We start from the raw sequence: 55,608 nt of genomic DNA, 5'->3' as shown, positions 1-55,608 counted from the left end.
CCGCGCGACCTGTCCGAGGGGCTGGTCCAGCCGGCCGCGGAGGACCCGGAGGTCGTGGTCGAAGTGGGTCCCGGCGGGCGCTGGGTCGCCGAGTACTACCCGCACGACAGCGCCGAGGAGCTGGCCGGGGGCGGCCTGCGGATCACGCTGCGCAGCCCGGATCCGGCCTCGCTGCGCCGGCTCGCGCTGCGGCTGGGCCGGGAGGGGCGGATCGTGTCGCCCCCGGAGCTGGCGGAGAGCGCGCGCAGCGCCGCACGAGCGGCACTCGCGGGATACGGGGAACAGGGCTAGGGGGAGCGATGCCGGCAACATCGGGGGGCGGCCCGGGACCGGCCGCCGGTCCCGGGCAGAAGCGGCCCGGGACGGGCGCGGTCCGCGGCGGTCCGGTCACCTTCAAGGCCGGGTGCCCGGAGTGCCGCGGGCGGTTCGAGCTCGCGGCGGGCGCGCTGCGCCTGGCGATCGGCGGCAGCCGCCGCAGCACGTTCTACTCGTTCACCTGCCCGCAGTGCGGGGCGCAGGTGCGCAAGCCCGCCGGGGACCGGATCGTCGAGCTGCTGACGGGCGGTGGTGTGAGCACCCTGCGCAGCATGTGAGGCGGTGGCGGCGCTAGGCTCCTCCCATGCTGTGGCCGATGCTCGCAATTGCCCTGGGTTTCCTCGGTCTCGCCGTGCTGGCGGTGCCGGCCGTGCGGGTGTTCCTGGCGGTGCGCCGCCTGTCGGCGCAGGTGGCCGAGGCCAGCCGCCGGGTCACCGAGGCCGCGGGCGACCTGGAGCGGGCCGCCGCGGATCTGGCCGCGGCCGGCCGGGCGGCGAGCCGGTTGGCGTAGTCTCGTAGAAACCTCGCGTACGGGGTCGTACGATCCCCTGACCGGTCCGGGTCGGCCCGCGCCGCAGGGGGCGGGGAGACGCCGGGTGATTGCCGGGCGTTAACCCCTGGGGGTTACGATCCATGCAGGAGCGGTGACGGGACTGCGTCCCGGCCCGCCCGCCACCCTTAACCAGCCGTTTCGGTGAGAAGGAAGTCAGCCCATGATCGGCAATCTGAAGCCTCTTGAGATCCTCCTGATCATCGCCGTGATCTTCCTGCTGTTCGGTGCCAAGAAGCTCCCCGACATGGCGCGCTCCCTCGGCAAGTCGGCCCGCATCCTCAAGAGCGAGGCCAAGGCGATGAAGCAGGACGGCCAGGCCGAGGAAGCCGCCGCCCCCGTCGCCGACCAGGCCCCGCAGCAGCCGGCCGCGCCGCGCACGATCCAGGCCTCGCCCGGTGATGTGACCAGCGCCCGTCCGGTCGGCGAGCCGAACCGCACCACCCAGGGCTGACAGCCTGCGGCCTCACCGGTCACGCCAGCATCTGCAACGAGACAAGGGACGTGGGTTGCTCAAGTCTGCCCGCAAGCAGGGTCAAGCGAACAAGGACGCCGAAGGGCGGATGCCCCTTGTCGAGCACCTGCGTGAGCTGAGAAACCGCCTGATGAAGTCGGTCCTGGCGATCCTCGTGATCACCGTGGTGGCGGCCTTCTTCTACAAGGACCTCATCGACTTCATGCTGAAGCCGATGCTGGACTCCGTGGGCTGCACCAACGGGGTGGTCTCGCAGCGCAACGGCCGCCCCTGCGCCGACATGACCGTCAACGGCCTCATCGCGCCGTTCTCGATCGCCCTCAAGGTCTCGCTCACCGCCGGTGTGGTGCTCTCCGCGCCGGTGTGGCTCTACCAGCTGTGGGCGTTCGTCGCCCCCGGCCTGCACAGCCACGAGAAGAAGTACGCCGTCGGTTTCGTCGCGGCCGGAGCGCCGCTGTTCGCCGCCGGCGCCGTACTCGCGTACAAGATCCTCCCGCAGACCGCGATGATCCTGCTGGAGTTCACGCCGGACAACGCGCGCAACCTGCTGCCGGTCGACGACTACCTCGACCTGGTCACGCGCATGGTCGTCGTGTTCGGCCTCGCCTTCGAGCTGCCGCTGCTGCTGATCCTGCTCAACTTCACCGGCGTGCTCACCGCCCGGCGGCTGGCGAGCTGGTGGCGGATCATGGTGCTCGGCATCACGATCTTCGCGGCGTTCGCGACGCCCACCGGCGACCCGCTCACCATGATGTCGCTGGCCGCCCCGATCATCGCCCTGTACTTCATCGCGCTGGGCCTGTGCCTGATCAACGACCGCAGGCGCAAGCGCCGCAACCCCGACGCCGGCCTGGACGACGACGAGGCCTCCGTGCTGGACCTGACGCCCGCGCCCATCGGTGCGGTGGAGGCGGCCCCGGCCGCCTCGGCCCTGCCCGCGCAGGACGACGGCGGGCGCGAGCGGATCAACGGGTACGACGACGCCACCTGACGGTCCCGGCCCCCGGGCCGGTCATCGGGGCTCCCGGTAAAGATCCGACTGTTGTCACAGGCGGCGGGTAGGCTCGAAGACAAGATGACCGAAGAACTCTCACCCGCGCAGCGGTACGCCGCTGCCCGGATCCGCGCCGCCGAAGAGGCCACCGCCCTGGCTCCCTTCCGCGAGATGTACGAATTCGGCCTGGATCCGTACCAGGTAGAGGCCTGCCGGGCCCTGGAGGCGGGCAAGGGCGTCCTCGTCGCCGCCCCCACCGGCTCCGGCAAGACGATCGTCGGCGAGTTCGCCGTGCACCTCGCGCTGCGGCAGGGCCGCAAGTGCTTCTACACCACGCCGATCAAGGCGCTGTCGAACCAGAAGTACGCCGACCTCGTCAAGCGTTACGGCGCCGAGAAGGTCGGCCTGCTGACCGGTGACAACAGCGTCAACTCAGAGGCGCCGGTGGTCGTGATGACCACCGAGGTGCTCCGCAACATGCTCTACGCGGGCTCCCAGTCGCTCCTGGGCCTCGGCTACGTGGTGATGGACGAGGTGCACTACCTCTCCGACCGGTTCCGCGGCGCCGTCTGGGAGGAAGTGATCATCCACCTCCCCGAGTCGGTGACCCTGGTCTCGCTCTCCGCCACCGTCTCCAACGCCGAGGAGTTCGGCGACTGGCTCGACACCGTGCGCGGGGACACCGAGGTGATCGTCTCCGAGGAGCGGCCCGTACCGCTGTGGCAGCACGTCATGGCCGGCCGCAAGGTCTACGACCTGTTCGAGGAGGAGTCCGACCACGGCGGCCGCGGCTCCGCCCGCCGCGAGGTCAACCCCGACCTGCTGCGCATGGCGCGGGAAGAGAACAGCCGCACGTACAACCCGAAGGACCGGCGGCGCGGCAAGATGGTCCGCGAGGCCGACCGCGAGCGCGAGCGGCGCTCCCGCGGCCGGATCTGGACCCCGAGCCGGCCCGAGGTCATCGCCCGCCTCGACAACGAGGACCTGCTCCCCGCGATCAACTTCATCTTCAGCCGGGCCGGCTGCGAGGCCGCCGTCCAGCAGTGCCTGCACGCGGGGCTGCGGCTCAACGACGAGATCGCGCGGCTGCGGGTCCGGGAGATCGTCGAGGCGCGCACCTCGTCCATCCCCACCGAGGACCTGCACGTCCTCGGGTACTACGAATGGCTCGAAGGGCTGGAGCGGGGCATTGCCGCGCACCACGCCGGAATGCTGCCGACCTTCAAGGAGGTCGTGGAGGAGCTGTTCGTCCGCGGCCTGGTCAAGGCCGTCTTCGCCACCGAGACCCTCGCGCTCGGCATCAACATGCCCGCGCGCACGGTGATCCTCGAGAAACTGGTCAAGTGGAACGGCGAACAGCACGCCGACATCACCCCCGGCGAGTACACGCAGCTCACCGGCCGGGCCGGGCGGCGCGGCATCGACGTCGAGGGCCACGCGGTGGTGCTGTGGCAGCGCGGCATGGACCCGGTGGCGCTCGCCGGGCTCGCGGGCACCCGTACGTACCCGCTGCGCTCCAGCTTCAAGCCCTCGTACAACATGGCCGTGAACCTGGTGCAGCAGTTCGGGCGGCACCGCTCGCGCGAACTGCTGGAGACCTCGTTCGCGCAGTTCCAGGCCGACCGCTCGGTCGTCGGCATCTCCCGGCAGGTGCAGCGCAACGAGGAGGGCCTGGACGGCTACCGGGAGGGCATGACCTGCCACCTGGGGAACTTCGAGGAGTACGCGCGGCTGCGCCGCGACCTCAAGGACCGCGAGACGGAGCTGGCCAAGCAGGGCGCGGCGCAGCGCCGGGTCCAGGCGGCCGGTTCGCTGGAGAAGCTCAAGCCGGGCGATGTCATCCACGTGCCGACCGGCAAGTTCGCCGGGCTCGCGCTGGTGCTGGACCCGGGCATGCCGGCCGGGCGGTCCAACGGGCACCGGGGGTACGAGTACACCGAGGGGCCGCGGCCGCTGGTGCTCACCGTGGAGCGGCAGGTCAAGCGGCTCGCGGCGATCGACTTCCCGGTCCCGGTGGAGGCGATCGACCGGATGCGGATCCCGAAGACGTTCAACCCGCGCTCCCCGCAGTCCCGTCGGGACCTGGCGTCCGCGCTGCGGGCCAAGGCCGGGCACATAGTCCCCGAGCGGCGGGGGCGCGGGCGGGCCGCCGCGGCCGACGACCGCGAGATCGCCCGGCTGCGCGCCGAGCTGCGGGCGCACCCCTGCCACGGCTGTGACGAGCGCGAGGACCACGCCCGCTGGGCGGAGCGCTTCCACCGGCTCAAGCGGGACACCGTGCAGTTGGAGCGGCGCATCGAGGGGCGGACGAACACCATCGCCCGCACCTTCGACCGGATCCACGCCCTGCTGACCGACCTGGACTACCTGCGCGAGGACGAGGTCACCGTGCACGGCAAGCGGCTCGCCCGGCTGTACGGGGAGCTGGACCTGCTGGCGTCCGAGTGCTTGCGCGAGGGCGTGTGGGAGGGGCTGAGCCCTGCCGAACTGGCTGCCTGTGTCTCGGCGTTGGTGTTCGAGGCGCGCCAGTCCGACGACGCGGTGGCGCCCAAGGTGCCGGGCGGCGCGGCGAAGGCGGCGCTGGGCGAGATGGTCCGGATCTGGGGCCGGCTCGACGCGCTGGAGGAGGAGCACCGGATCAACCAGGCGGAGGGCGTGGGCCAGCGCGAGCCGGACCTCGGCTTCGCGTGGGCCGCCTACCAGTGGGCGTCCGACAAGAGCCTGGACGAGGTGCTGCGCGAAGCGGAGATGCCGGCCGGTGACTTCGTGCGCTGGTGCAAGCAGGTCATCGACGTGCTCGGGCAGATCGCGGCGGCGGCGCCGTCGTCCTCCGCCCCGCCGTCCTCCCAGGGCGGCAGCACGGTGGCGCGAAACGCCCGCAAGGCCGTGGACGCGCTGCTTCGCGGTGTGGTGGCCTACAGCTCCGTCGGCTAAGCGGATTTGGGTCTTCCTCCGAGAGGTGGGACGGCCGGATCTCATCTCTTGCCATGATCGATCGGACGTGTCCTGTGCGACGATCGGCGCATGAGTGGGGGAACGGACGAAGGGCCGAGACGGGTCGGTCGGCCACGCGCTGATCAGCTGAGACGGCACGGCGACCGGCCGCCGCGCGAGGAACTCCTCTGCGCGGCGGCCGAGTTGTTCACCGTGCACGGGTACGCGGCGACGACCACGCGGACCGTCGCGGAACGGGCCGGAATGCGCCAGGCGACGATGTACCACTACTTCGGCGGCAAGGAGGAACTCCTCGCCGAGCTGCTGGAATCCACGGTCGCGCCCTCACTGGCGCTGGCCCGCCGGCTGCTGGCCGATACCGCCCTCCCCGCCGCGCGGCGGCTGTGGGAGCTGTGCCGCTCCGACGTGCTGCTGCTGTGCGGCGGCCCGTACAACCTGGGCGCCCTCTACCTGCTGCCCGAAGTGGGCGGGGCCCGGTTCGCGCAGTTCCACCGGATGCGCGCGGAACTGCGCGGGGCCTACCGGGAGTTGCTGCGCGCCACCTCGGTCGGGGCCGAACTGGCCGGGGACCGGGCCGGGCTGGCCCTGCGCAACGACCTCGTCTTCGGCCTCATCGAGGGGGTCATGCTCGTCCACCGCTCCGACCCGGCGCGGCCGGTCGCCGCCTTCGCCGAGGCCGCCGCGGACGCGGCGCTGCGGGTCGCGGGGGTCAGGGAGCAGGCCTGAGCCCTTTGAGGCGCTTCCGCTTCAGGGACCGGCCTCCCAGCCGGGGAGGTCGTCCCAGGCCCGCAGGGTCAGCCCGCTCTCCAGACGGTGGGCGGTGCCGGTCAGCGGATCGGTGAACGCGAGCTTGCGGGCCAGGAGTTGGAGGGGACGCCGGTAGTCGGCCGGGTCCGCGGCCGCGGCGACCACCGGGTAGACGGGGTCGCCGAGGATCGGCAGGCCCAGACCGTTCATGTGCACCCGCAGCTGATGGGTGCGCCCGGTGTGCGGCGTCAGCCGGTAGCGGCCCAGTTCCCCGCGGGTGGCGATGAGCTCGACGAGGCTCTCGGCGTTCGGTTCGGCGCCCGCCACCTCCACCGCGGCCATCTCGCCGCGCACCTTCTCGATGTGGCTGCGCACCGTACGCGGAAGCCGGACCCGCGGATCGTGCGCGGCGACGGCCTCGTACTCCTTGAAGACCTTCCGCTGCTCGAACAGCGACTGGTAGGCCCCGCGGTCCTCGGGGCGGATGCTGAACATCACCAGTCCGGCGGTCATCCGGTCGAGGCGGTGCGCCGGGCTGAGGGCGGGCAGGTCCAGCTCCACGCGCAGCCGCGCCAGGGCGGTCTGGAAGACGTGGGTGCCGCGCGGGGTCGTGGCCAGGAAGTGCGGCTTGTCCACGACCAGGAGGTGCGCGTCACGGTGGACGACGCGGATCGGGAACGGCACGACCGGCTCGGGCGGCATGTCCCGGTGGAACCACAGGAACGCGCCCGGCTCGTACGGGTCGCGCGGGCGCAGGACGCGCCCGCCGGGGCCGAGGACGCGGCCCGAGTCCAGCAGCCGCGCCATGGACTCGGCGCCGCGGGTGCCGGCGTAGCGGGCGGCGAGGTAGGCGCCGAGGTCCGCCCACAGCCCGTCCGGGTCGGGGGGCAGCCGCAGCCGGACCGGGTCGATGCCGGCCAGCTGGGGCAGGGGGGCGGGCGGGATGTGGGATCTGCGTCTCATCGGGGTCCAGCGTAGGCCCTGCCGGGGCGGCTACCGGCGGGTGAAGGTGCCCAGGTGGGTGGCGTCCAGGTACTCGATGCGCAGGGTGGTGTCGGTGAAGGTGGCGCCGGTACGGCCGACGGCGTTCTCGCCGCGGGTCTCGAAGCTGAACGTGCCGCCGTCGTAGTGGGTGAGCGGGTAGCGCTGCGGCTCCGGACCGAGGGCGAGGGTGAGGCCGCTGCCGTCGGGGTTCGCGGTGACGGTGGCCTTGCCGTAGTAGGGGTTGTCGTACGTGCCGGTGTACGCGGAGTCCGCCCGGGCCGGTTTCGCGGTGGCGGGCGGGTGGGCGTAGTCGGTGTGCGAGTGGCCCGCGTCGTCCATTTTGGCGTAGAGCTGCGCGAGGAGTCCGAGCCAGTCGGCGGTGGCCTTGCCGTGCTCGGCGACGTCGAAGAAGTCGAGCGCGACGGCGTCGGCGAGACCGACCGGGGCGCCGTTGGTCAGGACGACGATGCCGAGCCGCTCCAGGGGGAGCATCGTGACGTTGGTGTTGGCGCCGAGGTCGAAGGCCCCGGAGTGGCTCAGGCGCACCCGGCCGGCGGCGTCGTAGCCGACGTTCCAGCCGAGCCCGTAGAACGAGGTCGTGCCGGTGGCGTTGACGGGCTGGGAGACGATCTCGGGGAGGTGGGTGCGGGCGAGGGTGTCGGCGGGGACGATCCGCTTGCCGTCGAGGGTGCCGCCGGAGAGCTGGAGGCGCATCCAGCGGGCCATGTCGCGGGCGGTGGAGCTGACGCCGCCGGCGGGGGCCTGGGCGTCGGGGTCGCGGACGAAGCGCGGGCTCCAGCTGCCGTCGGGGTTCTTGACGTGGGTGGCGGCGCGGTCGGGGGCGTGGGCGTACGCGGCGAACTCGGTGCTGGTACGGGTCATGCCGGCGGGCTTGAAGAGGGTGTCGTCGGAGAGCTTCTGCCAGCTGACGCCGCGGGCCCTGGCGATGGCCTCGGCGGCGGCGGTGAGGCCGAAGTTGGTGTAGGCGTAGCTCGCGCGGAAGGGGGTGAGGGGCTCCAGGCGCAGGTGGTCGAGGATGTAGGCCCGGTCGTAGCCGAGGTCTTCGAGGAGGTCCCCGGCGTGGTCGGGGAGGCCGCTGCGGTGGGAGAAGAGGTCGGCCGTCGTGACGTGGCCGGTGACCCAGGGGTCCCGCAGCGCGAAGCCGGGGAGGGAGACGTGGTCGTCCCACTGGGCGGGGTCCTTGAGGACGCCGGCGACGACGGTGGAGGAGACGGGCTTGGAGAGGGAGGCGATCTGGAAGACGGTGTCCGGGTCGACGGCCGCGCTCTCGCCGGTCTTGCGGATGCCGAAGCCCTTGAGGTGGATGACCTTGTCGTCGTGGACGACGGCGACGGAGACGCCGGGGACGCCGGTGCGGGACATCATGGCGGTGACGGTGGCGTCGAGGCGGGCCACGGCCCGGGCGACGGCGGCGTCGCTGATGAGGGGGTGCGGGGCCGGGGGCGGGGCGGGCGCCGTGGTGACTGCCGTGGTGGTCGTCGCGGCGAGGAGGGCGGCGCCGGCGGTGGCGAGTGCGTGCAGGGTACGCATGGGGTCAGTGTCCCGCTGAACGGGTGACCCCGCCTGGGGGCTGCGCCGCGCTGCGGGGGTTCGTCTGCGGAGCCGCCTCGCTGCGCGGCCCCGGCCGCGCCGGGCTTCCGGGGCTCCGCCCCGTACCCCGCGCCTCGATCGCCGGCGGGGCTGGATCGGCCCGCGCCTCGATCGGCGGCGGGGCTGGGTTTGCGCCCCGGGCTGGAGCGGCCGGGTGTCAGGCCGCGGCGGCGGGTTCTTGTTCGGCCTCGATCCTGGCGTTCCAGTCGCGCTTGATCGCTCGCCAGCCCTCGTCCGTCTGGCCCAGGCGCCAGTAGCCCGAGATGGACAGGCGTTCGCGCGGGATGCCGCGGTCCACGCGGAGGTGGTGGCGGAGGGACTTCACGAAGCCCGCCTCGCCGTGGACGAAGGCGTGGACGTCGCGCGAGGGGAACTCCAGCGCCGAGACCGCCTTCACCAGGGCCTCGCCGATCGGGCGGTCGCCGCGGTGCAGCCAGACCGGGACGACGCCGTCCGGGGTGGCGATCTTCTGTTCGTCGGCGGGGCCGTCGATCTCCACGAACGCGTGCACCACCGCGCCGGCCGGCATCCGCTCCATCGCCGCGCCGATCGCCGGCAGGGCGCTCTCGTCGCCCGCCAGCAGGTGCCAGCCCGCGGTCGGGGAGGGGGCGTAGGCCCCGCCCGGGCCGAGGAACCGGACCTCCTCGCCGGGCTGGACGGAGGCCGCCCAGGGCCCGGCCAGGCCCTCGTCGCCGTGCACCACGAAGTCGAGGGCCAGCTCCCGGTGCACCGGATCCCAGCTGCGGACGGTGTACGCCCGCTGGCGCGGCCACTCCTCGCGGGGGTGCTCGGCACGGATCCGGTCCAGGTCCCAGGGGGCGTCGTAGCGGACGCCGACCGGGGCGAAGAGGAGCTTCACGTAATGGTCGGTGAAGTCGCCCGCGCCGAATCCGGTCAGCCCGTCGCCGCCCAGCACCACCCGCACCATGTGCGGCGTCAGCCGCTCGGTGCGTACGACGACGGCGGTGCCGACTGTGCGGGCGCGTCCTTCTGCCACGGCGTCTCCCCTGACTCCACAGAAACTTAGGTTCCCCTAAGTTAGCATCTCAGCGGTGGAGTGCGCTGCCCAGCCGGGCCACGGCTCCGCCCAGGCCCCACCGGCGGGCGAGCGCCTGGACCAGCTCGGGCTGGGCGGGCGCCGCCGGAAGGGCGGGGTCGAAGGGGGGCAGCGGGACGTCCGAGGCGACCTTGACGACCTTCGGGGCGACCGCCAGGTACGGCCGGGACTCGTCCAGCCGCTTGCGCTGTGCGGGGGTCAGCTTCGACCCCGGGTCGTCGATCGCCGCGATGATCCCGGACAGGCTGCCGAACGCGTCCAGCAGCTTCGCCGCCGTCTTCTCCCCGATCCCGGGGACCCCCGGCAGGCCGTCGCTCGGGTCCCCGCGCAGCAGCGCCAGGTCCGCGTAGCCGGGGCCGTCCACCCCGTACTTCTCCCGCAGCCAGGCCTCGTCCGTCACCTGGAGCGAGCCGACGCCCTTGAGCGGGTACAGCACGCGCCGCCGCTTCCCGTCGTCGATCAGCTGGTACAGGTCCCGGTCGCCCGTGACGATGTCCACCGGGCCGGTGGCACGGGCGGTGAGCGTCCCGATGACGTCGTCCGCCTCGTACCCGGCGACGCCCACCCGGGCGATGCCGAACGCGTCCAGCGCCGCCTCGATGATCGGCACCTGCGGGGTGAGGGTGTCCGGCGTCTCCTCGACGTCGGGGCCGCCCTCCCGCTCCTGCGCGACCCGGTGCGCCTTGTAGGACGGGATGAGCTCCACTCGCCACTGGGGCCGCCAGTCGGCGTCCATGCAGGCCACCAGGTCGTCCGGGTGGTGGTCCTGGACCAGCCGGCCGATGAAGTCGAGCAGGCCGCGCACGGCGTTGACCGGCGTGCCGTCCGGGGCCTTCACGGAGTCCGGCACGCCGAAGTACGCGCGGAAGTAGAGGGAGGCGGTGTCCAGGAGCATCAGGCGTCGTGTCGTCACGCTGACGATGATGCCGCAGCCGCCCCGCCGCCCGCGGCCGGCGGCCGGTCCTGCCGTGAACGCGAATCCGGGGGCGGTTGCTGCGTAAGGTGCTTACAGCACACCGATGTGCGACGAGTGGGGGAGGGCAGCCCCGACATGAACGACAAGGACGGCAAGATCGGCACGGACGGCAGGGACGAGAAGGAGAAGGACGCCAAGGAGCAGCCGCTCCGGGTGGGCGTGGCCGTACGCAAACGGCGCCGCGCGCTCCACCTGACCCTTGCCGTCGTGTCGGCGCGCAGCGGTCTGTCCGTTCCCTTCCTGAGCCAGATAGAGAACGAGCGGGCCCGGCCCAGCATGCGTTCCCTGGAGCGGGTCGCGGACGCGCTGGAGACCACGGCCGTCGAACTGCTGGCCGCCTCCGACACGGCGCGCACGGTCGACCTCGTCCGGGCCGGGGACGACTCCGGCCTGGCGCCGGCCCCGGGCGTGCGCCCCCTGGTACGCGGGCACCACCAGCTGCACGCGCTCGAATTCAGCGGGGACCAGGACGCGGGGCGCGAGTACCAGCACCGCAACGACGAGCTGATGTACGTGGTCGCGGGTGCCTGCCAGGTGGAGGCCGAGGGGCGGGCGTACCGGCTGGAGAACGGCGACGCGCTGTTCCTGTCCGGTGGCGTGCGGCACCGCTGGCGGGCCGTGAGCGAGGACACCCGGATCCTGGTGGTGGCGGTGGGGGAGCACATCCACGCGACGTCCGAGCCGCCGTCCCCGGAGCACTGAGCGGCGTGCGGCGGATCGTCTCGCTGGTGCCCTCGCTGACCGAGGCGGTGGCGGTCAGCGCGCCCGGCCTGCTCGTCGGGGTCACCGACTGGTGTACGCACCCGGCGGACCTCGGGGGAGCGGCACGGATCGGTGGCACGAAGAACCCCGACGTGCGCGCGATCATCGCGCTGCGCCCGGACCTGGTGATCGCCAACGAGGAGGAGAACCGGGCCCCGGACCTGGCAGCGGCCCTGCGGGCGGCGGGAGTGCCGGTGCTGGTCACCGAGGTCCGGACGCTGGCGCAGGCCTTCGGCGAAATGGACCGGGTGCTGGTCGGGGCGCTGGGGCTGGCGCGGCCGGCCTGGCTGGGCGAGGCCGAGGCGGCGTGGGCGGCAGTGCAGCCGCTGGGTCCGCTGCGCGCCGTCGTACCGGTGTGGCGGCGGCCGTGGATGGTCCTGGGCCGGGACACCTTCGCCGGGGACCTGCTGGACCGGCTCGGCGTGCGCAACGTCCACGCCGGGCACGTCGAGCGCTACCCGCGGATCGCGCCGACCGATCTGGACGACGCGGGCTGTGAGCTGGTGGTCCTGCCCGACGAGCCGTACCGGTTCACGGCCGGGGACGGCCCCGAGGCGTTCCCGGACCTGCCGGCCGCCCTCGTCAGCGGCCGGCACCTGACGTGGTACGGGCCCTCGCTGGTGCAGGCTCCGGCGGTGCTGGCGCGGGCGCTGCGGGCCGCCGGCTAGCGGGGCAGCAGCCGGCCGGTGAGCAGGCCGCGCAGGGTGTGGGCGGCGGCCAGCAGCCAGGTGGCCAGCAGGGTGAGGAACAGGGCGGTGGCCAGCCAGGCGAAGGCGGTCAGGCCGGTGTGGTGGGCCAGCCCGGCGGCGCCGGTCACGCAGGTGCCGACGGGGAAGGTCAGCGCCCACCAGGTCATCGCGAACCCCATGCCGCCCCGGGCCGCCCGGACCAGCATCGCGGCGGCGAGGGCCAGCCACAGCAGGGCGAAGCCCATCACGGGTACCCCGTAGACCACGGCGAAGGCGCGGAGCGCGTCCGCGTAAGGGGCGCCGATCGACAGGGGGGCCATGTCGGCGAGCTGGTTCACGGCGGTGGTCGACTGGCCGAGGGGGCCCAGGACCAGGAACAGGGTGGGGGTCAGCGCCGGTGGCAGCGGCCCGCTCACGATCAGCCGGCCGAAGACGAGGGGGAGCATCAGCAGGGTGGCGAGCAGGCTGACGCCGAACAGGGCGTAGCAGGCCAGCAGCATCGCCTCGCGGGCCTGGCCGGCGGGCAGGTGGGGGATGAGCAGGGGGCCGAGGGCGGCGGAGACCATGGGCGAGACCAGGGGCAGCAGCCATACGGGGGTGGCCTGCGCGGGCTCGATCTGGTGCCGCACCACCATCAGGTAGGGGATGAGTACGGCCATCAGCAGACCGATCGCGGTCCCGGCGGCGTAGAGCACGGCGTCGGCGGCGACGGCCGCCGGGGTGCCGATCAGGTCCTTGCCGACGGTCATGGTGCCGCCGCCGACCGCCAGCAGGGCCATGGCCAGACACCCGTAGAAGGGGGCCACGGCGGGGTCCAGCAGGTGGGCGCGGGCCTGGTCGCGGTGGTGGAGCCAGTGCCCTGTGCGGGCGGTGAGCAGGACGGCGAGGGCCGCGGCGGACAGCGCCCAGACGAGCTGGCAGGCCACGCGCTGGCCGGGGAGCTGGTACGGGAGGGTGGCGCCCGCGTTGGCGACGATCGCCGTGCCCATCACGGAGGCGTACCAGTTGGGGCCGAGGTTGCGGAGCGCGGGGGCCTTGTGGGCCCGGGGCGCGGGTGCGGGGGTGGTGCGGGGTCGCACGAGGGTGGTGGCCATGGCTCCAGCCTCGCCGCCCGGCGCGGCCGGGAGCAGGGGGCGGTTCCGTATGAGGGCATAAACTGGGTTTATGGGTAATGAGGAACGGGTGCCGCTCGCGCACCGGGTGCCGGATCTGGGCGCGCTGGAGCTGCTGCTCGCCGTCGCGCGGGTCGGCAGCCTGAGCGGGGCGGCCCGCCGGCTGGGGATCACCCAGCCGGCGGCTAGCAGCCGGATCCGGGCGATGGAGACCCGGCTGGGGGTGGCGCTGGTGGACCGCTCGCCGCGCGGCTCGACGCTGACGGCGCAGGGCGCGCTGGTCACGGACTGGGCGCGGCGGGTGGTGGAGGCGGCCGAGGCCTTCGACGTGGGCGCGCAGGCGCTGCGCGGGCAGCGGGACTCGCGGCTGCGGGTCGCGGCCAGCATGACGATCGCGGAGTACCTGCTGCCCGGCTGGCTGATCGCGCTGCGCGGGCAGCGGCCGGGGACCGCGGTGTCGCTGCACGCGGGGAACTCGGCGGTCGTCGCCGAGCTGGTCCTCGCGCACGAAGCGGACGTGGGCTTCGTGGAGGGGCTCTCCGTGCCCGAGGGACTGGACTCGGCGGTCATCGCGCAGGACCGGCTCGTGGTGGCGGTGGCGCCGGGGCACCCGTGGGCGCGGCGCTCGCGCGGGGTGGCGGCCGAGGAGCTGGCCGCGGCCCCGCTGATCCTGCGCGAGCGGGGGTCCGGGACCCGGCAGGTGCTGGACGCGGCGCTGGCCGCGTGCGGGGGGCTGGCGCGGCCGCTGCTGGAACTGGCCTCCACCACCGCGGTGAAGTCGGCGGCGCTGAGCGGGGCGGGGCCCTGCGTGCTGTCGGAGCTGGCGGTGGGGGACGAGCTGGCGTCCCGGCGGCTGGTGGAGGTGCCGGTGGCCGGGGCGGCCCTGGCGCGGGCGCTGCGGGCGGTCTGGCCGACGGGCGCCCGCCCGGCCGGCCCGGCCCGCGACCTGCTCTCCCTGACCCGCCGCCCGGCGTGACCGAACCCATCGCGGCCGACCGGGGGCCAGTGCTCGCCACCGGGACGGTACGGGCGGACAATGGAGGCAGTCGGATCCGAGGAGGCGCGTGATGCGCAAGATGATCGACTGCCGCAAATTCCCCAGTGAATCGAACTGCAGCCTCTTCATGTCGGGCGAGGAGGCGGAACTGGTCCGCGCCGCGGAAGAGCACGCCGTGTCCGTGCACGGCCACACGGCGAGCCCGGAGCTGCGCGAGCAGCTCAAGGCGGCCATGAAGGACGAGGTCCCGCAGCACGCCTGAGCCGTCGGACGAGGGCCGGGCAGGCGCCCGAGCTGGATTACGGGTTGCCGCCCGGGCCGCGTCTAAAGGGCCGCCGGGGCCAGGGCCGCGGTGGGCGCCGTGAGGTTGAACTCCGCCGCCGCGTCGACCAGGGCGGCCATCACCCGGGTGTCCTTGTCGCGCTCGGGGTGCCACTGCACGCCCACCACCCACCGGTCCCGGTCCGGCAGCTCGATGGCCTCGACCGTGCCGTCGAGGGCGTGCGCCGAGACGACCAGCCCCTCGCCCAGCCGGTCCACCGCCTGGTGGTGGTAGGTCGGGACCTCGGCCTGCTCCGGGACCAGCGCGGCGTAACGGGTGCCGCCGACCGGGCGGACCGGGTGCCAGGACGTGACGCCCGGCGTGTCCACGTGGCCGTCGATGTGCTGGATCAGGGTGCCGCCCAGGGCGACGTTCAGCGCCTGCATGCCCCGGCAGATGCCGAGCAGCGGGGCCCCGGACTCCAGCGCGGCCCTGATCAGGGCGAGCTCCCACGTGTCACGGACCGTCGCGGGCGCGCCGGTACGGGGATCGCGCGGGGCGCCGTAGTGCACCGGGTCCACGTCCGGGCCGCCCGCGACGACCAGGCCGTCCACCCGGCTCAGCACCTCCGCCGCCCGGGACGGGTCGTCCGGGGGCAGCAGTACGGCCGTACCGCCCGCCGCCTGGACGAGTTCGTAGTACCCGGAGGGGACGAGGGACGTGGCGAGGTCCCACACGCCGTAGCGGGTGGACTCCTCCACATAGGTGGTGATGCCGATGAGCGGCCTGGGCACGGTTCTACCTCCAGGTGGACGGGGTCCGGGTCAGCGTCAGGATTTCAGTCGCGGGTCAATTCCGCCTCGGCTTCGGCCAGCGCCGCGAACTCCTCCTCGGGCGCGGACGCGACGAGCCGGCGGCGGCTGTAGAAGGCGAAGTAGGCGAGCGCGACGGCGTAGACGGCCAGCGCGATGAACGCCGCGTCCTTGTCCACCAGGAAGGTGGCGACCAGCGCCGACAGGGCCAGCACGAAGGCCACCGAGGAGGTGGCGGCGCCACCCGGTGTGCGGTACGGGCGCTCCAGGCCCGGCTCGCGGCGGCGCAGCACGATGTGGGACAGGGCCATCAGGGCGTAGGAGATGGTCGCGCCGAACACCGCGATGTTCAGCATGCGCGGGCCGTTCCCGGTGGCGGCGGCCAGCGCGAAACCGATCGCACCCGGTATCAGCAGGCCCAGGTACGGGGCCTTGCGCTTGGAGGTGAGGGACAGGAAGCGCGGCAGGTAGCCGGCCCGCGACAGGGCGAAGAGCTGCCGGGAGCCCGCGTAGATGAGGGAGAAGAAGGAGGCCACGAGCCCGGCGAGGCCGGCGTAGTTGACGAAGGTCTTGAGCCAGGACCGGCCCGGGTCGCCTTCCAGCGCCACGACCAGCGGGTTGCCCGCGTCCTTGATGGCGTCCGCACCGCGTGCGCCGGTGGAGGCCAGGAACGTCATCAGGGCCAGCAGCACCAGGATGCCCATGGAGATCGACAGCGCGCGGGGCATCGAGCGCACCGGGTCCTTGGCCTCCTCGGCCGCCAGCGGGACGCCCTCCACACCGAGGAAGAACCACATGCCGAACGGGAACGCGGCCCAGATGCCGAGGAACCCGAGCGGCAGCCACGAACTCGCGCCCGCGGCCGTGGTGTCGACGGCGATGTCGTCGAGGCGGCCCGGGTCGAACTCGGTGAAGGCGCCCAGCGCGAAGACGATGAGGGCGAGCACGGCGACGGCGGTGACCACGAGGGAGAAGCGCAGGGCCTCGCCCACCCCCCACAGGTGGATGCCGATGAACACGGCGAAGCAGGCGAGGTAGACGGGCCAGCCGGAGGTGAGGCCGAAGAGGTGCAGCGACTCGACGTAGTCGCCGATGAAGATGGAGATCGCGGCGGGCGCCAGGATGTACTCGATGAGGATGGCCGTACCGGTGAGGAAGCCGCCCCAGGTGCCCAGCGCCCGGCGGGCGAAGCCGTAACCGCCGCCCGCGGTGGGCAGGATGGCGGACAGCTCGGCGAGCGAGAACACCAGGCAGGCGTACATCGCGCCCATCAGGGCGGTCGCGATGGCGAGGCCGCCGAACCCGCCTTGGGCGAGACCGACGTTCCAGCCGGAGAAGTCGCCCGAGACGACGTAGGCGACGCCGAGGCCGGTGAGCAGCAGCCACCCGGCGCTGCCGCGGCGCAGCGTGCGGCGCTCCAGGTACGTGTCGCCGGCCTGCGGGGCCTTGGTGGATCCGGGCGCGGCGGTCAGCCGGGCCTCGATGTCGTCGGCCATGTGCGCTCCTGCCTGGGGCAAGGTGGTGCAACGGGTGATGGGGTGAGACGCGTGCAATGGTTGTGAGGCGTACCTTTGCGTCATCAGGGTGGAGCGCGCAAGTCCCCGGTGTTAAACAGGGGTTACGAAAACCTCTCGGCCGGGCGCCGCCCCGGACGGTTCACGCCAGGAAACCCCGCAGCAGTGCGGCCGTGCCGCAGCAGTGCTCGCGCATCGTCGCGCGGGCCGAGTCCGCGTCCCGCTCCAGCACCGCCTCGACCAGCACGGTGTGCTGCTGCTGCGAGTGCTCCAGGTTGCGCACCAGCAGCGGGATGCAGTCCAGCAGGTCGTTGACGGTCGCCCGGACGGCCGCGTACTGGGCCGTGAGGGTGGGCGATCCGGCCAGTTCGCACAGGGTGAGGTGGAACAGGGTGTCCTGGCGGCGGTAGTCCTGGAGCGGCGCGTCGTGGGTGGCGGCGAGGGCGCCGAGCAGCCGTTCCGTACCCTCCTCGGTGAGCCCGTGCGCGGCGCACAGGCCGGCCGCGCCCACCTCCAGGACCTCGCGGAACCGCAGCGCGTCCTCGATGTCCACCCCCGCGACCCGGCGGCGCAGCTCCTGCTCGGCGCCGCCGGCCGGCGTGTCGGGGCGGCCCAGCACAAACGTTCCGCCGTACCGGCCGCGCCGGGCCTCCACCAGGCCCTGGTCCTGCAGTACTTTCAGCACCTCGCGCAGCGTGACCCGGCTGATGCCCATCCGCTCCGCCAACTCCCGCTCGGGCGGCAGTCGTTCCCCGCCCGGCACCAGCCCCAGCCGGACCACCTGGAGGATCTGTTCCAACGCCTCCTCGAAACCGTTGCCCGCGCGCACCTGTCGCAGCACGGGATTCAGCCGTGCGATCGGGTCGCCCTCACTCGCCGTATCGGTCATCTCCGCTCCACCCCTTCCCAAGCAATGGTTCTGTTCAATACCTTAGACCCCCTCGGCTCACCGAAGGAGAGATTCCAGTGGTAGACCGCAAGCCCCCGCTCGCGCCCGAGGAGCTCCGCTCCCTGGTCGCCAGTGGTGAGATCGACACAGTCGTCCTGGCCTTCCCCGACATGCAAGGGCGGCTCCAGGGCAAGCGGTTCGCCGCACAGTTCTTCCTCGACGAAGTCCTCGCCCACGGCACCGAGGGCTGCAACTACCTGCTCGCCGTCGACACCGAGATGAACACCGTCGACGGGTACGAGATGTCCTCCTGGGACCGCGGCTACGGCGACTTCGCCATGCACGCCGACCTCGCCACCCTGCGGCGCATCCCGTGGAATCCCGGCAGCGCGTTCGTCCTCGCCGACCTCGCCTGGAACGACGGCTCGCCCGTCCTGGCCGCGCCCCGGCAGATCCTGCGCCGCCAGCTGGAACGCCTCGCCGAGCACGGGTACACCGCGATGGTCGGCACCGAGCTGGAGTTCATGGTGTTCCAGGACACCTACGAACAGGCCTGGAACTCCGGCTACCGCGACCTGACCCCCGCCAACCAGTACAACATCGACTACTCCGTCCTCGGCACCGGCCGCATCGAGCCCCTGCTGCGCCGCATCCGCAACGAGATGCAGGCCGCGGGCCTGGTCGTCGAGTCCGCCAAGGGCGAGTGCAACCTCGGCCAGCACGAGATCGTCTTCCGCTACGACGAGGCGCTCACCACCTGCGACCAGCACTCCGTCTACAAGACGGGCGCCAAGGAGATCGCCGCGCAAGAGGGGGTCTCGCTCACCTTCATGGCCAAGTACGACGAGCGCGAGGGCAACTCCTGCCACATCCACCTCTCGCTCACCGACACCGACGGACACAACGCGATGGCCGGCGACGGGAACGGCCACGAACACGGCATGTCACCGGTGATGCGCCACTTCCTGGCCGGCCAGCTGGCCGCGCTGCGCGACTTCTCCCTTCTCTACGCCCCGAACATCAACTCGTACAAGCGCTTCCGCCCCGGATCCTTCGCCCCGACCGCCGTCGCCTGGGGCGTGGACAACCGGACCTGCGCCCTGCGCGTCGTCGGCCACGGCCGCTCCATGCGCTTCGAGAACCGCCTCCCCGGCGGCGACGTGAACCCCTACCTCGCCGTCGCCGGACTGGTCGCCGCCGGGCTGTACGGCATCGAGAACCGCCTCGAACTGCCCGAGGCCTGCACCGGCAACGCCTACACCGCCGACTTCGCGCACGTCCCCAGCACCCTGCGCGAGGCCGCGGAACTCTGGGAGAACAGCGAGATCGCCAAGGCCGCCTTCGGCCCCGAGGTCGTCGCCCACTACCGCAACATGGCCCGCGTCGAACTCGACGCGTACGACTCCGCGGTCACCGACTGGGAGCTGCGCCGCTCCTTCGAACGCCTGTAACTCCCCCTACGGAAAGTCTGTGAGGCACCACGTGTCCGAAGTGCTGGCCCCTTCCGCCCTGCAAGTGCTGAATCCGGCCACCGAGGAACTCGTCGCCACCGTCCCGGCCGCCACACGGGACGACGTCGACGCCGCCGTCGCCAGAGCCGCCGTCGCACAGCGCGGCTGGGCGGCCGCGGCCCCCGCCGACCGGGCCAGGCTGCTGCGCCGCTTCGCCGCGGTGGTGGACGGACACACCGAGGAACTCGCCCGGCTGGAAGTCCGCGAAGCCGGCCACACCATCGGCAACGCCCGCTGGGAAGCGGGCAACGTACGCGACCTCCTCGACTTCGCCGCCGGGGGAGTCGAACGGCTCTCCGGCCGCCAGATCCCCGTCGCGGGCGGCATCGACGTCACCTTCCTCGAACCCCTCGGCGTCATCGGCGTGATCGCCCCCTGGAACTTCCCCATGCCGATCGCCGCCTGGGGCCTGGCACCCGCCCTCGCCGCGGGCAACGCCGTCATCCTCAAGCCCGCCGAGACCACCCCCCTCACCGCCCTGCGCCTCGCCGAACTCGCCCTCGAAGCCGGGATCCCCGAGCACCTCTTCCAGGTGCTCCCCGGCACGGGCGCCGTCACCGGCGACGCGCTGGTGGAACACCCCGGAGTCGCCAAGATCGTCTTCACCGGCTCCACCGCGGTCGGCAAGCAGATCATGTCCAAGTGCGCCGACCGGGTGAAGCGGATCACCCTCGAACTCGGCGGCAAGAGCCCCAACATCGTCTTCGCCGACGCCGACATCGAGGCCGCGGCGGCCGCCGCCCCCATGGCCTTCCTCGACAACACCGGCCAGGACTGCTGCGCCCGCACCCGCATCCTCGTCCAGCGCTCCGCCTACGACCGCTTCCTGGAGCTCGTCGCCCCCGCCGTCCAGGACGTGCGCGTCGGCGACCCCGCCGACGAGAAGACCCAGATGGGCCCGCTGATCTCGCGGACCCAGCTGGAACGGGTCCGCGGATACGTCACCGACGACCTCACCGCCATCCGCGGCACCGCCCCGGAGGGGCCCGGCTTCTGGTACCCGCCGACCCTCGTCACGGACGTCGGCCCCACCGCGCCGGTGGCCGTGGAGGAGGTCTTCGGCCCGGTCGCCGTCGTCCTGCCCTTCGAGGACGAGGAGGACGCCGTACGCCTGGCCAACGCGACCGACTACGGCCTCTCCGGCTCCCTCTGGACCCGCGACATCGGCCGCGCCCTGCGCGTCTCGCGCGCCGTCGCCGCCGGGAACCTGTCCGTCAACTCCCACAGCAGCGTCCGCTACTGGACCCCCTTCGGCGGCTACAAGCAGTCCGGCCTCGGCCGGGAGCTCGGACCCGACGCCCTGACCGCATTCACCGAGACCAAGAACGTCTTCATCAGCACGGAGGCCTGAACCCCATGTCCAGTCGAGTCAACGAAGAGCTCATCTGCCGCCGCCTGGTCGGCCGTACCGCCGTCATCACCGGCGCCGGCAGCGGCATCGGCCTCGCCACCGCCCGCCGCCTGGCCTCCGAGGGCGCCAACGTCGTCTGCGGCGACATCGACGAGACCGCCGGCAAGGCCGCGGCCGAGGAAGTCGGCGGCACCTTCGTCAAGGTCGACGTCACCAGCCCCGAGGAGGTCGAAGCCCTCTTCAAAACCGCCTTCGACACCTACGGCTCGGTCGACATCGCCTTCAACAACGCCGGCATCTCGCCGCCGGACGACGACTCCATCCTCACCACCGGCCTGGAGGCCTGGAAGCGCGTCCAGGACGTCAACCTCACCTCCGTCTACCTGTGCTGCAAGGCCGCCCTGCCCTACATGCAGCGCCAGGGCCGCGGCTCCATCATCAACACCGCCTCCTTCGTGGCGATCATGGGCGCCGCCACCTCCCAGATCTCCTACACCGCCTCCAAGGGCGGCGTCCTCGCCATGTCCCGCGAACTCGGCGTGCAGTTCGCCCGCGAGGGCATCCGTGTCAACGCCCTGTGCCCGGGGCCCGTCAACACCCCGCTGCTCCAGGAACTGTTCGCCAAGGACCCCGAGCGGGCCGCCCGGCGCCTGGTGCACATCCCGCTCGGCCGGTTCGCCGAACCCACCGAGATCGCCGCCGCCGTCGCCTTCCTGGCCAGCGACGACTCCTCCTTCGTCAACGCCACCGACTTCCTGGTGGACGGCGGCATCTCCGGCGCGTACGTCACGCCCCTGTAGGGACGCCCCGGGGGTTTCCCCCTCCGCCGTCCCCCGGCTGCCGGGCGTCGCGCGACGCCCGGCAGCCGTGCTCCGCCGTCCCCGCCCGCGACGTTCCGGCCGTCGGCGTCAGCCGGTGACCTTGGCGGTGAAGGCGTCCAGGTTCGCCTCGGCGCGCGCGACGCGCTCCTCCAGGGACAGCGTCTCCTCGTATCCGCGGGTACGCAGCTTCGGCTGCCGCTTGCCCCGCATGTAGAGGGAGCACGCCAGGTCGGCGCACAGGTACGTACCGACGCTGTTGCCCTCCCGGCCGCGGGCCCCGGCCAGGGGGGCGACGAGGAGGGCGACACCGGAGGAGGCGTGCCCGGTCAGGCATATCTGGCAGATGCTGGACTTGAAGGCGCCCGCCCGGTTCGCCCCCGGCACCCGCAGGGTGATGCCCACGGCGGAACCGTCCGCGGCGGGCCGCACGATATGGGCGCGCAGCGGCGCACCCGGATCCACCCAGCCGAGGAAGTCGAGGTCGTCCCAGGGGAGTTCGGCGAAGTCCAGGGGCAGCTTCAGCCGGGCCGCCTCGCCCTTGCTGCAGTTCACGAAGGACGAGCGGATCTGTTGTTCGGTGAGCGGGTCCATGGAAGGCACGTTACGTGCCGGTACGCACCACGGTCATCCGATATTCGCCCCGCCGGATCCGCCCCGTCCCATCCCCCCCGCCGTCTCACAGGAAGGTGCGGCCCTCGCCCCGGTAGGTGGGGACGGTGGCCGTCACCCGGTCGCCCTCGACCAGGTGCAGCGCGTCGAAGCGCTCGCACAGCTCACCGGCCTTCGCGTGGCGGAACCAGACCCGGTCCCCGATCAGCAGGTCGTCGGCCGGGGCGCCCAGCAGCGGCGTCTGCACCTCGCCCGCGCCCTCCTGCGGGTCGTAGCGCAGCCCCCGCGGCAGGTACGGCTCCGGCAGCCGGTCCGGGCCGGCCGCGCCGGAGGCCGGGTACCCGCCGCCGAGCACCGTCACCACCCCGACGCCGGGCCTGCGGACCACCGGCAGGGCGAAGAGCGCGCCCGGACGGCCCCGGAACGAGGTGTAGTTGTCGAACAGGCGCGGCACGTACAGCCCCGACCCGGCGGCGATCTCCGTGACGGCGTCCTCGGCGGCGGTGTGCTGCACGCTGCCGGTGCCGCCCCCGTTGACGAACTCCAGGTCCGGGACGACGGCCCGGACGGCCCGCACCGCCTCGGCGCGACGGGCCGCGAGCTCCCTGCGCGCCGCGGACTGCATCAGCCGGATCGCCCGGGAGCGCACCGGGCGCCCCGCGAGCAGGTCCCCGACCCCGGCGACGTGCCCCTCGTAGCCCATCAGCCCCACCACCCGGAACCCCGGCCGGGCGCTCACCGCGCGGGCGAGTGCGGCGAGCTGGGCCGGCTCGCGCAGCGGCGAACGGCGGGCCCCGACCCGGATCCTGCCGCCCAGCAGCCGCAGCGCGGTGTCCAGCTCCAGGCAGACCCGGACCTCCTCGGCGCCGCCGTCGCGGGAGCGGTCGATCAGCTCCAGCTGCGCGGGGTCGTCGACCATCACGGTCACGGCGGCGGCGAGCTTCGGGTCGCCGGCCAGTTCGGCGAAACCGGCGCGGTCGGCGGACGGATAGGCGAGGAGCACGTCCGCGAAACCGGAGCGGGCCAGCCAGATGCTCTCCGCGAGCGTGTACGACATGATCCCGGCGAACCCGGGCCGGGCCAGCACCCGTTCCAGCAGCGCCCGGCACCGCACCGACTTGCTGGCCACCCGGACCGGCTTGCCGCCGGCGCGGCGGACGAGATCGTCGGCGTTGGCGTCGAACGCGTCCAGGTCGACGATCGCCAGCGGCGCGTCGAGGTGGGCGGTGGCCGCGTCGTACCGGGCACGGTCGGAAGTCATGGCGGCAGCCTGCCACGCCGGCGTACCCGTGGGTAGGGGTCCGGCACCGTCCCTGGGCGCGTCCCGCACCGTCCCTCGGCGCGTCCCGCACCCCGGGGGACACCGCGGGCCGGTCCGCGCGACCTCGTAGAGTACGGACAAGGCCGCAGCGGACGAACGGGGGGCGGAGCCGCCGGATGACGACGTCTACACCGCTGCCCGCGGACCTCGCCGGACCCGGATCCGGCACGGCCCCCGGCCATCGCAGCCCCGCCCGCGTCACCGCCGCCGTGCTCTGCGCGCTGCTGGGCGCCGGCCTCACCGCGGGGGCCGCCGCCACCGCCTGGAGCGACCACCGCGCCGCCCAGCGCCCCCGGCCGGCCGACGCCGCCTACCGCGCGGCCGCGTCGCTGTGGCGCAACGCCCCCGTCGACCGGCTCCTGCCGCCCGTGATCGACGGCTCCGGCGACGGTCCCGGCGGCGCCGACCGGATCTGGACCAGGGTCGCGCTCGCCCCCGACGCCGACTGCGGCCCCGCCGCCCTCAACGCCGACTGGCGCGCCGCCCTGGCGCCCACCGGCTGTGCCCGCGTCCTGCGCGCCACCTACACCGACTCCACCCGCAGCTCCCTGGTCAGCGTCGGCCTGGTCTTCACCACCGCGGACCCGGCCGTCCTGGCCGGGCTGCGCGGCCACCTCCCCGCCCCCTCCGGCTACGGCTTCACCGACCCCCAGCGCGCCACCTGGGCCGCGGACGTCGCCACCCGGGCCCCGGCCGTCGTCTACGCCGTCTCCGCCTTCGCCGACGGCCGGGTCCAGGACGCGCCCCAGCCGGCCGGGGAAGCCGCCCGGCCCGCCGCCACCGGGGCGCCGGCCCAGGCGGGCCTCGGCCACGAGGCCAAGGCCGTCGCCGGGCGGGTCGAGCGGGCCGTCGAGGCCCTCGCCGCCCCGCCGGCGCCGCGCCGCACGGACCCGGAGTCCGCCCGATGAGCCGGGCCCGCACGGCCGGGACGCTGGCCCTCGCCGCCCTCCTCACCGCCGCGAGCGCGCACCCCGCGGCCGCCGACACCGTCCGCGACCGCCAGTGGGGCCTGCTCACCCTGCGCGCCGAAGAGGCTTGGGGCACCACCCAGGGCGAGGGGGTCACGGTCGCCGTCCTGGACACCGGGGTCGACGGCACCCACCCCGACCTCGCCGGCCAGGTCCTCGACGGCGCCGACCTCGTCGGCATGGGCGCCGGCCGCGGCGACCGCGCCTGGGCCCGGCACGGGACCGCGATGGCCGCCATCATCGCCGGACGCGGCCACGGCCCCGACCGCGCCGAAGGGGTGCTCGGCGTCGCCCCGCGAGCCAGGATCCTGCCGGTCCGGGTGATCCTGGAGGAGAGCGACCCCGGCCGCGCCAAGGCCCGCGACAGCAAGTCGGGCGCGCTCGCCGAAGGCATCCGCTGGGCCGCCGACCACGGGGCCGACGTCATCAACCTCTCCCTGGGTGACGACAGCGAGTCCGCCCACCACGAAGGCGCCGAGGACGAGGCCGTCCAGTACGCACTCGGCAAGGGCGCGGTGGTCGTCGCCTCCGCCGGCAACGGCGGCGAGCACGGCGACCCCGCCTCCTACCCCGCCGCCTACCCGGGGGTGATCGCGGTCGCCGCCGTCGACCGCAAGGGGCACAAGGCCGACTTCTCGACCCGGCACTGGTACGCGACCGTCAGCGCCCCCGGCGTCGACGTGGTGATCGCCGACCCCGACCGCAGCTACTACGAGGGCTGGGGCACCAGCGCCGCCGCCGCCTTCGTCTCCGGCACGGTCGCCCTGGTCAAGGCCGCCCACCCCGGCCTGTCCCCGGCGCAGATCAAGAAGCTGCTCCGGGACACCGCCGCCGACGCCCCGGCCGGCGGCCGCGACGACTCCCGCGGATACGGCACGGTGGACGCCGCCGCCGCGCTCCAGGGCGCGGACGGGCTCCGCCCGGAGGCCCCGCTGCCCACGCCCGTGGCGGCCGGGCGCCGCTACTTCGGCCCCGGTCCCGAGCAGGCCGCCCGCACCGAGCGCCGGCCCCGGCTGGGCGCCCCGGCGGCGGCGGCCGCGGGCATGGCGCTGCTGGTGGTGGCCGCCGTACTGGCCCGGCGGCCGCGCGGCCCGCGGCGGGATAGGGTCGGTTAACTGTGGCGAACAAGAACATTCCCGACCCCGGTTTCTCCGACGACGACGGCTCCGCCGATCCCGCACTGAGCGCGGCCCTGGCCGCCTGGGCGCAGGACCGCTCGGCCGAACCGCAGGTGCTGGCCGCGCTCAAGGGCGCCCGCCTGCTGGTCCCCGTCGTCGCCATGCTGGGCGAGGCCGAGACCGACCCGGAGACGGGCCTGAGGCGTGAGAAGACCAGCGACATGGCCGTTCCGACGCTGACCGCGGGCAACCGCCGCGCGCTGCCCGCCTTCACCTCGACGGCCTCGCTGGCCCTGTGGGACGCGGCGGCCCGCCCGGTGGCGGTCCCGCTGCACCAGGCGCTGGCGGCCGCGGCGCACGAGAAGGCCGACACGATCGTGCTCGACCTGGCCGGTCCCGTCCCGTACCAGCTCACCGGCCCGGCCCTGCTGGCCCTCGCGGAGGGCCGTACGGACCCCGACCCGCTGGCGGACCCGGCCGTGCGCGAGGCCGTACGGGCGGCGGTGGCCGGGGAGCCCGACGTACTGCGCGCCCACCTCGGCCCCGGCGGCGCCGGCTCCGACGGCACCCTCGCGATCGTGCCGGCCTCCGACGCGGGCGGCCCCGCCGCCGCCCGGCGGGTCGCCGAGGCGCTCGCGGCCGACGAGACCCTGCGCGGCCGGCTGGTGCGCGGCCTGGACCTGGCCCTGCTGCCGTCGGCCGCGGCGGCGCCGCCGGGGGAGCCGCTCTTCGCCCGCTGAGGCGCCGGCCGGGTACGCGGGGCGGGCGTACGTACGGCGAAGGGCCGGGACTGCCGCATGGCGGCGGTCCCGGCCCTTCGGGGTCGGTGGAGGGCCCGGGCCCTTAGGCGTACACCGGACCCGTGAACTTCTCGCCCGGCCCCTGGCCCGGCTCGTCCGGCACGATCGAGGCCTCGCGGAAGGCGAGCTGGAGCGACTTGAGGCCGTCGCGCAGCGGGGCCGCGTGGAAGGAGCTGATCTCGGTGGCGCTCGCCGTGACCAGGCCGGCGAGGGCGGTGATCAGCTTGCGGGCCTCGTCGAGGTCCTTGTGCTCGGAGTCGGGCTTGTCCAGCCCCAGGTTGACCGCCGCGGCGCTCAGCAGGTGCACGGCCACCGTGGTGATCACCTCGACGGCGGGCACGTCCGCGATGTCGCGGGTCATGGCGTCGTAGTCGGGGGCCTGGCCGGCCTCGGTGGCGGGGGTGGGGGTCGCGTCAGTCATGCTTCACACGATAAGCCGGGCCGCGCCGCCCGCTGACCGCCCGCTCCCGGGTGAGCGGCTCTGGCGCGGAATGCTATATTGGGCTACGACCGGCCGGAGACCTATGTCCCCGGCCCACAAGTGGAGGCTCCGATTCTCCCACCTGACCGCCTTCCGGGGCGGCGGGTCACCGGTCAGGCGGTATCCATCGTTCCGTACGGACGATGGAAAGCCGCCCGAGTCTGCGCCCCGCGGTTCACGCGACGGTGCTCCGGTTGTGTTGGAGCCCCTGCCTGTGTCCCGGCGGGGCTTTTTTCATTCCCGCCGCGGCCGGTCTGACGACACCAACGTCAACGGCTGTCTGCCAGGCAGCCGTGTGGTGCTACCGAGGAGGATCCATCAGCACCGAGCCCCGCATCAACGACCGGATTCGCGTTCCCGAGGTACGACTCGTCGGTCCCAGCGGCGAGCAGGTCGGCATCGTGCCGCTTGCCAAGGCGCTTGAGCTCGCGCAGGAGTACGACCTCGACCTGGTCGAGGTCGCGGCGTCCGCACGCCCGCCGGTCTGCAAGCTCATGGACTACGGCAAGTTCAAGTACGAGTCGGCCATGAAGGCCCGTGAGGCGCGCAAGAACCAGGCGCACACGGTCATCAAGGAAATGAAGCTCCGGCCGAAGATCGACCCGCACGACTATGACACCAAGAAGGGTCACGTCGTTCGGTTCCTCAAGCAGGGCGACAAGGTCAAGATCACGATCATGTTCCGTGGTCGCGAGCAGTCCCGGCCGGAACTCGGCTACCGACTGCTGCAGCGCCTCGCCTCGGACGTCGAGGACCTCGGGTTCATCGAGTCGAACCCGAAGCAGGACGGCCGAAACATGATCATGGTTCTCGGTCCGCACAAGAAGAAGACCGAGGCGATGGCCGAAGCCCGCGAGGCGCAGGCCGCCCGCAAGGCCGAGCGCCAGGGCGTCGCTCCCGCCGGCGAGGAGGCTTCCGAGGAAGCCGACACCGCCGTCGAGGCCGACGCAAACGAGGCAGACGTCTCCGCCGAGGCCGCCTCCGACGAGGCGGACACCTCCCACGAGGCTTCTGCCGAGGCCTGATCCCGGGGCAGCCCGCCTCGGAATCACCGACACAACATGACGCTCCCGTCAGCCGGTCCCCAGGACCGGCGGGAGCGCCACCGACGAGGAGATAACGGCGCTATGCCGAAGAACAAGACGCACAGCGGTTCCAAGAAGCGCTTCAAGATCACCGGCTCCGGCAAGGTGCTCCGTGAGCGCGCCGGCAAGCGCCACCTGCTCGAGCACAAGTCGTCCCGTGTCACCCGCCGCCTGACCGGCACCGCGGAGATGGCCCCCGGCGACGCCGCGAAGATCAAGAAGCTTCTCGGCAAGTGACGTACTCCGCTCCCCTCGCCGGGAGCGGTACGTCGAGACCGGGACCCCATCTGAATTCGGGCCGTGTGAAGACACCCGCGGCCCCGCTACAAGGAGTTAAAAAGTGGCACGCGTCAAGCGGGCAGTAAACGCCCACAAGAAGCGCCGGGCGATCCTCGAGGCGGCCTCCGGCTACCGCGGTCAGCGTTCGCGCCTGTACCGCAAGGCCAAGGAGCAGGTCACCCACTCGCTGGTCTACAACTTCAACGACCGCAAGAAGCGCAAGGGCGACTTCCGTCAGCTGTGGATCCAGCGCATCAACGCCGCTGCCCGCCAGAACGGCATGACGTACAACCGCCTCATCCAGGGTCTCAAGGCCGCCAACATCGAGGTGGACCGCAAGATCCTCGCGGAGCTGGCCGTCAACGACGCCAACGCGTTCGCCGCGCTCGTCGAGGTCGCGCAGAAGGCCCTCCCGGCCGACGTCAACGCCCCGAAGGCCGCTGCCTAAGGACTGGCCGGCCGCGTAACGCAGTCGGCACCCACGGACCCGCAGGCGAATCGCCTGCGGGTCCGTGTGCTTGCGCCCCGCCCGCCGGGGCCCCGCGACCCCGCTCGTCTCCGACCGGCCAGCCCCCCGGGCCGCAGGTCCCGCCGGAGCCGCGCACCGGACACCCGAGAAAGAACCGCTGACGCCATGGGCACCCCCGCCGAGCTGATCTCCCCCCGATCCCCGCGGGTGGCCGCCGCCAGGCGCCTGGCGCGGCGCAACTTCCGCACCAAGGAGCGCCGGTTCATCGCCGAGGGCCCGCAGGCGGTCCGCGAGGCCGTCGAGCACCGCGGCCCCGGGGGCACCCCGACCCTGATCGAGCTGTTCGCCACCGTCGAGGCCGCCGAGCGGTACGCCGACATCGTCGAGGCCGCGCTGCTGGCCGGGGCGCGCGTGCACTACGCCTGCGACGAGGTGCTCGCCGAGGTCTCGCAGACCGTCACCCCGCAGGGACTGGTCGGCGTCTGCCAGTTCCTCGACTCGCCGTTCGAGGACGTCCTGGCGGCCGGCCCCAAGCTGGTCGCCGTCCTCGCGCACGTACGCGACCCCGGCAACGCCGGTACGGTGCTGCGCTGCGCGGACGCGGCCGGCGCCGACGCGGTGGTGCTGACCGACGCCTCCGTGGACCTGTACAACCCGAAGTCCGTCCGGGCCTCGGTGGGCTCCCTCTTCCACCTGCCGGTGGCGGTCGGGGTGCCGGTGGAGCAGGCCGTGGCGGGCCTGCGGGCCGCGGGCGTACGGATCCTCGCCGCGGACGGGGCCGGGGAGGACGACCTGGACGCGGAACTGGACGCGGGCACCATGGGCGGGCCCACCGCCTGGGTTTTCGGCAACGAGGCGTGGGGCCTGCCGCAGGAGACCCGGGCGCTGGCGGACGCCGTCGTACGCGTCCCGATCCACGGCAAGGCGGAGAGCCTGAACCTCGCCACGGCCGCCGCGGTGTGCCTGTACGCGTCCGCGCGTGCACAGCGGGCGTCCGGAGGGTGCCGCTCCGTGACCCCCAGCTAGTAATGTGGCGGCCCGGGGGGCCCACTGCGGTACTCGGAGATGTGGGGTAGACGGGGACATGAGCGTCGGTACGAACAGCTCGCCGGCGGCCGCCGGAGCGGCCGGGCCGCCGCGCCGCGCCGTGCCCGCGGAGGCCGCCCCGGCGGACCTGGGAGCCCTGGGGATGGACGCCGACGACCTCCCCGACGGCCTGGTCGTCGCCGACGACACCGGGCGGGTCATCTGCTTCAACTCCGCCGCCGCCAGGATCACCGCGCTCGCGCCCGGCGAGGCCCTCGGGGCGCGGATCGACCGGGCGCTGCCGCTGGAGGACCTCGAAGGCCGCCGCTGGTGGACGCTGACCGATCCGTACGGGGGCCTGGCCACCCGGCGGGGACAGCCTGAGCGCAACCTGCTGCTCCCGGGCGGCCGGGAGGTCCTGGTCTCCGCCCGCTACGTGCGCACCCACCCCAAGGGCCCGCTGCGCCGCCTCGTGATCACCCTGCGCGGCACCGAGGCGCGGCGGCGCACCGAGCGCAGCCACGCCGAGCTGATCGCCACCGTCGCGCACGAGCTGCGCTCCCCGCTGACCTCGGTCAAGGGCTTCACCGCGACCCTGCTCGCCAAGTGGGGCCGGTTCACCGACGACCAGAAGCGGCTGATGCTGGAGACCGTCGACGCGGACGCCAACCGCGTCACGCGGCTGATCGCGGAACTGCTGGACATCTCCCGCATCGACTCCGGGCGGCTGGAGGTGCGCCGCCAGCCGGTGGACATCGCCACCGCCGTCGGCCGGCACGTACAGGCGCTCACCGCGAACGGGCAGGCCCCCGACCGGTTCCTCGTCCGGGTCAGCCGGCCGCTCCCCGACCTGTGGGCCGACCCGGACAAGATCGACCAGATCCTGGGGAACCTGCTCGAAAATGCGGTGCGGCACGGTGAGGGAACCGTCACCATCGACGTATCGCCGACCACCTTCGCGAACGCCGCGGGGAAGACCGAGAAGGGAACCGCCGTCACCGTGACCGACGAGGGCCCCGGTATCCCCGAGGAGTCGATGGGCCGCGTGTTCACCCGCTTCTGGCGGGGCAGCAAACGCGGCGGCACCGGCCTCGGCCTGTACATCGTCAAGGGCATCGTGGAGGCCCACGGGGGCACCATCACGGTCGGCCGCGGCCCCGGCGGCGGCGCCGAGTTCCGATTTATCCTGCCCGTCGCCGCCCCGGCCTACCTCACGCAGTAACCCTGCGGAGCGTCTCGCCAGGCGGCCCACGGGCCCCTTCACCCCCGGCGACCTTTAGACTCGTGCTTTGGCACCTTTGTGTCCTTGTGCAGATCGAGTCGTACGGGGACCACCAGCCAGCCATCGGAAGTACGGGAAGAGATGTCGGCACCGAACAAGTCGTACGACCCTGTCGAGGTCGAGGCACTGAAACCGGAAGAGATCGAGCGCATGCGGGACGAGGCGCTCGCCGCCTTCGCGGCCGCCGGCGACCTCGACGAACTCCGTGAGGCGAAGACCGCGCACATGGGCGACCGCTCGCCGTTGGCGCTCGCCAACCGCGAGATCGGCGCCCTGCCGCCCCAGGCCAAGGCCGAGGCCGGCAAGCGCGTCGGCCAGGCCCGCGGCGCCGTGAACAAGGCCTTCGGGGCCCGCACCGTCGAGCTCGAGGCCGAGCGCGACGAGCGGGTGCTGGTCGAGGAGGCCGTGGACGTCACGCTGCCCCACGACCGCGTCCCGGCCGGCGCCCGGCACCCTCTGACCACCCTGATGGACCGCATCGCGGACATCTTCGTGGCCATGGGGTACGAGGTCGCGGAGGGCCCCGAGGTCGAGGCGGAGTGGTTCAACTTCGACGCCCTCAACTTCACGCCCGACCACCCGGCACGCCAGATGCAGGACACCTTCTTCGTCCGGGGGCCGGAAGGCACCGAGGGCGACGAGTCCGGCGTCGTGCTGCGCACCCACACCTCCCCGGTGCAGGCGCGCTCGCTGCTGGAGCGCAAGCCGCCCGTCTACATCGTCTGCCCGGGCCGGGTCTACCGCACCGACGAGCTCGACGCGACGCACACCCCGGTCTTCCACCAGGTCGAGCTGCTCGCCGTGGACGAGGGCCTGACCATGGCGGACCTCAAGGGCACCATGGACCACATGGTCCAGGAGCTGTTCGGCGAGGGCACCACCACGCGGCTGCGCCCGCACTTCTTCCCGTTCACCGAGCCGTCCGCCGAGATGGACATGCAGTGCTACGTGTGCCGCGGCGAGTCGGTGGGCAACCCCGACCGCCCGTGCCGTACCTGCTCCAGCGAAGGCTGGATCGAGCTGGGCGGCTGCGGCATGGTCAATCCCAAGGTGCTCATCGCCTGCGGTGTGGACCCCGAGAAGTACAGCGGGTTCGCCTTCGGGTTCGGCATCGAACGGATGCTGATGTTCCGCCACAACGTCGAAGACATGCGAGACATGGTCGAGGGTGACGTCCGTTTCACCCGGCCGTTCGGGATGGAGATCTGATGCGGGTCCCGCTTTCTTGGCTGCGGGAGTACGTCGACCTCCCCGCGGGTGAAACCGGCCGCGACGTCGCGGCCAAGCTGGTCGACGCCGGCCTCGAGGTCGAGACCGTCGAGCAGCTCGGCGCCGGGCTCAAGGGCCCCCTCGTCGTCGGCCGGGTGCTGACCATCGAGGAGCTGGAGGGCTTCCGCAAGCCCATCCGCTTCTGCACGGTCGACGTCGGCCGGGCCAACGGCACCGGAGAGCCGCAGGAGATCGTCTGCGGCGCCCGGAACTTCTCCGTCGGCGACAAGGTCGTCGTGGTGCTGCCCGGCGCGGTGCTGCCCGGCGACTTCGCGATCGCCTCGCGCAAGACGTACGGCAAGACCTCGCACGGCATGATCTGCTCCGGCGAGGAGCTGGGCATGGGCGACGACGGCACGCACGGCATCATCGTGCTGCCGCCGGAGCACGAGGTCGGTACCGACGCGATCGAGCTGCTCCAGCTCGTCGACGAGGTCCTCGACATCGACATCACCCCCGACCGCGGCTACTGCATGTCGATGCGCGGGGTGGCCCGCGAGGCCGCCACCGCCTACGGCCTGCCGCTGCGCGACCCGGCGCTGCTGGACGTGCCCGCGCCGAACTCGTACGGCTACCTCGTCAAGATCGACGACCCGGCCGGCTGCGACCGCTTCACCGCCCGCACGGTGACCGGTGTCGACCCGGAGGCGCGCTCCCCGATCTGGCTCACGCGCCGCCTGCAGAAGGCGGGCATGCGCCCGATCTCGCTCGCCGTCGACATCACCAACTACGTGATGCTGGAGCTCGGCCAGCCGCTGCACGCGTACGACCGCTCGCGCCTGGACGGCGCCATCGGCGTCCGCCGTGCCGAGCAGGGCGAGACGTTCACCACCCTCGACGGGGTCAAGCGCACCCTCGACGCCGAGGACCTGGTGATCACCGACAACAGCGGGCCGATCGGGCTCGCGGGCGTCATGGGCGGCGCCAACACCGAGATCGCCGACTCCGTGACCGACCCGGAGACCGGCCAGGTCACCGGCACCACGGACGTCGTCATCGAAGCCGCGCACTTCGACTCCGTGTCGGTCTCGCGCACCGCCCGCCGCCTCAAGCTGTCCTCCGAGGCGTCCAAGCGCTTCGAGCGCGGCGTCGACCCGCAGGCCGCCGCCGCGGCCGCGCAGCGGACCGTCGACCTGCTCGTGCTGCTCGCGGGCGGCACCGCCGAGGCCGGCGTCACCGAGCTCACCGCTCCGGGCGCCCCGCGCACCATCGCGATGCGCGCGGACCACCCGGACCGGGTGGCGGGCATGGAGTACGGCCGCGAGACCGTCGTGCGCCGCCTCCAGGAGATCGGCTGCGACGTGTACGGGCAGGACGAGCTCGTCGTCACCGTCCCGTCGTGGCGGCCCGACCTCGCCGAGCCCAACGACCTCGCCGAAGAGGTCATCCGGCTGGAGGGCTACGGGAATCTCCCGTCCACCCTGCCTCAGGTGCCCTCCGGCCGCGGCCTGACCGCCCGGCAGCAGCTGCACCGCCGGGTCGGCCGGGCGCTGGCCGGCGCGGGCTACGTCGAGGCGCTCAGCTACCCGTTCCTCGGCGAGGGCGTCTTCGACCAGCTCCAGCTGCCCGCGCACGACGCGGCCCGGCAGGTCGTCAAGCTGGTCAACCCGATCTCCGACGAGGAGCCGGCGCTGCGCACGACGCTGCTGCCGGGCCTGTTGGGCGCGCTGCGCCGCAACGACAGCCGGGGCAGCCACGACCTCGCGCTCTTCGAGACCGGCTCCGTCTTCCGGGCCGCCGGGCGGCCGGGCGTCGCCGTACGGCTGCCCGTCGACCGGCGACCCACGGACGAGGAGATCGCCACGCTGAACGCCGCCCTCCCGGAGCAGCCGCGGTACGCCGCGGTCGTGCTGGCCGGGGCGCGCGAGCAGGCCGGCTGGTGGGGCAAGGGCCGACCGGCGGACTGGGCGGACGCCGTCCAGGCGGCGCGCTCGCTGGCCGTGGAGGCCGGTGCGGAGCTGGTGGTGCGGCAGGGTCAGTACGGCCCGTGGCACCCGGGCCGGTGCGCGGAGCTGGCCGTCACCCTGGACGGGGTGGAGACGGTCATCGGCCACGCCGGTGAGCTGCACCCACGGGTGGTCAAGGCGATGGGCCTGCCGGCGCGCACCAGCGCCATGGAACTCGACCTGGACCGCCTCGCGGCGGCCGGTGGCGAGGCCGTGCAGGCGCCGCGGATCTCCACCTTCCCGGTGGCGACCCAGGACGTCGCGCTGATCGTGGACGCCTCCGTGCCGGCTTCGGCGGTGGAGGACGCGCTGCGCCAGGGCGCGGGCGAACTGCTGGAATCGCTGCGGCTGTTCGACGTGTTCACCGGCGAGCAGGTCGGGGCGGGCAAGAAGTCCCTGGCCTACGCGCTGCGCTTCCGCGCGGCCGACCGGACGCTGACGGCGGAGGAGTCGACGGCGGCCCGCGACGCGGCCGTTGCGCTGGCCGCTGAGCGTACGGGGGCGGTGCTGCGCGGCGCGTGACGCTGCCGCGGGCTTCGGCGAGGGGCGCATCCGGTGATCCGGGTGCGCCCCTCACCCATTGCCGGGCCGTTCGGCCGCGCCGCCGCACGAGCGCCCCCGGGCTGCGCCCGGGCCTGCGGGGCTCCGCCCCGCACCCCGCGCCCCAAACGCCGGCGGGGCTGAAATGACCCGCGGACGGGACGGCGCACCGGGTCCCGGTGGGAGGGCCCGGTGCGCGGTCGCCCCGGTTCCGGCCGGGCCCGGCGACCAACCGGGCTGCGGCGGAACCGCGGCGCGCCGCCCGCCTGCCGTGGAGTGTCGGGCAGACAACAGGACGGGCGGCGCGGTGCCGGGTCGTCGCACTGTACGAGGGGGAGCCGACGACCCGAGCGGCCTCTTGGCGAGGCCCTTAAGTGAAGCGCTCCCGGGCACCCCCGCGGCAGGGTGCGTATCGCATTTATGCGCGTACTCGGTTCACACCCCGTGTGAACCCCGCACCCACTAGCCTGAACGGGACAAGCCCTTGGAGGGGCCCCATGCAGCCCAACGCCCTGCTCGACGCCCTCCTCGCCGAGGCGGGAATGTCCCACGCCGGCCTCGCCGCGCACGTCAACCAGGCCGGCCGGTCCCGCGGACTCGCGCTGCGCTACGAACACACCGCCGTCTCCCGCTGGTTGAGGGGGCAGCGGCCGCGCGGCCAGGTGCCGGAGCTGATCTGCGAGGTGCTCGGCGGGCGGCTGCGGCGGCCCGTCTCGCTGGACGACGCCGGGCTCGGCCCGCCGGGGCAGCCCGCGGCGCACCCGACCCCGCTCAGCGGCTTCGTCGACCGCGCCGCCGCGCTCTGGCGGGCCGACGAGCAGGGGCGGTCCCGGCCGACGGCCGTGGAGGCGCTCACCGGAACGCCCGCCGTGATCCCGGTCTGGGAGTGGGAGAACCCGCCCGAGGACTGCGACGTGTCCCGCGAGGGATCCCACCCCATCGGGCCGGAGCACATCGAGACACTGACCGCCGCCCGCGCCCACTACGAGCTGATGTACCGCCGCTCGGGCGGCCTCGCCACCCGGGCCCGCATCGTGCGCTTCCTCGGCAGCGAGACCGCCCCCATGCTGCGCGGGAGTTACCCCGACGCCCTCGGGCGGCAGTTGCACCGGGCGACGGGGTCCCTGGTGGCGGTGGCGGGGATCTGCGCGTACGACTCGGACGCCCACGGCCTCGCCCAGCGGTACTTCCACCAGGCGCTGCGGCTCGCGAAGGCCAGCGGCGACCGCGGGCTCGGCGCGTACGTCATCGCACTGCTCGTCAACCAGTCGCTGCACCTGCGGGAGTACCGGCAGGCCGTCGCCTTCGCCGAGGCCGCGCTGCGGGCCGCGGGCCGGCACACCACCCCGGCCCTGGCCGCCGATCTGTACGCGATGCAGGCCAAGGCCTACGCCCGACTCGGGGACGGGGCCGCCGCGTCGGCCTGCATCCGGCGCGCGGAGGCGGCCGCCGAGCGGATCCGTCCTGGCGCGGAGCCGGCCGAGACCGGGTACGTACAGCCGGGGCTGGTCAACGTACAGGTGGCCGAGGCGCTGCTCAGCCTCGGCGATCTGGCGGCCGCGCACGAACAGGCGGCGGCCGCCGCCGGAACCCCGGCGCACGACCGCGGCCGGGTCCACCGGCTGGCCATGCTGTGCGAGATCCAGCTGCGCCAGGGGGAGGCGGACCGGGCCGTGGCGGCCGCGGCCGAAATGGCGGAGCGGGCCCGGGGGATGGAGTCGCTGCGGTTGCGCGACCGGTTGCGCGCGGTCCGGGAACAGCTGCTGACCAGCGGCTGTGCCGGCGCCGAGGAGACCACCCGGCTCATCGACGGGGCGCTGCGCGTTCCCCTGTGACGTCCGCAACTGCTGCCATGTTGCCACCCGTTCGAAGAAAGGTGGCAAAGCCGTGCAGTGGACGAACCTGAGTGAGCAGACCGTGTACAAGAACCGCTGGTTCGATGTGAACCTCGCCGATGTGGAACTCCCCGACGGACGGCACCTGGACCATTTCGTGATCCGGCTGCGGCCCGTCGCCGCGGCCACGGCCGTCAACGACGCCAACGAGGTGCTGCTGCTGTGGCGCCACCGCTTCATCACCGGCAGCTGGGGCTGGGAGCTGCCGGCCGGGGTGGTCGAGGACGGCGAGGACGTCGCGGCCGCGGCCGCCCGCGAGATGGAGGAGGAATCGGGCTGGCGGCCCGGCCCGCTGCGCCACCTGATGACGGTCGAGCCCTCCAACGGGCTGACCGACGCCCGCCACCACCTCTACTGGGCGGACGGGGCCACCTACACCGGCCACCCCGAGGACGACTTCGAATCCTCGCGCCGGGCCTGGGTGCCGCTCAAACAGGTCCCGGACATGATCGCCCGGGGCGAGGTACCGGCCGCCAACACGGCGGCCGGCCTGCTCCTGCTGCGCCACCTGCGCCTGGGCTGAGCCGTCGGGCTCAGCCGTACGGGTAGAAGCCGGAACCCGTCTTGCGGCCGAGGCGGCCGGCGTCGACCATCCGCTGGAGCAGCGGGGGAGCGGCGTACAGCGGCTCCTTGAACTCGGCGTACATGCTGTCGGCGACCGAGGCGACGGTGTCCAGGCCGATCAGGTCCGCCAGCTTCAGCGGGCCCATCGGGTGCGCGCAGCCCAGCTCCATGCCGTTGTCGATGTCCTCCCGGCTGGCGATGCCGGACTCGAACATCCGGATCGCCGACAGCAGGTACGGGATGAGCAGCGCGTTGACCACGAAGCCGGACCGGTCCTGGGCGCGGATCGCGTGCTTGCCGAGCACGTCCCGCACCAGGGCCTCGGACCGCTTGATGGTCTCCTCGCCCGTGGTCAGCGCGGGGATCAGCTCCACCAGCTGCTGGACGGGTGCCGGGTTGAAGAAGTGGATGCCGATCACCTGGTCGGGCCGCGAGGTCGAGACGGCCAGCTTGACCAGCGGGATCGAGGAGGTGTTGGACGCCAAGATCGCGTCCGGACGGGTGACCACCTGGTCCAGGACCTGGAAGATCTCCGTCTTGACCTGCTCGTTCTCGACGACGGCCTCGATGACGAGGTCGCGGTCGGCGAACTCGCCGAGGTCGGTGGTGAACGTGAGGCGGGCCAGGGTGGCGTCCCGCTCCTCCTCGCTGATCTTGCCGCGTTCGGCGGCCTTGGTCAGGGAGTTGTACAGCCGGGTACGTCCGATCTCCAGGGCCTCGCCCGTGGTCTCGGCGACCTTGACCTCAAGGCCACTGCGGGCGCACACCTCGGCGATGCCCGCGCCCATCTGGCCACAGCCCACTACGCCGACTCGAGTGATGTCGGAAGGGAGGTCAGTCACTTCGTGCCTTTCGCTGCTCATCCGTCGGCGGGTCCCCCGTGCTCGGCAGTGGTAACTGCTGTCCGGCGCCCGCCACGCCCCACGACGTTACCCCCGACCTTCCCCCCGGTGGCGGCCCGGGGCGGGCATGCTGGGCGAACGCGAGCGATGTCACAGAGCGGAACGGAGTGGTCACATGGCGCACATCGGACGACGCAGGCTGCTGGCCGGAGCGGCGGGCCTGCTGGCCGCCGGGGCCGCGGCGGGCCCCGCGCGGGCCGCAGGGGCCGCACGGGGGGCCGCGGGCGAGCGCCGGCGGGCCGCCACCGCCGAGTTCCGCGGCATGTGGATCGCCTCCGTGGAGAACGTCGACTGGCCTTCGAAGGCCGGGCTGTCCGCAGACCGGCAGCGCGCCGAGCTGCTGAGCCTGCTGGACACCGCCGTGGAGCGCCGGCTGAACGCCGTGGTCCTCCAGGTCCGGCCGGCGGCGGACGCCCTGTGGCCCTCGCCGCTGGAGCCCTGGTCGCAGTGGCTGACCGGGGTCCAGGGTGGCGACCCCGGCTGGGACCCGCTGGGTACGGCGGTCGCCGCCGCGCACGAGCGCGGGCTGGAGCTGCACGCCTGGTTCAACCCGTACCGGGTGGCCAACCACACCGACCCCGGCCGGCTCGCCGCGACCCACCCGGCCCGCCGCAACCCCGAGTGGGTGGTCCCGTACGGCGGGAAGCTGTACTACAACCCCGGGCTGCCGCAGGTGCGGCGGTTCGTGCAGGACGCCATGGCCGACGCCGTGGCCCGCTATCCGGTGGACGGGGTGCACTGGGACGACTACTTCTACCCGTACCCCGTCGAGGGCGAGGACTTCGACGACGACGAGGCGTTCGAGGAGTTCGGCGGCGGGTTCGACTCCCGGGCGGACTGGCGCCGGGACAACACGGACGCCCTCGTGCGGGAGATGTCCGAGCGGCTGCGCCGGATCCGGCCGGCGGCCCGCTTCGGCGTCAGCCCGTTCGCCGTGTGGCGCAACGACGACGTGGACCCGCGGGGCTCACGCACCCGCGCGGGCGTCGGCACGTACGACGACCTGTACGCGGACACCCGCAAGTGGGTCAAGGAGGGCTGGATCGACTACATCGTGCCGCAGGCCTACTGGCAGCTCGGCCACCCGACCGCCGACTACGCCGAGATCGTCCCCTGGTGGGCCCGTACGGTCGCCGGGACGGGAGTGAGCCTGTACGTGGGGGAGGCGCTGTACCGCTGCGACGCCGACAGCCCGACCGAGGCGTGGCGGGACCCGGCGGAGCTGTCGCGGCACGTGCGCTTCGCCAAGGACCACCCCGAGGTCCGCGGCCACGTCTACTTCTCGGCGAAGCAGGTGGTCGCGGACCCCAACGGGGCAATGGCCCGGGTGGTCGCCGATCACTACCCGACGCCGGTGCCACCGCGCTGACGGCGGCTGCGGCCGTGCGCGGGCGGCGGGAGAGGAGGAGTCACTGGGGGGATTCGGGCGGGTGCTTCACCACGCAGTCGGGGCCCGGGGACATCACGGCCTCGTGCCCGTCCTGGAAGCGGACCCGGTAGGGAGGGGTGCCGTTCTCTCCCAGCACCTGCGTGATCTCTCCGACCTTGTCGTGCTGGCCCACGATCCTGCCGTGCTGCACCAGTTGGTCGCCCTCGGTCGCGCGCATAGCTGACCTCCTCGGTGGCGGTCCGATCCGTGCTAGCAGTTTAGGCCGACAAAGGCCTATTTGGCCCGTTGGGTCACGGCGATGCAGACCAGGACCGCGCAGGCGGCCACCGGCGCGGCCGGGGACAGCCGTTCGCCCAGCAGGGCGACCGACCAGACCAGTGTCAGCAGCGGCTGGGCGAGCTGGAGCTGGCTGGCCCGGACCGCGCCGATCTCCGCCATGCCCCGGTACCAGACGTACAGGCCGAAGAAGGACGACCCGGCCGCCACCCAGACCAGCCCGGCGACGCCGTGCCAGTTCAGGTGCACGGGCTCGTACGCGAGCCCGGCCACCGAGCCGGCCAGCCCGATGGGCAGGCACAGCACCAGGGCCCAGCCGATCACCTGCCAGCCGGGCAGGACCCGCGCCAGCCGCCCGCCCTCCGTGTAACCGGCCGCGCACACCAGCAGCGCGCCGAACAGGTACAGGTCGCCGGCCGAGAGGGAACCGCCGCTCTGCCCGAGGGTGAAGCCGAGGACGACCACCGCCCCGGTGACGGCCGCGGCCCAGAAGCGGCCCGAGGGCCGGGCGCCGGTGCGCAGCGAGGACACCACCGCCGTGGTCAGCGGCAGCAGCCCCACCACCACGGCGGCGTGCGAGGTGGTGGAGGTCTGGAGCGCGAGGGTGGTCAGCAGTGGGAAGCCGACGACGACCCCGGCCGCGACGACCAGCAGCCCCGCCCAGTGCTCCCGCGCCGGAAGCGGTACGCGGAGGGCGAGCAGGAAGCCGCCGGCCACCACGGCGGCGAGGACGCCGCGCAGGGCGACGAGCGACCAGGGGCCGAAGCTCTCAAGGCCCCACGCGGTGCCGGGGAAGGTCAGGGAGAAGGTGGTGACGCCGAGCGCGGCCAGCGCGGTGCCGCTCCGCGCCGCCCCCCGGACCGCTATCGGGGAGGAGAGAGTAGCGCTATTCTGTGCAGTCATGTACGAGCGTAGCAGTGTGGCGTCCTTGGCAGAATCCCTGCGAGCGGAGCTCAACCGCTACTCGGTGGGTGGGAAGCTGCCGTCGAGTCGGGCCCTGGTGGAGCGCTACCGGGTCAGCCCCGTCACCGTCTCCCGGGCCCTCGCCCAGCTCGCCGCGGAAGGGCTCGTGGTCACCCGGCCGGGCGCCGGGGTGTTCCGCGCGCCGCCCCGTACGTCGGCCCCCGCGCCCGGGGACACCTCGTGGCAGGAGGTCGCCCTCACCGCCGAGGGCGCCGGGGACGTCGTACCGCGTTCCGTCGACGCCTCCGGGGTACTGGTGACGCTGGCGGCGCCGCCGCCCGGGGTGATCGAGCTGCACAGCGGCTACCTGCACCCTTCGCTCCAGCCCGAGCGGGCCATGGCCGCGGCCCTGGCCCGGGCCGGACGCCGCCCCGGGGCCTGGGGGCGGACACCGGTGGAGGGTCTGCCCGAGTTGCGCGACTGGTTCGCCCGGGACATCGGCGGCGCGGCCCGCGCCCTCACCGCCGCCGACGTCCTGATCACCGCGGGCGGGCAGAGCGCGCTGACCACCGCGCTGCGGGCGCTGGCGCCGCCCGGGGCCCCCATCCTGGTGGAATCGCCGACCTATCCCGGTCTGCTCGCGATCGCCCGCGCCTCGGGGTGCCGGCCCGTGCCGGTCCCGGTCGACTCCGAGGGGGTCCGGCCGGAGCTGCTGGCCGCCGCCTTCGAAGCGACGGGCGCGCGGGTCTTCGTATGCCAGCCGCTGTTCCAGAACCCCACCGGCGCGGTGCTGTCGGCGGCGCGGCGCGGCGCGGTGCTGCGGATCGCGCGGGCCGCCGGGGCCTTCGTGGTCGAGGACGACTACGCCCGGGCGCTGGCCCACGAGGACGCCGGACCGCTGCCCGCGACGCTCGCCGCCGAGGACGAGGACGGGGTGGTGGTCCACGTCCGGTCCCTGACCAAGGTGACCTCGCCCAGCATGCGGGTGGGTGCGCTGGCGGCCCGGGGCCCGGTGCTGGACCGGCTGCGCGCCATCCAGGTCGTGGACAGCTTCTTCGTGCCCCGGCCGCTCCAGGAGGCCGCCCTCGAACTGGTCGGCGCCCCCGCCTGGCCGCGGCACCTGCGGGCCGTCGCCGCCGAGCTGCGCCACCGCCGGGACGTGCTCGCGGGAGCGCTGCGCCGTGAGCTGGCCGCCCTGGAGCTGCCCCACCTGCCGCGCGGGGGCTACCAGTTGTGGGTCCGGCCGGGGGAGGGCGACGACGACGCCGCCTTCGTGGCGGCCGCGCTGCGGGCCGGTGTGGCGGTCGCCCCGGGCCGGCCCTACTTCTGCGCGGAGCCGCCGGGTCCGTACGTCCGGCTCAGCTTCGCCGGGGTCGCCGCGGCGGCGGAACTGACCGAGGCGGTCAGGCGGCTCCGGGACGGCCTGGGCCGACGGCCCTGAACGCGGGCGCGGCAAACCGGTTGAGGCGGCCCGGCCCGCGATCTAGCCTCCGTGGGATGACCGGCATCCTGATCACCACGCTCGCGCGGCGGCCCGAACTCACCGACCGGCTGTGGGACATGGCGAACCCCTGGCCCGCGTTCGCCGCCCACGATCCCGTCTCCTCGCTGCTGTACCCGTGGATGGCGGCGGAGCTGGCGGACTACGTGTTCATCGCCACGGACGGCGACGAGGTGGTCGCCCGGGCGTTCAGCGTGCCCTTCGCGCTGCACTCGGAGGGCCGCGGCGGGGCGCTCCCCGCGCGGGGCTGGGACCAGGTCCTGATGTGGGCCTTCGCCGACCGGCGGGGCGCGGTGGAGCCCGACACGGTCAGCGCCGTCGAGATCACGGTCGCCCCCGGCCGGCAGGGCCAAGGCCTGTCCGGGCGGATGCTCGCCGCCATGCGGGACAACGCCCGGGCGCACGGGTTCGCGGAGGTGGTGGCGCCCGTACGGCCGACCGGGAAGCCGGCCGAACCGGACACCCCGATGGGGGAGTACGCGTTCCGGACCCGGGCGGACGGGCTGCCGTACGACCCGTGGCTACGGGTCCACGTGCGGGCGGGGGCCGTCATCGACTCGGTGGCCCCGCTGTCCATGACGATCAGCGGCTCGACGGCGCAGTGGCGGGAGTGGACGGGCCTGCCGTTCGACGTGCCGGGACCGGTGCGCGTGCCCGGGGCACTGGTCCCCGTGCACTGCGAACCGGACCACGACCACGCGGTCTACGTCGAACCGAACGTCTGGGTCCGCCACCCGCTGGGCTGAGACTCACGCCTCGGGGGTCTGGTCGGCGGCCACCTCGACGGGGTCGGGCGCCGGCCGGGAGACGAGGTCCTCGAAGGCGCCCATCCCGATCAGGAACAGCATCATCAGAACAGGTACGCACAGGGCTGCGAAGAGCACGAGAGCCTCCCCATGGGAACCCGAAGGAACTCCGCCTGGCTCGGCCGGCCGCACCGGCGGTGGCCATGCCCAGTGTGCGTCCGAACGGGGTGCGCTGCATCTCGGCGCCCCCGCAGTCAGCCGGGCAGGCCCGACCCGGCCCGTACGGCGGCCGGGGCCTGGGCGCGGCGGGGCCGCGTCGCGCGGCCGACGAGCGGTCCGACGACGAGGAGTTGGGCGGCGGCGAGGACGAGACAGAAGACCGCCGTGCCGGCCCACAGGGCGGTGACCCCGGCGTGGGCGAGCACAGCGCCCCGTCCCGCCACGGCCGGACCGGCTCTTCGCGGGCGGCGGTCCGGGCGGCCGCGCGGGGGCGGTCGGCGGGCAGCGCGAGGTGCAGGACCAGGGCACAGACCAGGCTGGTGAGCGCGTCGGCGACGAACAGCCGGCGCAGGTCCCACCGCCCCAGGGCCGCCGCGATCAGTCCGGCGCCGGTGCCGCCGGCGGCGAGGGCGGCGGCCAGCAGGAGTGTAGGCGCGCACCCGCTCGACGGGCCCGACGGCGTCGGCGGTCATCGCCTGGCTCGGCGGCTCGTACCGGGCCGCGAGCCGGCCGCCGGCCAGCCGGGAGGGGATCGTCGCGCGGCGGCCCGGCGGGGCGGCTCGGCGTGTGCCGGGCCGTCCGCTGCGACCGCGTGTACGTCGACACCTCCCGCAACGCGGGACGGCAGTTCTGCTCCACCGCCTGCCAGAACCGCACCAAGGCCGCCGCTTTCCGCGCCCGCAAGGGGTGAGCGGGACACCGCGCCCGGTGCGGCGTACGCTCGTCCGCAAGGGCTGTCAGCGGGATCTCCCATGATCGCGGGAGGGTTCATGACCGCGCTCGGTGACCTGATCCGGATCGACGACCGCACCGTGCTGGTCCTAGGTCAGGAGCTGGACGTCGAGCACGGCCGGCCGGACGTCGCCAACGCCCTCGTCCACCGGGCCGACACCACCTTGGTGCTCGTCGACACCGGTGCCACGGCGGCCTTCCGCACCGCCCTGCGGGAGGCGGCCGACAGGGTCGGGCCGTGGTCGCGGGCGCTGGTGCTGACCACGCACGGCCATGTCGACCACGTCGCCAACAACGACCTGGCCGACGAGCTGGGCGTACCGGTCGAGCACTACGTACCCGCTCCCGACGTCGCCCAGATGTGCGACCCCCTCTCGTACTGGGTGCCGTCCTTCGACCGGATCGCCGGACTGGCGCCACTGCCCCCGCCCGCCCTGCTCGCCGACCGGCTGGTGTCGCTCTTCCAGCCGTTGCGGCCCTTCGGCGCGACCACCCGGACGTACGAGGAGCGACCGCTGGAGCGGATCCGGATCGGCTCGCAGCGGTTCACCGGCTGGGCCTTCGCCGACGGCGCGGTCCGCGTGCTGCGCAGCCAGGGGCACTGTGCCGGGCACGTCATCGTGCACCTGGACGACTGCGGCGTCCTCCACCTGTCCGACGAGGGCAACGGGGCCTGCGGGGCGATGGCCGACGCCGACCAGCTCAAGATCCAGACCACCCTGGGTGCCGTCGCCGCCCTCTTCGAGGAGGGCGAAGCCGCGCTCCTCACCGACGGGCACACCTTCACCGTGCGCCGTGGCCCCGAGGCGGTGTCCTTCCTGGACGGGCTGCTGGCGCAGGCCACCGCCCTGCAAGAGGCGGCGCTCGGGCTGACGGGCGGGAGCGGGCAGGTCCGGCCCGGCGCGTTCACCGCCCGTTACGCACGGGCCGGCGCCGAACTCGGCGTCGGCGGAGCCAATCCGAATGCGATGTTCACCGCCATGACAGCGGTCAACCAGCTGCGCGAGCTGGGCCTGCGACCACGGCCCGGCGACGCCGACGCCCCCTGGTCCCGGCCCCCGCTCCACAACCCCGCCGCCCCGCCCCCGGGGCCCTGAACCGCTCCCCGGGCCGGTGGCGGAGGCGCATAAGGGCTTTGCATAAAAGTGCGGAGAACCGTATAGTCATGCCATCGAGGAGGAGGTCCGATGGTGGTACGTGTGGCGGTGGCCGGAGCGAGCGGGTACGCGGGCGGGGAAGTGCTGCGCCTGCTCCTCGCGCACCCCGAGGTGGAGATCGGCGCGCTGACCGGCAACACCAACGCCGGGCAGCTCCTCGGCGCGCTCCAGCCGCACCTCGTGCCCCTCGCCGGCCGGACGCTGGAGGCGACCACGCCCGCGGTACTGGCGGGGCACGATGTCGTGTTCCTCGCGCTGCCGCACGGCCAGTCCGCGGCCGTCGCCGCGCAGCTCGGCGACGACGTGCTCGTCGTCGACATGGGCGCCGACCACCGGCTCAAGGACTCCGCCGACTGGGACGCCTTCTACGGGGCGCCGCACGCCGGCACCTGGCCGTACGGACTCCCCGAACTCCCCGGCGCCCGCGCCGCCCTGGAGGGGGCCAAGCGCATCGCGGTCCCCGGCTGCTTCCCGACCGCCGTCTCCCTCGCCCTCTTCCCGGCGTACGCGGCCGGCCTCGCCGAGCCCGAAGCGGTGATCGTCGCCGCCACCGGCACCTCCGGCGCCGGCAAGGCGCTCAAGCCGCACCTGCTGGGCTCCGAGGTCATGGGCTCCGTCAGCCCGTACGGGGTGGGCGGCGGCCACCGGCACACCCCCGAGATGGTGCAGAACCTGAGCCCGCTCGCGGGAGAGCGGGTATCGGTCTCCTTCACCCCGACCCTGGTGCCCATGGCCCGGGGGATCCTCGCCACCTGCTCCGCGAAGGCCCTCCCCGGCACCACCGCCGACGCGGTGCGCGCCGCGTACGAGAAGGCGTACGCCGACGAGCCCTTCGTCCACCTCCTCCCCGAGGGGCAGTGGCCGGCCACCCAGTCCGTCCTAGGCTCCAACGCCGCGCAGATCCAGGTCGCGTACGACGCCTCCGCCCAGCGGATCATCGCGATCAGCGCCATCGACAACCTCACCAAGGGCACCGCCGGCGGCGCGGTGCAGAGCATGAACATCGCCCTCGGGCTGCCCGAGCAGCTCGGGCTCACCGCGGTCGGAGTCGCTCCGTGAGCGACGCCCCCGCAGCCACCACGAACAAGGAGATGCAGTGAGCGTCACGGCAGCACAGGGGTTCACCGCGGCGGGCATCGCCGCGGGAATCAAGGCGAACGGCAACCCGGACCTGGCCCTCGTGGTCAACAACGGGCCGCGTCTGGCCGCCGCGGGCGTCTTCACCTCCAACCGCGTCAAGGCCGCGCCCGTCCACTGGTCCGAGCAGGTCCTGCGCGGCGGCGCCGTCAGCGCGGTGGTCCTCAACTCCGGTGGCGCCAACGCCTGCACCGGCCCCAAGGGCTTCCAGGACACCCACGCCACCGCCGAACGCGTGGCCCGCGTACTCGGCGGGGAGCACAACGCCGGCGAGGTCGCCGTCGCCTCCACCGGGCTGATCGGCGTCCTGCTCCCCATGGACAAGCTGCTCCCGGGCGTCGACACGGCGGCGGCCGCCCTCTCCGCCGACGGCGGCGAGGCCGCCGCCATCGCCATCAAGACCACCGACACCGTCCACAAGACGGCCGTCGTCACCGCCGGGGACGGCGGCTGGACGGTCGGCGGCATGGCCAAGGGCGCGGGCATGCTCGCCCCGGGCCTCGCCACCATGCTCGTCGTCCTCACCACCGATGCCGACCTGGACAGCGCCACCCTCGACAAGGCGCTGCGCGCCGCCACCCGCACCACCTTCGACCGGGTCGACTCCGACGGCTGCATGTCCACCAACGACACGGTGCTGCTGCTGGCCTCCGGGGCCTCCGGCCAGGTGCCCGCGTACGCGGAGTTCGCGGAGGCCGTACGGACCGTGTGCGACGACCTCGCCCGCCAGCTGATCGGCGACGCCGAAGGCGCGAGCAAGGACATCCGCATCGAGGTCATCGGCGCGGCGAACGAGGACGACGCGGTCGAGGTCGGCCGGTCCATCGCCCGCAACAACCTCCTCAAGTGCGCCATCCACGGCGAGGACCCCAACTGGGGCCGGGTGCTCTCCGCGATCGGCACCACGAAGGCCTCCTTCGACCCCGACCGGCTGAACGTCGCCATCAACGGCGTCTGGGTCTGCAGGAACGGCAGCGTCGGCGAGGACCGCGACCTGGTCTCGATGAAGGACCGCGAGGTCCGCATCACCGCCGACCTGGCCACCGGTTCCGATGCCGCGGTCATCTGGGCCAACGACCTGACCGCCGAGTACGTCCACGAGAACAGCGCGTACAGCTCATGAGCGGCGACAAGGCCGGACAGCCCGGCGCCGGAACCGCGCGCAAGCACACCGCGCTGCCCAAGGCGCAGATCCTCATCGAGGCGCTGCCCTGGCTCACCCGGCACAACGGCAAGGTCGTCGTCATCAAGTTCGGCGGCAACGCCATGATCGACGAGGACCTGAAGGCGGCCTTCGCGCAGGACGTCGTCTTCCTGCGCCAGGCCGGCCTGAAGCCCGTCGTGGTGCACGGCGGTGGCCCCCAGATCAACGCCCAGCTCGACAAACAGGGCCTGGTCAGCGAGTTCAAGGCGGGCCTGCGCGTCACCACGCCCGAGGCGATGGACGTCGTACGGATGGTGCTGGCGGGTCAGGTCCAGCGCGAGCTGGTGGGGCTGCTCAACCAGCACGGGCCGCTCGCCGTCGGCATGACCGGCGAGGACGCCCACACCATCACCGCCACCAAGCACAGCCCGCAGATCGACGGCGAACGCGTCGACATCGGGCGGGTCGGCGAGATCACCGCCATCGACACCGGCGCGATCGAGGCCCTGCTGGCGGACGGCCGGATCCCGGTCATCTCCTCCATCGCGCGCAGCGCCGACGACCACCACGTGTACAACGTCAACGCCGACACGGCGGCCGCCGCGCTCGCCGCGGCGCTCGGTGCCGAGACGCTGATGGTCCTCACCGACGTCGAGGGCCTGTACGCGGACTGGCCCGACAGCGACGAGGTCATCAGCCGGCTGACGGTGAGCCAGCTGGAGAAGCTGCTGCCCGAGCTGTCGAGCGGCATGGTGCCCAAGATGGAGGGCTGCCTGCACGCCGTCCGCGGCGGGGTGAGCACCGCGCGCGTGATCGACGGGCGGGTCCCGCACTCGATCCTGCTGGAGATCTTCACGGACGAGGGCATCGGCACCATGGTCGTGCCCGACGCACAGGGAGGGGAACCCGAATGACCGGCACGACCGGCAACGAGCACTACGCGGCCCGCTGGCGGGGAGCGCTGACCGACAACTACGGCACCCCGGCACTGGCCCTCGTACGCGGCGAAGGCGCACAGGTCTGGGACGCGGACGGCAAGCAGTACACCGATTTCGTCGGCGGGATCGCCGTCAACGCCCTCGGACACGCGCACCCGGCGGTCGTCGCGGCGGTGACTGAGCAGGTCTCCACCCTCGGCCACGTCTCCAACCTGTACGCCTCCGAACCGGTGCTCGCGCTCGGCGAGCGGCTGCTCCAGCTCTTCGGCCGCCCCGGCCGCGTTTTCTTCTGCAACTCCGGCGCCGAGGCCGTCGAGGCCGCGTTCAAGATCGGCCGGCTGACCGGGCGCAGCCACATGGTGGCCGCCGACGGCGGCTTCCACGGGCGGACCATGGGTGCGCTCGCGCTCACCGGCCAGCCCAAGAAGCAGGACCCGTTCCTGCCGCTGCCCGGCGACGTCACCCACGTCCCCTACGGCGACGTGGAGGCCCTGCGGGCCGCCGTCACCGAGGAGACCGCGCTCGTGGTGATCGAGCCGATCCAGGGCGAGAACGGCGTCGTCGTACCCCCGGCCGGCTACCTGACGGCCGCCCGCGCGATCACCCGGGCCACCGGGACCCTGCTCGTCCTCGACGAGGTGCAGACCGGCATCGGGCGCTGCGGCCAGTGGTTCGAGCACCAGGCCCACGAGGGCGTGGAGCCCGACCTGGTCACGCTCGCGAAGGGGCTGGGCGGCGGGCTGCCGATCGGCGCGGTCGCCGCCTTCGGCCCGGCCGCCGACCTGCTCCGGCCCGGACAGCACGGCACCACTTTCGGCGGCAACCCGGTCGCCTGCGCAGCCGGACTCGCCGTGATCGACACCATCGCCGCCGACGGACTGCTGGAGCGGGTCAAGGCGCGGGGGGAGCGGCTGCGCTCCGGAATCGAGGGCACCGGGCACGAGCTGGTCTCCCATGTCCGTGGGGCAGGCCTTTTGCTGGGTATCGTGCTGACCGGGCCGCTCGCACCGCTGGTGCAGCAGGCGGCTCAGGACGCCGGCTTCCTGGTCAACGCGCCCGCCCCCGACGTCGTACGGCTCATGCCGCCGTTCGTACTGACCGAGGCCGAGGCGGACGCGTTCGTCCGGGCGCTGCCCGGCGTGCTCGACGCGGCCCAGGCCGCGTCCGACGAGGCCAACGGGGACGGACGAACCGGGGAATGAGACGACGATGAGTCAGGCGCAGGAACAAGAGCCCTGGGGTTCCCCCCAGACGGAGTCCGGGGGCGGCCCGTCCGTCCCGCAGACGCGCACCGCCCGCCACCGCCGGATCGTGGACATCCTCAACCGGCAGCCGGTCCGCTCGCAGAGCCAGCTGGCCAAACTGCTCGCCGACGACGGGCTGAGCGTCACCCAGGCGACGCTCTCCCGCGACCTCGACGAGCTGGGCGCGGTGAAGATCCGCAACACGGGTGGCGAGCTGATCTACGCGGTTCCCAGCGAGGGCGGCTTCCGCACCCCGCAGGCCCCGCTGGGCGAGTCGGCGAAGGAGGAGCGCATGCGGCGCCTTTCCGGGGAGCTGCTGATCTCGGCGGAGGCCTCCGCGAACCTCGTGGTCCTGCGCACCCCGCCGGGCGCGGCCCAGTTCCTGGCCTCGGCGATCGACCAGGCGGAACTCCGGTCGATCCTCGGCACCATCGCCGGCGACGACACCCTGATGCTGATCAGCCGGGACCCGGCGGGCGGCCAGGCCCTCGCGGACCACCTGCTGCGGCTGGCGCAGAAGGAAGGCTGACCCTAGTAGCGCGTCAGGGCCAGCGGCCCGGCCTCCGTGCCGACCACGATGTGCGGGTGCCTGCGCGGGTTCGCCCAGCGCAGGACCGCCCGCATGGCCCGTTCCGGGACGGACACGCAACCGGCCGTCGCGCCCTTGCCGTTGACGTGCAGGAAGATGCCCGCGCCGCGGCCGCGTACCGGCCGGTCGTAGTTGAAGCCGATGACCAGGGCGTGCGCGTACTGCTGCCCGTACCCGGCCAGGTGTTCCGCCTCGCCGGGTGCGCAGTCGGCCGGCAGCGGCTCCACCCAGCGGTTGTAGCTGCCCGAGGCGTTGTCCTGGCACCACCAGGAGCGGTCCGACACCCGGCGGTAGGGGTACTCCGTTCCCACCGGGGCGTGCGCGAGACCGAAGGCGTACGGGAGGTCGTACAGCCCGGCCGGGGTGGTGTTCGTCCCCTGGACCCGGCTGGCGCCCTCGGCCAGCCCGTTCGCCCCGAACCGCGCGGGCGCCCGCCCCTCCTCGTACCACCGGCCCGCGCGCCGGTCCCACCAGGACAGCCACCCGGCGGTGGAGTCCGCCGAGGGCGCGACGGCGACGACGAGCTGACTGCCCCCGCCGGTGTCGGCGAGGCGGGCGGGCAACGGCTCCGGGCGGTGGGGCAGCAGGCAGGCGGCCACCAGCGAGCCGGCGAGGAGAGCGGTACGCAGCACGCCCCAGACGCTACGTCCACCACCACGCCGCACACCGCAGACAGGCCGGTCCCTCACCCACCGGGCCCCGGCCGCCCGTGCCGCGGCGCAGACGGGATTGATTGACGAAACATACGGAGCAGTGCATAGTTATGCCTAACGCCGATCGCACCGTGAGGAGAAACCCGTGACCGAGCGCGTCGTACTCGCCTATTCGGGCGGCCTTGACACCTCCGTCGCCATCGGCTGGATCGCCGAGGAGACGGGGGCCGAGGTCATCGCCGTCGCCGTGGACGTCGGCCAGGGCGGCGAGGACCTCGACGTCATCCGCAAGCGCGCGCTCGCCTGCGGCGCCGTCGAGGCCGAGGTGGCGGACGCCAAGGACGAGTTCGCCGACGAGTACTGCCTCCCGGCGATCAAGGCGAACGCCCTCTACATGGACCGCTACCCGCTCGTCTCGGCGCTCTCCCGGCCCGCGATCGTCAAGCACCTCGTCGCCGCGGCCGAGAAGCACGGCGCGACGACCGTCGCCCACGGCTGCACCGGCAAGGGCAACGACCAGGTCCGCTTCGAGGCCGGCATCGCCGCCCTCGGCCCCGGCCTCAAGTGCATCGCCCCGGTCCGCGACTACGCCATGACGCGCGACAGGGCCATCGCCTTCTGCGAGCAGAAGGACCTCCCGATCGCGACCACCAGGAAGTCCCCGTACTCCATCGACCAGAACGTCTTCGGGCGCGCCGTCGAGACGGGGTTCCTGGAGGACATCTGGAACGCCCCGATCGAGGACATCTACGAGTACACCGCGAACCCGGCGACCCCGCGCGAGGCCGACGAGGTCGTCATCTCCTTCAAGGAGGGCGTCCCGGTCGCCATCGACGGCAGGCCCGTCACCGTGCTCCAGGCCGTCCAGCAGCTCAACCAGCGCGCGGGCGCCCAGGGCATCGGCCGGATCGACATGGTCGAGGACCGCCTCGTCGGCATCAAGTCCCGTGAGGTGTACGAGGCTCCGGGCGCGATCGCCCTGATCACCGCCCATCAGGAGCTGGAGAACGTCACCGTCGAACGCGAGCTGGCCCGCTACAAGCGGCAGGTCGAGCAGCGCTGGGGCGAGCTGGTCTACGACGGCCTGTGGTTCTCCCCGCTCAAGCGCGCCCTGGACGGCTTCATCAACGAGGCCAACCAGCACGTCACCGGTGCCATCCGGATGACGCTGCACGGCGGCCGGGCCGTCGTCACCGGCCGCAAGTCGGACGAGTCGCTGTACGACTTCAACCTGGCGACCTACGACTCGGGCGACACCTTCGACCAGTCGAAGGCCCAGGGCTTCATCGAGATCTTCGGCCTGTCGTCGAAGATCGCCGCGCGCCGCGACCTCGGCTGAGCCGAGTCGTTCCACGCAGTACGAAGGCCGGCTCCCCGTTACCTCCGCGACAGGCAGCCGGTCGTACCCCCACTCTTGAGGAGCAGTAGCTGTGAGCAGCAACAACGGTGACGTCCGGCTCTGGGGCGGCCGGTTCGCCGACGGTCCGGCCGAGGCCCTGGCCAAGCTGTCCGCGTCCGTCCACTTCGACTGGCGCCTCGCGCCGTACGACATCGCCGGCTCCCGCGCCCACGCGCGGGTGCTCGCCAAAGCGGGCCTGCTCACCGCCGACGAGCTCGACCGCATGATCGCCGGCCTGGACCGGCTCGAAGCCGATGTCGCCGACGGCTCCTTCACCGGCACCATCGCCGACGAGGACGTGCACACCGCCCTGGAGCGCGGCCTGCTGGAGCGGCTCGGCGCCGACCTCGGCGGCAAGCTGCGGGCCGGCCGGTCCCGCAACGACCAGGTGGCCACCCTCTTCCGGATGTACCTGCGCGACCACGCGCGGATCATCGGCGGCCTGCTCGCCGACCTCCAGGACGCGCTGGTCGGGCTCGCCGAGGCGCACGCCGACGTGGCCATGCCGGGCCGCACGCACCTCCAGCACGCCCAGCCGGTGCTGTTCGCCCACCACGTACTGGCCCACGTGCAGTCCCTGTCCCGGGACGCGGAGCGGCTGCGCCAGTGGGACACCCGCACCGCGGTCTCCCCGTACGGCTCCGGGGCCCTGGCCGGCTCCTCGCTGGGCCTGGACCCGGAGGCGGTCGCCGCGGACCTGGGCTTCGAGCGCGGTTCGGTCGGCAACTCCATCGACGGCACGGCCTCCCGCGACTTCGTCGCCGAGTTCGCCTTCATCACCGCGATGACCGGGATCAACCTGTCCCGGATCGCGGAGGAGATCATCATCTGGAACACGAAGGAGTTCTCCTTCGTGACGCTGCACGACGCCTTCTCCACCGGGTCGTCGATCATGCCGCAGAAGAAGAACCCGGACATCGCGGAGCTGGCGCGCGGCAAGTCCGGCCGCCTCATCGGCAACCTGACCGGCCTGCTGGCCACCCTCAAGGCGCTCCCGCTCGCGTACAACCGCGACCTCCAGGAGGACAAGGAGCCGGTGTTCGACTCCTGCGACACCCTCGAGGTCCTGCTGCCCGCCTTCACCGGCATGATGGCGACGCTCACGGTCAACCGCGAGCGGATGGAGGAGCTGGCCCCGGCGGGCTTCTCGCTCGCGACGGACATCGCGGAATGGCTGGTCAAGCAGGGCGTGCCGTTCCGGGTCGCGCACGAGGTGGCCGGCGAGTGCGTCAAGGAGTGCGAGGCGCTCGGCATCGAGCTGGACGGGCTCACGGACGAGCAGTTCTCGAAGATCTCGGAGCACCTGACGCCGGAGGTCCGTTCGGTCCTCAACGTCAAGGGCGCCCTCGCCTCCCGCAACGGCCGCGGCGGCACCGCGCCGTCGGCGGTGGCCACCCAGCTGACCGAGCTCAAGGCGGACCTGGTCATCCAGCACGCCTGGGCCGCGCACAAGCAGTAACCGCGTCACCCCCGGGAGGGCGGTCGGAGCACCCGCTCCGACCGCCCTCCCGTCGGCTACGCCGCCCAGGCCGCGAGCGCGTCGAAGTCCGCCCGGTCCAGCCCGGCCCGCCCGTCTATCCGCATCAGCAGCGTCCGCGCGGGGTGGCGCCGGCCGACGTACTCCCGGTCCAGGGCCGTGATGTCGTCGTCGATCCACGCGAAGGGCCGGCGGCCGGCGTACTCCAGGACGTACTGCGTCTTCCAGAAGGTGCCGAGCGGCGCCCGCCCGTGCATCTGCGGCCAGTCGACGAACGGCAGCCGGGGCAGCCCCAGCCGCGGCCCGATCCAGTCGTTGGCCTCGTCCTTCCAGGTCGTCGCCCAGACCAGCTCGTACGCGTCGGCCAGCGCGAGCAGCTCCGCCCCGTGACCGTGGTTCAGCCACACCCGCAGCGGCTTGCGGCTCTCGGCCTCCGTCCAACCCGTCGGGCGCATCCGGTGGGTGGTGTAGCCCTCCGGGCGGAGCTGCGGCTTGGCCGCGCAGGGGTTCAGCGGTCCGTCGACATCGATCAACGGCAGGGGCTTCAGCGGTTCCATCTCGGCAGGATTTTCAGGGGTGCCGCCACGGCAGCCCGTTTCTCGTTCCGTGAGACATCAATGTCTCATTTGGTGTATCGTTGTCTCATGGCCATGAATCGTGACCAGGTGCTCCGCGACGCGGCCGCCCTGCTTTCCCGGAAATCGACCGCGACGATGGACGAGGTCGCCCGCGCCGCCGGCATCGGCCGTGCAACCCTCCACCGGCACTTCGCCGGGCGCGACGCCCTCGTACGGGCCCTGGAGGAAATGGGCATCCGCGAGTTCGAGGTGGCGTTCGACAACGCCCGCCTCGGCGAGGGCACGGCCGTCGAGGCGCTCAGGCGCCTCGTCGGGGAGACCGAACCCAATGCCCAGCTGCTGGCCTTCCTCGTCACCGAGAACCAGCTCTTCGAGGGCGATCAGGTCCACGAGGGGTGGTCCCGGCTCGACGCCCGCGTCAGCGCCCTGTTCCGGCGCGGCCAGGACGAGGGCACGATCCGGATCGACCTGAGCCCCGCCTGGCTCACCGAGGCCCTCTACGGCCTCATCGGCACCTGCGCCTGGGCCGTCATGGACGGCCGGGTCGCGGCCAAGGACTTCCAGTACATGATCATCGAGCTGTTGCTCGGTGGCGCACGACGGAGTGTGGAGAAATGACCCGTACCGAACAGCTCACACGGCAGAAGGGGACGGAGGCGAAGAGCGGCGGCCGGTGGCTCGCGCTCTCCGTGCTCGTCCTGGCCGTCCTGCTGGTCGCGGTCGACGCCACCGTACTCGGCCTCGCCACCCCGTCCCTCAGCGAGGACCTCAAGCCGTCCGGCACCCAGCTGCTGTGGATCGGCGACATCTACTCCTTCGTCATCGCCGGTCTGCTCGTCTCCATGGGCTCGCTCGGCGACCGGATCGGCCGCAAGAAGCTGCTCCTCATAGGCGCCACCGCCTTCGGCGCCGTCTCCGTGCTGAACGCCTGCGCGACCAGCCCCGAGATGATGATCGCCGCCCGGGCGCTGCTCGGCGTGGCCGGCGCGACCCTGATGCCGTCCACCCTCGCGCTGATCCGCAACATCTTCCACGACCCGCGCGAGCGCAGCCTGGCCATCGGCATCTGGGGCGCCACCGCATCGGCGGGCGCCGCCGTCGGGCCCGTCGTCGGCGGAGCGCTGCTCCAGCACTTCTACTGGGGTTCGGTCTTCCTCATCAACCTGCCCGTGATGGCCGTGCTGGTCATCGTCGGCATCAAGCTGCTGCCGGAGTCGAAGAACCCCGTCGCCGGTCCCTGGGACCTGCCCAGCGTCGGCCTCTCGCTCGTCGGCGTCATCGGTGTGGTCTACGCCGTCAAGGAAGCCGCCACCCACGGCCTCACCTGGGAGGTCGCCACCGCCGCCGTTCTCGGCGCCGGCGCCCTGTACGCCTTCGTCCGGCGCCAGTTCGCGCTGAGCGCGCCGCTGCTCGACATGCGGCTGTTCAAGCACCGGGGCTTCTCCGGCGCGGTCCTCGCCGACCTGCTCACCGTGTTCGGGCTGTCCGGACTCGTCTTCTTCCTCTCCCAGTTCCTCCAGCTCGTCCAGGGACGCGACCCGCTGGAGGCCGGTCTGGCCGAACTGCCCGCCGCCATCGGCGCCGTGG

At 73.3% G+C, this 55,608-nt stretch carries 57 protein-coding genes and 1 pseudogene (2 of these 58 cut by a window edge); 40 read left to right on the top strand and 18 right to left on the bottom strand.

The window, feature by feature from the left end:
* From ACWGH1_RS15075 to ACWGH1_RS15045, 7 genes are all read left to right on the top strand, one after another.
* Positions 1-291, top strand: the final stretch of a protein-coding gene (locus tag ACWGH1_RS15075; RefSeq protein WP_453353401.1) for a helix-turn-helix transcriptional regulator. The gene continues 678 nt to the left of window position 1, outside the view; only the last 291 of its 969 coding nucleotides appear in the window; the start codon falls outside the window, past its left edge; the stop codon is at positions 289-291.
* Positions 292-299: 8 nt separating this feature from the next.
* The gene (locus tag ACWGH1_RS15070) at positions 300-593 is read left to right on the top strand and encodes a hypothetical protein (protein ID WP_453408708.1); all 294 of its coding nucleotides are present in this window, start codon (positions 300-302) and stop codon (positions 591-593) included.
* 26 nt (positions 594-619) lie between these two features.
* Positions 620-826 (top strand): hypothetical protein, encoded by a 207-nt coding sequence (locus ACWGH1_RS15065; RefSeq protein WP_453408707.1) that lies wholly within the window; start codon positions 620-622, stop codon positions 824-826.
* A 202-nt stretch (positions 827-1,028) separates the two neighbouring features.
* A complete protein-coding gene (gene tatA / locus ACWGH1_RS15060; RefSeq protein ID WP_453356189.1) occupies positions 1,029-1,319 on the top strand; it encodes a Sec-independent protein translocase subunit TatA in 291 nt (96 codons plus the stop codon).
* A 55-nt stretch (positions 1,320-1,374) separates the two neighbouring features.
* Positions 1,375-2,331, top strand: coding sequence for a twin-arginine translocase subunit TatC (tatC, locus tag ACWGH1_RS15055; protein WP_453356190.1), 957 nt, complete (start codon positions 1,375-1,377; stop codon positions 2,329-2,331).
* 84 nt (positions 2,332-2,415) lie between these two features.
* Positions 2,416-5,268, top strand: a complete 2,853-nt coding sequence (locus ACWGH1_RS15050; protein ID WP_453356191.1) for a DEAD/DEAH box helicase — start codon at positions 2,416-2,418, stop codon at positions 5,266-5,268.
* Positions 5,269-5,358: 90 nt separating this feature from the next.
* Positions 5,359-6,015 (top strand): TetR/AcrR family transcriptional regulator, encoded by a 657-nt coding sequence (locus tag ACWGH1_RS15045; RefSeq protein WP_453408706.1) that lies wholly within the window; start codon positions 5,359-5,361, stop codon positions 6,013-6,015.
* Between the two features lie 21 nt (positions 6,016-6,036).
* On the opposite strand, the gene ACWGH1_RS15040 is transcribed toward ACWGH1_RS15045, so the two are convergent.
* From ACWGH1_RS15040 to ACWGH1_RS15025, 4 genes are all read right to left on the bottom strand, one after another.
* Positions 6,037-6,999 (bottom strand): pseudouridine synthase, encoded by a 963-nt coding sequence (locus ACWGH1_RS15040; protein ID WP_453408705.1) that lies wholly within the window; start codon positions 6,997-6,999, stop codon positions 6,037-6,039.
* 30 nt (positions 7,000-7,029) lie between these two features.
* Entirely contained in the window at positions 7,030-8,571 is a 1,542-nt protein-coding gene (locus ACWGH1_RS15035) for a serine hydrolase (RefSeq protein ID WP_453356979.1), read from the bottom strand.
* Positions 8,572-8,788: 217 nt separating this feature from the next.
* The gene (locus ACWGH1_RS15030) at positions 8,789-9,628 is read right to left on the bottom strand and encodes a siderophore-interacting protein (protein WP_453356118.1); all 840 of its coding nucleotides are present in this window, start codon (positions 9,626-9,628) and stop codon (positions 8,789-8,791) included.
* Positions 9,629-9,677: 49 nt separating this feature from the next.
* Complete coding sequence (locus ACWGH1_RS15025; protein ID WP_453356121.1) at positions 9,678-10,583, bottom strand: 5'-3' exonuclease; 906 nt, start codon at positions 10,581-10,583, stop codon at positions 9,678-9,680.
* Between the two features lie 156 nt (positions 10,584-10,739).
* Between ACWGH1_RS15025 and ACWGH1_RS15020 the strand changes: the two genes are divergently transcribed.
* A complete protein-coding gene (locus tag ACWGH1_RS15020; RefSeq protein ID WP_453356119.1) occupies positions 10,740-11,366 on the top strand; it encodes a helix-turn-helix domain-containing protein in 627 nt (208 codons plus the stop codon).
* 5 nt (positions 11,367-11,371) lie between these two features.
* Positions 11,372-12,094, top strand: a complete 723-nt coding sequence (locus tag ACWGH1_RS15015; RefSeq protein ID WP_453356120.1) for a helical backbone metal receptor — start codon at positions 11,372-11,374, stop codon at positions 12,092-12,094.
* A 5-nt stretch (positions 12,095-12,099) separates the two neighbouring features.
* Here the strand turns inward: ACWGH1_RS15015 and ACWGH1_RS15010 are convergent.
* Positions 12,100-13,209 (bottom strand): annotated as a pseudogene (locus tag ACWGH1_RS15010) (TDT family transporter); the annotation flags it as partial.
* 70 nt (positions 13,210-13,279) lie between these two features.
* On the opposite strand from ACWGH1_RS15010, the gene ACWGH1_RS15005 reads away from it, so the two are divergent.
* Entirely contained in the window at positions 13,280-14,203 is a 924-nt protein-coding gene (locus ACWGH1_RS15005) for a LysR family transcriptional regulator (protein ID WP_453408704.1), read from the top strand.
* Between the two features lie 91 nt (positions 14,204-14,294).
* On the top strand, positions 14,295-14,486 hold the full coding sequence (locus tag ACWGH1_RS15000; protein WP_453357838.1) for a DUF1059 domain-containing protein: 192 nt from the start codon (positions 14,295-14,297) through the stop codon (positions 14,484-14,486).
* Between the two features lie 62 nt (positions 14,487-14,548).
* On the opposite strand, the gene ACWGH1_RS14995 is transcribed toward ACWGH1_RS15000, so the two are convergent.
* From ACWGH1_RS14995 to ACWGH1_RS14985, 3 genes are all read right to left on the bottom strand, one after another.
* Complete coding sequence (locus ACWGH1_RS14995) at positions 14,549-15,280, bottom strand: gamma-glutamyl-gamma-aminobutyrate hydrolase family protein (RefSeq protein WP_453355115.1); 732 nt, start codon at positions 15,278-15,280, stop codon at positions 14,549-14,551.
* Between the two features lie 44 nt (positions 15,281-15,324).
* Positions 15,325-16,794 carry an ethanolamine permease gene (eat, locus tag ACWGH1_RS14990; RefSeq protein ID WP_453355114.1) on the bottom strand — a complete coding sequence of 490 codons (1,470 nt, stop codon included), beginning with the start codon at positions 16,792-16,794 and terminating at the stop codon, positions 15,325-15,327.
* 160 nt (positions 16,795-16,954) lie between these two features.
* Entirely contained in the window at positions 16,955-17,701 is a 747-nt protein-coding gene (locus ACWGH1_RS14985) for a FadR/GntR family transcriptional regulator (RefSeq protein WP_453355113.1), read from the bottom strand.
* A gap of 77 nt (positions 17,702-17,778) precedes the next feature.
* Between ACWGH1_RS14985 and ACWGH1_RS14980 the strand changes: the two genes are divergently transcribed.
* The 3 genes from ACWGH1_RS14980 to ACWGH1_RS14970 are packed head-to-tail and all read left to right on the top strand — an operon-like array spanning position 17,779 to position 21,363.
* Positions 17,779-19,152, top strand: coding sequence for a glutamine synthetase family protein (locus tag ACWGH1_RS14980; protein ID WP_453355112.1), 1,374 nt, complete (start codon positions 17,779-17,781; stop codon positions 19,150-19,152).
* 40 nt (positions 19,153-19,192) lie between these two features.
* A complete protein-coding gene (locus ACWGH1_RS14975) occupies positions 19,193-20,563 on the top strand; it encodes an aldehyde dehydrogenase family protein (RefSeq protein ID WP_453355116.1) in 1,371 nt (456 codons plus the stop codon).
* 5 nt (positions 20,564-20,568) lie between these two features.
* Positions 20,569-21,363 (top strand): 3-oxoacyl-ACP reductase, encoded by a 795-nt coding sequence (locus ACWGH1_RS14970; protein WP_453355111.1) that lies wholly within the window; start codon positions 20,569-20,571, stop codon positions 21,361-21,363.
* A gap of 108 nt (positions 21,364-21,471) precedes the next feature.
* Here ACWGH1_RS14970 and ACWGH1_RS14965 read toward each other — a convergent pair whose 3' ends face one another.
* Both ACWGH1_RS14965 and ACWGH1_RS14960 read right to left on the bottom strand, forming a co-directional pair.
* Complete coding sequence (locus ACWGH1_RS14965) at positions 21,472-21,975, bottom strand: FBP domain-containing protein (protein WP_453357401.1); 504 nt, start codon at positions 21,973-21,975, stop codon at positions 21,472-21,474.
* An 85-nt stretch (positions 21,976-22,060) separates the two neighbouring features.
* A complete protein-coding gene (locus tag ACWGH1_RS14960; RefSeq protein WP_453357402.1) occupies positions 22,061-23,254 on the bottom strand; it encodes an amino acid deaminase/aldolase in 1,194 nt (397 codons plus the stop codon).
* Positions 23,255-23,430: 176 nt separating this feature from the next.
* On the opposite strand from ACWGH1_RS14960, the gene ACWGH1_RS14955 reads away from it, so the two are divergent.
* Genes ACWGH1_RS14955 through ACWGH1_RS14945 form a run of 3 tightly spaced genes read left to right on the top strand, consistent with a single transcriptional unit; the run spans position 23,431 to position 26,140 of the window.
* On the top strand, positions 23,431-24,222 hold the full coding sequence (locus ACWGH1_RS14955) for a hypothetical protein (protein ID WP_453408703.1): 792 nt from the start codon (positions 23,431-23,433) through the stop codon (positions 24,220-24,222).
* Positions 24,219-25,397, top strand: coding sequence for a type VII secretion-associated serine protease mycosin (mycP, locus tag ACWGH1_RS14950; RefSeq protein ID WP_453357443.1), 1,179 nt, complete (start codon positions 24,219-24,221; stop codon positions 25,395-25,397). The genes ACWGH1_RS14955 and mycP overlap by 4 nt, the downstream gene beginning before the upstream one ends.
* Before the next feature lie 2 nt (positions 25,398-25,399).
* On the top strand, positions 25,400-26,140 hold the full coding sequence (locus ACWGH1_RS14945; RefSeq protein ID WP_453408702.1) for an SseB family protein: 741 nt from the start codon (positions 25,400-25,402) through the stop codon (positions 26,138-26,140).
* Between the two features lie 103 nt (positions 26,141-26,243).
* Here the strand turns inward: ACWGH1_RS14945 and ACWGH1_RS14940 are convergent, their stop codons facing one another.
* Positions 26,244-26,621, bottom strand: coding sequence for a DUF1844 domain-containing protein (locus tag ACWGH1_RS14940; protein WP_453357748.1), 378 nt, complete (start codon positions 26,619-26,621; stop codon positions 26,244-26,246).
* Positions 26,622-26,974: 353 nt separating this feature from the next.
* Here ACWGH1_RS14940 and infC point away from each other — a divergent pair, with 353 nt between their 5' ends.
* From infC to ACWGH1_RS14895, 9 genes are all read left to right on the top strand, one after another.
* Positions 26,975-27,706 carry a translation initiation factor IF-3 gene (gene infC / locus ACWGH1_RS14935; RefSeq protein WP_453408711.1) on the top strand — a complete coding sequence of 244 codons (732 nt, stop codon included), beginning with the start codon at positions 26,975-26,977 and terminating at the stop codon, positions 27,704-27,706.
* Between the two features lie 102 nt (positions 27,707-27,808).
* Positions 27,809-28,003 carry a 50S ribosomal protein L35 gene (rpmI, locus tag ACWGH1_RS14930; RefSeq protein ID WP_030387121.1) on the top strand — a complete coding sequence of 65 codons (195 nt, stop codon included), beginning with the start codon at positions 27,809-27,811 and terminating at the stop codon, positions 28,001-28,003.
* Positions 28,004-28,106: 103 nt separating this feature from the next.
* Positions 28,107-28,493 (top strand): 50S ribosomal protein L20, encoded by a 387-nt coding sequence (gene rplT, locus ACWGH1_RS14925; protein WP_007263143.1) that lies wholly within the window; start codon positions 28,107-28,109, stop codon positions 28,491-28,493.
* A 186-nt stretch (positions 28,494-28,679) separates the two neighbouring features.
* Positions 28,680-29,540, top strand: a complete 861-nt coding sequence (locus ACWGH1_RS14920) for a TrmH family RNA methyltransferase (protein WP_453357869.1) — start codon at positions 28,680-28,682, stop codon at positions 29,538-29,540.
* 58 nt (positions 29,541-29,598) lie between these two features.
* A complete protein-coding gene (locus ACWGH1_RS14915) occupies positions 29,599-30,762 on the top strand; it encodes an ATP-binding protein (protein WP_453408701.1) in 1,164 nt (387 codons plus the stop codon).
* Between the two features lie 141 nt (positions 30,763-30,903).
* Positions 30,904-32,031 carry a phenylalanine--tRNA ligase subunit alpha gene (pheS, locus tag ACWGH1_RS14910; protein WP_453356012.1) on the top strand — a complete coding sequence of 376 codons (1,128 nt, stop codon included), beginning with the start codon at positions 30,904-30,906 and terminating at the stop codon, positions 32,029-32,031.
* Positions 32,031-34,559, top strand: a complete 2,529-nt coding sequence (gene pheT, locus ACWGH1_RS14905) for a phenylalanine--tRNA ligase subunit beta (protein WP_453408700.1) — start codon at positions 32,031-32,033, stop codon at positions 34,557-34,559. Before pheS ends, pheT begins: the two co-directional genes overlap by 1 nt.
* 515 nt (positions 34,560-35,074) lie before the next feature.
* Positions 35,075-36,412 carry a transcriptional regulator gene (locus ACWGH1_RS14900; RefSeq protein ID WP_453408699.1) on the top strand — a complete coding sequence of 446 codons (1,338 nt, stop codon included), beginning with the start codon at positions 35,075-35,077 and terminating at the stop codon, positions 36,410-36,412.
* A gap of 52 nt (positions 36,413-36,464) precedes the next feature.
* Entirely contained in the window at positions 36,465-36,995 is a 531-nt protein-coding gene (locus ACWGH1_RS14895) for an NUDIX hydrolase (protein WP_453408698.1), read from the top strand.
* A 10-nt stretch (positions 36,996-37,005) separates the two neighbouring features.
* On the opposite strand, the gene ACWGH1_RS14890 is transcribed toward ACWGH1_RS14895, so the two are convergent.
* The gene (locus ACWGH1_RS14890) at positions 37,006-37,899 is read right to left on the bottom strand and encodes a 3-hydroxybutyryl-CoA dehydrogenase (protein ID WP_453408697.1); all 894 of its coding nucleotides are present in this window, start codon (positions 37,897-37,899) and stop codon (positions 37,006-37,008) included.
* Positions 37,900-38,053: 154 nt separating this feature from the next.
* Here ACWGH1_RS14890 and ACWGH1_RS14885 point away from each other — a divergent pair, with 154 nt between their 5' ends.
* Positions 38,054-39,307 carry a glycoside hydrolase family 10 protein gene (locus ACWGH1_RS14885; protein WP_453408696.1) on the top strand — a complete coding sequence of 418 codons (1,254 nt, stop codon included), beginning with the start codon at positions 38,054-38,056 and terminating at the stop codon, positions 39,305-39,307.
* A gap of 40 nt (positions 39,308-39,347) precedes the next feature.
* On the opposite strand, the gene ACWGH1_RS14880 is transcribed toward ACWGH1_RS14885, so the two are convergent.
* Together ACWGH1_RS14880 and ACWGH1_RS14875 are read right to left on the bottom strand one after the other, a co-directional pair.
* Positions 39,348-39,545 carry a DUF1918 domain-containing protein gene (locus ACWGH1_RS14880; RefSeq protein ID WP_453354551.1) on the bottom strand — a complete coding sequence of 66 codons (198 nt, stop codon included), beginning with the start codon at positions 39,543-39,545 and terminating at the stop codon, positions 39,348-39,350.
* 56 nt (positions 39,546-39,601) lie between these two features.
* A complete protein-coding gene (locus tag ACWGH1_RS14875; RefSeq protein ID WP_453354550.1) occupies positions 39,602-40,507 on the bottom strand; it encodes a DMT family transporter in 906 nt (301 codons plus the stop codon).
* Between ACWGH1_RS14875 and ACWGH1_RS14870 the strand changes: the two genes are divergently transcribed.
* Both ACWGH1_RS14870 and ACWGH1_RS14865 read left to right on the top strand, forming a co-directional pair.
* A complete protein-coding gene (locus ACWGH1_RS14870; protein ID WP_453354549.1) occupies positions 40,506-41,948 on the top strand; it encodes an aminotransferase-like domain-containing protein in 1,443 nt (480 codons plus the stop codon). The genes ACWGH1_RS14875 and ACWGH1_RS14870 overlap by 2 nt on opposite strands.
* A gap of 56 nt (positions 41,949-42,004) precedes the next feature.
* Positions 42,005-42,754: an N-acetyltransferase gene (locus ACWGH1_RS14865; protein WP_453354548.1), complete on the top strand. Its 750-nt coding sequence runs from the start codon at positions 42,005-42,007 to the stop codon at positions 42,752-42,754.
* A gap of 3 nt (positions 42,755-42,757) precedes the next feature.
* Here the strand turns inward: ACWGH1_RS14865 and ACWGH1_RS14860 are convergent, their stop codons facing one another.
* Together ACWGH1_RS14860 and ACWGH1_RS14855 are read right to left on the bottom strand one after the other, a co-directional pair.
* A complete protein-coding gene (locus ACWGH1_RS14860; RefSeq protein WP_453354547.1) occupies positions 42,758-42,892 on the bottom strand; it encodes a hypothetical protein in 135 nt (44 codons plus the stop codon).
* Between the two features lie 116 nt (positions 42,893-43,008).
* Positions 43,009-43,179 carry a hypothetical protein gene (locus ACWGH1_RS14855; RefSeq protein ID WP_453354546.1) on the bottom strand — a complete coding sequence of 57 codons (171 nt, stop codon included), beginning with the start codon at positions 43,177-43,179 and terminating at the stop codon, positions 43,009-43,011.
* An 86-nt stretch (positions 43,180-43,265) separates the two neighbouring features.
* Here ACWGH1_RS14855 and ACWGH1_RS14850 point away from each other — a divergent pair, with 86 nt between their 5' ends.
* The 7 genes from ACWGH1_RS14850 to ACWGH1_RS14820 all read left to right on the top strand — a co-directional run bounded on the left by ACWGH1_RS14850 (position 43,266) and on the right by ACWGH1_RS14820 (position 49,854).
* The gene (locus ACWGH1_RS14850) at positions 43,266-43,664 is read left to right on the top strand and encodes a CGNR zinc finger domain-containing protein (protein WP_453354545.1); all 399 of its coding nucleotides are present in this window, start codon (positions 43,266-43,268) and stop codon (positions 43,662-43,664) included.
* A gap of 79 nt (positions 43,665-43,743) precedes the next feature.
* A complete protein-coding gene (locus ACWGH1_RS14845; RefSeq protein ID WP_453354544.1) occupies positions 43,744-44,802 on the top strand; it encodes an MBL fold metallo-hydrolase in 1,059 nt (352 codons plus the stop codon).
* A gap of 90 nt (positions 44,803-44,892) precedes the next feature.
* Positions 44,893-45,921, top strand: a complete 1,029-nt coding sequence (gene argC, locus ACWGH1_RS14840; RefSeq protein ID WP_453354543.1) for an N-acetyl-gamma-glutamyl-phosphate reductase — start codon at positions 44,893-44,895, stop codon at positions 45,919-45,921.
* A gap of 37 nt (positions 45,922-45,958) precedes the next feature.
* Positions 45,959-47,122 carry a bifunctional glutamate N-acetyltransferase/amino-acid acetyltransferase ArgJ gene (gene argJ / locus ACWGH1_RS14835; RefSeq protein WP_453408695.1) on the top strand — a complete coding sequence of 388 codons (1,164 nt, stop codon included), beginning with the start codon at positions 45,959-45,961 and terminating at the stop codon, positions 47,120-47,122.
* Positions 47,119-48,057, top strand: coding sequence for an acetylglutamate kinase (argB, locus tag ACWGH1_RS14830; RefSeq protein WP_453357501.1), 939 nt, complete (start codon positions 47,119-47,121; stop codon positions 48,055-48,057). The genes argJ and argB overlap by 4 nt, the downstream gene beginning before the upstream one ends.
* Positions 48,054-49,283, top strand: a complete 1,230-nt coding sequence (locus tag ACWGH1_RS14825; protein ID WP_453408694.1) for an acetylornithine transaminase — start codon at positions 48,054-48,056, stop codon at positions 49,281-49,283. Before argB ends, ACWGH1_RS14825 begins: the two co-directional genes overlap by 4 nt.
* A gap of 7 nt (positions 49,284-49,290) precedes the next feature.
* On the top strand, positions 49,291-49,854 hold the full coding sequence (locus ACWGH1_RS14820; RefSeq protein ID WP_453356007.1) for an arginine repressor: 564 nt from the start codon (positions 49,291-49,293) through the stop codon (positions 49,852-49,854).
* 2 nt (positions 49,855-49,856) lie between these two features.
* Here ACWGH1_RS14820 and ACWGH1_RS14815 read toward each other — a convergent pair whose 3' ends face one another.
* Positions 49,857-50,546: a L,D-transpeptidase family protein gene (locus ACWGH1_RS14815; RefSeq protein WP_453356008.1), complete on the bottom strand. Its 690-nt coding sequence runs from the start codon at positions 50,544-50,546 to the stop codon at positions 49,857-49,859.
* A 166-nt stretch (positions 50,547-50,712) separates the two neighbouring features.
* Between ACWGH1_RS14815 and ACWGH1_RS14810 the strand changes: the two genes are divergently transcribed.
* Both ACWGH1_RS14810 and argH read left to right on the top strand, forming a co-directional pair.
* The gene (locus ACWGH1_RS14810; RefSeq protein WP_453356009.1) at positions 50,713-51,906 is read left to right on the top strand and encodes an argininosuccinate synthase; all 1,194 of its coding nucleotides are present in this window, start codon (positions 50,713-50,715) and stop codon (positions 51,904-51,906) included.
* 91 nt (positions 51,907-51,997) lie between these two features.
* On the top strand, positions 51,998-53,425 hold the full coding sequence (argH, locus tag ACWGH1_RS14805; RefSeq protein WP_453356010.1) for an argininosuccinate lyase: 1,428 nt from the start codon (positions 51,998-52,000) through the stop codon (positions 53,423-53,425).
* 56 nt (positions 53,426-53,481) lie between these two features.
* On the opposite strand, the gene ACWGH1_RS14800 is transcribed toward argH, so the two are convergent.
* Complete coding sequence (locus ACWGH1_RS14800) at positions 53,482-53,991, bottom strand: hypothetical protein (protein ID WP_453408710.1); 510 nt, start codon at positions 53,989-53,991, stop codon at positions 53,482-53,484.
* Positions 53,992-54,087: 96 nt separating this feature from the next.
* Between ACWGH1_RS14800 and ACWGH1_RS14795 the strand changes: the two genes are divergently transcribed.
* Positions 54,088-54,639: a TetR/AcrR family transcriptional regulator gene (locus ACWGH1_RS14795; protein ID WP_453355120.1), complete on the top strand. Its 552-nt coding sequence runs from the start codon at positions 54,088-54,090 to the stop codon at positions 54,637-54,639.
* Positions 54,636-55,608: the 5' portion of an MFS transporter gene (locus ACWGH1_RS14790; RefSeq protein WP_453355119.1), read on the top strand. Its footprint extends 572 nt past the window's final position; the window shows 973 of its 1,545 coding nt (coding positions 1-973); the start codon lies at positions 54,636-54,638; its stop codon lies off the right edge, out of view. Before ACWGH1_RS14795 ends, ACWGH1_RS14790 begins: the two co-directional genes overlap by 4 nt.

Source organism: Streptomyces sp. NPDC054883 (assembly GCF_053610645.1).
This window is presented reverse-complemented; position numbering and strand designations above follow the sequence as displayed.

Coding starts and splice junctions, on each gene's coding strand:
- ACWGH1_RS14960 (WP_453357402.1), bottom strand. CDS start 23,254: ATGACTTCCGACCGTGCCCGGTACGACGCGGCCACCGCCCACCTCGAC.
- ACWGH1_RS14915 (WP_453408701.1), top strand. CDS start 29,599: ATGAGCGTCGGTACGAACAGCTCGCCGGCGGCCGCCGGAGCGGCCGGG.
- ACWGH1_RS14825 (WP_453408694.1), top strand. CDS start 48,054: ATGACCGGCACGACCGGCAACGAGCACTACGCGGCCCGCTGGCGGGGA.
- ACWGH1_RS14845 (WP_453354544.1), top strand. CDS start 43,744: ATGACCGCGCTCGGTGACCTGATCCGGATCGACGACCGCACCGTGCTG.
- ACWGH1_RS15050 (WP_453356191.1), top strand. CDS start 2,416: ATGACCGAAGAACTCTCACCCGCGCAGCGGTACGCCGCTGCCCGGATC.
- ACWGH1_RS15025 (WP_453356121.1), bottom strand. CDS start 10,583: ATGCTCCTGGACACCGCCTCCCTCTACTTCCGCGCGTACTTCGGCGTG.
- pheT (WP_453408700.1), top strand. CDS start 32,031: ATGCGGGTCCCGCTTTCTTGGCTGCGGGAGTACGTCGACCTCCCCGCG.
- ACWGH1_RS15035 (WP_453356979.1), bottom strand. CDS start 8,571: ATGCGTACCCTGCACGCACTCGCCACCGCCGGCGCCGCCCTCCTCGCC.
- pheS (WP_453356012.1), top strand. CDS start 30,904: ATGTCGGCACCGAACAAGTCGTACGACCCTGTCGAGGTCGAGGCACTG.
- ACWGH1_RS15005 (WP_453408704.1), top strand. CDS start 13,280: ATGGGTAATGAGGAACGGGTGCCGCTCGCGCACCGGGTGCCGGATCTG.
- ACWGH1_RS14900 (WP_453408699.1), top strand. CDS start 35,075: ATGCAGCCCAACGCCCTGCTCGACGCCCTCCTCGCCGAGGCGGGAATG.
- rpmI (WP_030387121.1), top strand. CDS start 27,809: ATGCCGAAGAACAAGACGCACAGCGGTTCCAAGAAGCGCTTCAAGATC.
- ACWGH1_RS15040 (WP_453408705.1), bottom strand. CDS start 6,999: ATGAGACGCAGATCCCACATCCCGCCCGCCCCCCTGCCCCAGCTGGCC.
- ACWGH1_RS14940 (WP_453357748.1), bottom strand. CDS start 26,621: ATGACTGACGCGACCCCCACCCCCGCCACCGAGGCCGGCCAGGCCCCC.
- ACWGH1_RS15065 (WP_453408707.1), top strand. CDS start 620: ATGCTGTGGCCGATGCTCGCAATTGCCCTGGGTTTCCTCGGTCTCGCC.
- ACWGH1_RS14870 (WP_453354549.1), top strand. CDS start 40,506: ATGTACGAGCGTAGCAGTGTGGCGTCCTTGGCAGAATCCCTGCGAGCG.
- ACWGH1_RS15020 (WP_453356119.1), top strand. CDS start 10,740: ATGAACGACAAGGACGGCAAGATCGGCACGGACGGCAGGGACGAGAAG.
- ACWGH1_RS14970 (WP_453355111.1), top strand. CDS start 20,569: ATGTCCAGTCGAGTCAACGAAGAGCTCATCTGCCGCCGCCTGGTCGGC.
- ACWGH1_RS14890 (WP_453408697.1), bottom strand. CDS start 37,899: ATGAGCAGCGAAAGGCACGAAGTGACTGACCTCCCTTCCGACATCACT.
- ACWGH1_RS14885 (WP_453408696.1), top strand. CDS start 38,054: ATGGCGCACATCGGACGACGCAGGCTGCTGGCCGGAGCGGCGGGCCTG.
- argC (WP_453354543.1), top strand. CDS start 44,893: ATGGTGGTACGTGTGGCGGTGGCCGGAGCGAGCGGGTACGCGGGCGGG.
- ACWGH1_RS15070 (WP_453408708.1), top strand. CDS start 300: ATGCCGGCAACATCGGGGGGCGGCCCGGGACCGGCCGCCGGTCCCGGG.
- ACWGH1_RS14955 (WP_453408703.1), top strand. CDS start 23,431: ATGACGACGTCTACACCGCTGCCCGCGGACCTCGCCGGACCCGGATCC.
- ACWGH1_RS14820 (WP_453356007.1), top strand. CDS start 49,291: ATGAGTCAGGCGCAGGAACAAGAGCCCTGGGGTTCCCCCCAGACGGAG.
- eat (WP_453355114.1), bottom strand. CDS start 16,794: ATGGCCGACGACATCGAGGCCCGGCTGACCGCCGCGCCCGGATCCACC.
- ACWGH1_RS14920 (WP_453357869.1), top strand. CDS start 28,680: ATGGGCACCCCCGCCGAGCTGATCTCCCCCCGATCCCCGCGGGTGGCC.
- ACWGH1_RS15000 (WP_453357838.1), top strand. CDS start 14,295: ATGCGCAAGATGATCGACTGCCGCAAATTCCCCAGTGAATCGAACTGC.
- ACWGH1_RS14865 (WP_453354548.1), top strand. CDS start 42,005: ATGACCGGCATCCTGATCACCACGCTCGCGCGGCGGCCCGAACTCACC.
- ACWGH1_RS14985 (WP_453355113.1), bottom strand. CDS start 17,701: ATGACCGATACGGCGAGTGAGGGCGACCCGATCGCACGGCTGAATCCC.
- argB (WP_453357501.1), top strand. CDS start 47,119: ATGAGCGGCGACAAGGCCGGACAGCCCGGCGCCGGAACCGCGCGCAAG.
- ACWGH1_RS14965 (WP_453357401.1), bottom strand. CDS start 21,975: ATGGACCCGCTCACCGAACAACAGATCCGCTCGTCCTTCGTGAACTGC.
- mycP (WP_453357443.1), top strand. CDS start 24,219: ATGAGCCGGGCCCGCACGGCCGGGACGCTGGCCCTCGCCGCCCTCCTC.
- ACWGH1_RS15045 (WP_453408706.1), top strand. CDS start 5,359: ATGAGTGGGGGAACGGACGAAGGGCCGAGACGGGTCGGTCGGCCACGC.
- tatA (WP_453356189.1), top strand. CDS start 1,029: ATGATCGGCAATCTGAAGCCTCTTGAGATCCTCCTGATCATCGCCGTG.
- ACWGH1_RS14875 (WP_453354550.1), bottom strand. CDS start 40,507: ATGACTGCACAGAATAGCGCTACTCTCTCCTCCCCGATAGCGGTCCGG.
- ACWGH1_RS14880 (WP_453354551.1), bottom strand. CDS start 39,545: ATGCGCGCGACCGAGGGCGACCAACTGGTGCAGCACGGCAGGATCGTG.
- ACWGH1_RS14795 (WP_453355120.1), top strand. CDS start 54,088: ATGGCCATGAATCGTGACCAGGTGCTCCGCGACGCGGCCGCCCTGCTT.